The organism is Flagellimonas abyssi (genome assembly GCF_019457905.1).
Classification (GTDB): domain Bacteria; phylum Bacteroidota; class Bacteroidia; order Flavobacteriales; family Flavobacteriaceae; genus Flagellimonas; species Flagellimonas abyssi.
Map to the genome: position 1 here is coordinate 1 of NZ_JAHZSV010000023.1, position 57,671 is coordinate 57,671.

Consider the following 57,671-nt stretch of genomic DNA (forward strand, 5'->3'; position numbering starts at 1 on the left):
AAGGCCCTTCACAAACGTGAAGGGCCTTTTTTGTTTTTATATAAGGTATTTTTACCACTGCAAAATGTAGATATAACTTATACCATTGGACTCCCAAACCAACCCTGTTTTACTTGAAGAAAAATTGCATGCATATTCCCATGCACTGGGCATCGTACTGGCGGCTATAGGAGGAATCCTTTTATTCGAAAGTGACTTGGGAGCAATGCCTTTCATGAAAGGTGGTATCACTGTTTATGTAGCTTCTTTACTCTTATTGTTTACGGCCTCAACAATCTATCATGCCGTGGAAAATCCAAAATTGAAGAAAAAACTCAGGATTCTGGATCATATCAGTATATACTATTTGATTGCAGGAACCTATACTCCCGTATGCCTGTCCGTTTTATTACCATCCGAAGGATGGCTATTGTTCTATTTGGTATGGGGTATTGCGCTGTTCGGAACGGTACTTAAAATATTTTTTACGGGCAGATTTGAGGTTTTTTCGCTGGTCCTTTATGGAGTGATGGGCTGGCTGATTGTAATAGATCTGCCATATTTATTGGAGTATATGTCCTCATCTGGATTGCTATACCTTGCTGTTGGCGGAGCTTTTTATACAATCGGAATACTGTTCTACGCCGTAAAAAGGATACCGTACAATCATTTGATATGGCATTTTTTTGTCCTAGGAGGAGCGATATCTCATTGGTTATTGGTAAATAATCTAATAAATAATGTTGGGTAACGGCTAATCAAAAGGAAGGTTTACAAAATCGACTAATTACACCAAGTAAGCGATTCCGATTCCTAAGATAATTACCAATATTTTTCGAAGGTTAAATACATGTCCTTGGTCACTTTCAAACAAAATTATGGTTGATATATGGAAGAAAACCCCAATGGCCAAAGCAGTGAATAAGTGTCCGTAATCCGAAACCCACGGAGATGTGGAAATAAAGCTGCCCAAAGGTGTCATCAAGGAAAAAACGGCAATAAATAATAAGGTAGCGGATATCTTCATCTTGGAGTTGATCAAAAAGATACTCAAGATAATAGCAATAGGTAACTTATGTATGATTATTCCATAGAGTATTGAATCATTATTATGTATTGGTACGCCTTCTATCAAAGCATGTATACATAGACTTACGAACAATAGGATGGGGAACTTGTTCTCTTTTAGGTGAACATGCATGTGACCGTGTTCGGCTCCTTTCGAAAAAAATTCCAGAAAAACCTGCATAAGGATACCCCCTAGGATATACAAGGCTATTGTTTTAGGTTCATGGCCATCATAAACCTCAGGTAATAGCTCAAAAAAGGTTAGCGACAAGAGGAAAGCCCCACTAAAGGCAAGTAGTAATTTGATATTGTCGTTATTGGAGGGCCTTGTAAACCATACAAAGGCAAAGCCGGACCAAACGGCCAAAATCGGAATAATGTAGATAATACTTGAAGGAAAATTCATGCTCTAAATCAAGGGAGTAAAAATAGTCTATTTTTGCGGAAAGAAATTACAGGAACATGGCAGGAAATTTTAAAATGATGGCCAAGACCCTTTACGGATTCGAGCCAATTTTGGCCAAAGAACTCCGTAATCTCGGGGCCAGCAATGTTGAAGAAGGTGTTAGAAACGTATCTTTTGAGGGGGATACCGGTTTTATGTACAAGGCGAACTTGTGCCTTAGGACGGCCTTAAGAGTCTTTAGACCCATCAAAACATTTCGGGTATTCAACGAAAAGGATCTATACAGACATATTTATGAATTGGATTGGGCCGGTATCTTCGATGTGGAGAAAACCTTTGCTATTGATAGTGTAACTAGTACCAAGGTTTTTGATAATTCAATGTTTGTGTCCTTAAAGGCCAAAGATGCCATTGTGGATAAGTTTAGGGAGATAGTTCGCGAGCGTCCGAATGTAAAGACCCAAGATCCGGATATTAGAATCAATATCCATATTTATAACAACACCTGTACGGTTTCTTTGGACAGTTCGGGGAATTCCCTCCATCAACGGGGATATCGTATTCTAACGAATATTGCTCCTATCAATGAGGTTTTGGCCGCAGGCCTGTTGCTTAAAACCGGATGGGACGGACAATCCAACTTTTTTGATCCCATGTGCGGGAGTGGAACTTTTCTGATAGAAGCAGCTATGATTGCCTGCAATATACCGGCGAACATTAATAGGGAGTCCTATGCATTTATGCATTGGAAGGATTATGATGCCGACCTGTACCAGAAAATTGTGGACGCGAGCTTAAAAAAAGTCCGTGAGTTTAATTACAAAATCATTGGGTACGATAAAGCTCCCTCAGCTGTAAGGAAAGCCCAAGAGAACGTGGACCATGCCAACCTGTCGGATTATATAACCGTGGAACGCAAAGACTTTTTTAAGGTTGATAAGCCACTTGAAGGAAAACTGCACATGCTGTTCAACCCTCCTTACGGTGAACGATTGCCCATTGATATGGAAATCTTTTATGGGAAAATAGGGGACACGTTTAAACAGATTTACCCTGGAACCGATGCTTGGCTTATTACATCAAATTTGGAAGCCTTAAAACATATTGGTCTAAAAACATCGAAAAAAATTAAAACTTTTAACGGTAAATTGGAGTCGAGACTGGTAAAGTATGAAATTTACGAGGGAAGTAAAAAGGCCAAATTCAGTGAAGAGAATTAGTTGCGAATCAAATAAAAATTGCGATTTCTCTAAAAATAGATTTGGTGGAAAACAAAAGAATTAGTTAGATTTGGAGATGTGTTTAGAACACAACTAACTAACTCAACCAAATTTTGTGGAAGGAGTCCTCAGAGGCTCCTTTTACTTTTCTGACCAAATGGCAAGTTCGTTACCGGAAGAATCGGTGAAATGGAATCTCTTGCCGCCTGGAAACTCAAAAATCTCCTTACTGATTATTCCTCCTGCACTAATTACACGCCTCTGTATTTCCTCAAGATTTTCGTGATACAGTACAACAAGTACTCCGTTCACAATAGGTTTTGTAGTCAATTCAAAACCACCCGCAACCCCACTTCCGGAAAACGCAGTATAGTTGGGTCCGTAATCGGTAAAGGTCCAACCAAAGGTATTGGAGTAAAATATTTTGGTCTGTTCAATATCGGTGGACTTGAACTCGATATAATCGATTGGCGTAGTCTTCATGTTATTGGCCGTTTTCTTCCGATTTCTTTTTGTCCTTTTTGTAAAGGGGAATAAAGTAGCTGATAGAGTAGTTGTAGTTTACCCCAAAATTACTTCCGTCCGTTACCTTGTTGAATCCTGGAATCCATAGGTTTGGAAATTGCTCGTCTTCAGAATTGGTCACAAGAAATCCCAGTCGTGCACTCATCCCCACAAAAATGTTGGCAAAAAGTTCCACTTTGGTGCCCACAACAAATTCGAGCCAAGAGGCCGACAGTCCGCTAAATTCTCTATTGGGATTTTCACCAGGTAAAAACTCGGGATTAAAGAACTGGTTGGTCTCATAAAGACTATAATTGTTAAGCGTTTGGCTAAAGCTTGCCACGGCATAGCGACCACCAATGGTGATGGCATTGTTCATACCGTACCAGTTGGTGTAGGTATTCATGTCCACACCTGCTTTTATATAACTTCCAGAAGTTTCATAGTCGTAAAGAATAGTGTTGTTCAGGTTTTCATCCTGTTTTTTGGTCTCGTTGCCAATTTCAGCTGCCAGATATAGTTTTCGGGTCAGCCTGTAATCACCTACTAATTCTAGTCCTGTATAATCTTCATCAACAAAAGAAAGTACCAATTTGCTAATGTCCGCACCGACCCGTAGTCCATATGGGTCTTTGTAAACGACGGTATCTTTTGGTGAAAGATCTACGGGTTCACTTTGTGCCAAAACCAAAATAGGGAGGAGGCCAATTATGATGCTAATGAAATATTTTGACATGGATAGTATTAGTATTTTCTACATTGGGTTCGACAACCTTGATATCTTGAATCCAGTTTTCTGCACCTTCGGCAAGGGTAACGGAAATATTGTTGTAATTGGTCACAAATCCGCAGGCTCTGGATACAAATGCCTCCCCTAACTCATAGGAAATTGTCAAAGTATCAATATTTCCCGTTTCCAGCTCTGTTTCCTCATCATCAGCAGATTCTGAAATAATTTGATACATGGTAGTGGTGGCGGTACTTCGCAATGGGACCTGCAGCGAATCCGGTGATTCGGAACGGTCACTAAATGAACTATTGGTCAAAATACTGTCAATATCAATATTGCGAATCCTAATGGAGGCCACATTTTTCACTAAAGTGGTATCGGCAATATCAAAAAAACCGATGACCAAAAGCGGTGTATCGCCGTCAACACATATATCGTCTTTTTCACAGGAAGACACATAAAAAAGTATTGTGGTTATAAGTAGGATGGGGATTATTTTCTTCATTAGGATAAATATGGGTTTTTATGTCAAAAATTATACCCGTTTTTCCAAAAGTACAACATTTTCAACATGGTGCGTCTGTGGGAACATATCCACGGGTTGAACCTTGGTGACCTTGTATTGTTCTTTCATAAGAGCCAAATCCCTGGCCTGGGTTGCGCTGTTGCAGCTTACGTAAACAATTTTTGGAGGTGCCACTTGGAGCAGTTGTTCAACTACTTGTTTGTGCATCCCATCCCTTGGAGGGTCGGTAATGATAACATCGGGTTGGCCATGTGCAGCGATAAAATCATCGTTGAATACATTTTTCATATCACCAACATAGAAATCCACATTGGAGATGTTGTTGTGCAGAGCATTGGCCTTGGCATCTTCAATGGCTTCGGGCACGGATTCAACTCCGACCACTTTTTTAGCTTTTTTCGAGACAAACTGCGCTATGGTTCCCGTTCCTGTGTACAAATCATATACGAGCTCGTCTCCAGTGAGTCCGGCAAAATCCCTAGTGACTTTGTAAAGTTCGTATGCCTGTGCAGAATTGGTCTGGTAAAAGGACTTGGCGTTGATCTTGAACTGGAGACCTTCCATTTCCTCAAAAATATGATCGCGACCCGAAAAACAGATGATTTCTTGATCGTAGATGGTATCATTACCCTTGGAATTGATTACGTATAGCAGTGCGGTTATTTCTGGAAATGTCTCCTTTAAATGATTCAAGAGTAATTCCCTGTTTTTGGTATCCTCTTCAAAGAATTGGATGAGCACCATAATTTCCCCGGTTGATGATGTACGTATCATCAAAGTCCGTAGAAGTCCTTCCTGTTTTCTTGGATTAAAAAATGTAAGTCCGTTTTTGTTCGCAAAACTTTTTGTTTCCAATCGTATCGCGTTGGAAGGGTCTTGTTGTAGGTGACATTTTTTAATGTCCAAAATTTTGTCCCACATGCCTGGAATATGGAAGCCCAAAGCATTTCTGTCATCTATCTCCTCATCCGAATTGATTTCTTTCTGCGTTAACCACCGGCTATCAGAAAACGAGAACTCCATTTTGTTCCTGTAAAAATACTGTTCCTTGGACCCGAGAATAGGAGTGGTGTCCGGCAACTCTAGGTTGCCAATACGCTTTAGGTTATTTTCCACCTCTTTTTGTTTAAAATAGAGTTGGTGCTCGTAGCCCATGTGTTGCCATTTGCAACCGCCACAGGTACCAAAATGTTGGCAAACGGGTTCGGTTCTTCTATCTGAAAAGGTATGGAAATTGGTGGCAACCCCCTCAAAATAGGCTTTTCTTTTTTTTGTGGTCATCACATCCACCACATCACCGGGTACGGCATTGGTCAAAAAAATAACCCTTCCGTCCGGGGCCTTACCCACGGATTTTCCCTTTGCTCCGGCATCGATTACCTCTACGTTTTCGAACGTTTTTCTCCTTCTGTTTTTACGCATGCCGCAAAAGTAAGTTCTTTTTGGTATTTCACGGAACGTAGCTTCTTAAATTGCATGTAAACTTTAGGTGAAAAGCAAGGGAATCTGGCAGGGAAAAATTACGTTTTCATCAATTAATTTGTAATTTGCGGGCACTCCAAGGGATGATTTCTCTCCCACGCTGCTTTTTCGAGACTTCGAAAGAATAAAGGTACAGTAGGAATGGTTATTTTATCAATTTTAATCATTTAATGAAATGGCTGTTTTAGAGCATTTAACATCGCAGCAAGCGATAGATTTGGAAAACAAGTACGGAGCGCACAATTACCATCCACTTCCTGTGGTGTTGAGCAAGGGCGAAGGTGTATATGTGTGGGATGTGGAAGGAAAGAAATACTACGATTTTCTTTCTGCCTATTCGGCGGTAAACCAAGGGCATTGCCACCCAAAAATAGTTGGGGCCATGGTAGAGCAGGCAAAAACATTGACTTTGACTTCCCGTGCATTTTATAACGATATGTTGGGAAAGTATGAAAAATATGCTACGGAAACCTTTGGGTTTGATAAGCTGTTACCGATGAACACTGGGGCCGAAGCTGTAGAAACTGCATTGAAGGTATGTAGAAGATGGGCTTACCAGAAGAAAGGTATTCCTGAGAATCAAGCTAAAGTGATTGTTTGTGAAAACAATTTCCATGGTAGAACAACAACCATTATTTCCTTCTCTAATGATGAAGTGGCAAGAGAGAACTATGGGCCATATACTGAAGGTTTTGTAAAAATCGAGTACGATAATTTGACCGCTTTGGAGAATGCACTTAAGAGCAATCCGTACGTAGCAGGTTTTTTGGTGGAACCTATTCAAGGAGAAGCTGGGGTCTATGTCCCATCTGAAGGATATTTGAAAGAGGCAAAGGCACTTTGTGAAAAGTATAATGTGTTATTTATCGCTGACGAAGTGCAAACTGGTATTGCCAGGACCGGTAAGATGCTTGCAGTTGACCATGAAAATGTAAAACCTGATATTTTGATTTTGGGCAAAGCCCTTTCTGGCGGGGTGTATCCGGTTTCAGGTGTTTTGGCCAATGACGATGTTATGGAGGTGATTACACCAGGAAGTCATGGGAGCACCTTTGGGGGGAATCCTGTAGCCGCTGCGGTAAGCACTGCTGCTTTGGAAGTAATCAAAGAGGAGAATTTGGCACAGAATGCAGAAGAGTTGGGCGAACTGTTCCGCGAGGAGCTGAACAAGTTTATCCCTTCCTGCGATTTAGTTGTAAAGGTGAGGGGGAAAGGATTATTGAATGCTATTGTAATCAACGATACGGAAGAAAGTTCCACTGCATGGGACATCTGTATCGCGCTAAAGGAGAATGGACTTCTTGCCAAACCAACACACGGTAATATCATTCGTTTTGCACCACCGTTGGTCATGGACCGGGAGCAGTTAATGGATTGCGTGTCCATTATAATTAAAACGCTGAATGAATTTACGAAGTAGTATTGATAAGAATAGAAAAGGGCGGTGAAATCACCGCCCTTGTTGTTTTTGGATAGATTATAATTTGTTATAAAAACTTATACCCTAATCCAACGGTAAGGTAGTTTCCTCTTACTTTGACATCTTCACTACCGGTGTAGGAGTTGTTGATTTGAAAGGTATATCTGGCCTCAACAAAAAAGTCGTCCGTTATATCATATCCAAGGCCTCCTGCGATATCAAATTCTACACTGCTATAATTTTCAATGGAATCTTCAAGGGAGAAAACCAATTGTGGACCAGCTTGAAGGTTAAACTTCTCTGAAATGGCAAATTTTCCAAGAATAGGAAGCATTAGTCCACTTGAACCATCTACGTTGGCATAGAGAAGTTCAGGTTGTACATTGAAGTTTTCAGAGACATTAAAGTCCGCTACTGCTCCCAAATAGAATCCAGATTCCGATGCAGATATACTAATGTCGCCTGCTTTAACACTTCCCCGTGCATTGAGATATCCTGCGGTCGCTCCAAATCTAACTTCTTGTGCTTGAGATGAGTAGGTGAATCCTAATACAGCAATAGCAACTAATAAAAGCTTTTTCATATTTAATTAAAGTTAATGTTACGGCGGCAAATATAGAATTAAAAACGAATGGATTCTTTATTTACTGAATAAGACCTGTGTTTTTAATTCCAATTTTTAACAAACCAAATCTCACAAAAAAATGCTTTTAAATTGCTAAACTTCTTCTTTGGATTCTATGGACATTTCGCAACCATATTCATCAGCAAAAAAATTATCCAAATCATCTGCTTTTAAAGCTAGGTTCTTTAGGTTCTGTTTGATGGTGTCCGCATAATCTGAGAATATATCGGAAAGATGAACCCTGTACGAAAGATAAATTTGGTTTTGATGAATACCCAAATAATAGGGTTCCACATTTGCTTCCAACAAGTGGGTCAATAGTTCTTGAATATTCTGTTTGGGGAGATTGTTCATTGGGGAAGTTGCGACCAAGTAATCTCTTTTAAAAACGAAAATCCTGATCAGGGCACTTCCTTGATGGAATTCCCAATAATCCCTACCAGCACGTCCAAGAACCGGGTCGATACCCAAATCTGTCAAGGCACTTTCTACAAATTGGGCAAAGTGGCTTTTCTCGAACTCTTCCCAAATTGAAATATCCATGTTGTTCCCGCAATTGGTACAAAATTCTGATTCTTGATCTGTATAGTTATCGCAGGAATTACATTTTACGTTATAGGTGGTTTTGTTTTGAAGCAGTGCAAAGTCGCTCATCTCTTTTATCAAGTCTATGTGTTTTATTCCAAACCCCACGTTATCTGCATTATTGAATTTTGATGTGGTGACCCCGACAAGTACACCAGCTTCATTGAGCATAGGGCCACCGGAATTTCCGGGATTGACCGCGGCATCGGTCTGAATGTAATTTCTACTGCCCATAGGTTGACTCGTGGCGGATACGATTCCCTCCGTAATGGTATAGGGCATGCCAAACGGATAACCATTTATAAAAATTCTTTGCGTGTTTGCAATTACAATTTCTTCTTGCAGTGAAATATCTGTATTTACGTTCTTGAATCCATCAATGCTTAAAAAGGCAAGGTCCACTTCTGGGTTTACCATAACAACCTTTCCTACATGCCTATCTTTTTTATGGTCTTCAACGGCAACTATTTTTTCTCCTTTAATCACATGATAATTGGTAATGATGTGGTCATGGCCGCTTACTGTAAAACCGCTTCCCGTTCCAGAAGCTGTTACTATTTTAAAAACTGATTTTCTTATGTTTTCCACGTTATTTGGTTTTTGGTTAGCTGAATAATTTTGAGAAGAGGCTCCTTTTTTCTTTTTTCTTTTCACCTGAACTACCTGCCGTGCCATTCAAAAAGGCATTGAATGTATTGAGCAAAATAGGCCTGGCATCATGCAGCTCCTTACCGGAAACTTTTTCCAGGGTATCGTATATGGCATTTTGGTGATGCTCCTCCAAATTGTAATTGTATATCATTTTTAAAAAGGAATATTGCAGATAATAGCAGAGCATCAAATTGTTGTTTTCCTTTACATAAGAATTGACATATTGTTCCAAGTTCTTGGCATAGTCCTGCAAAATTTCGTTGGAACTACGCCATTTGAGGGAAATCAACGTCTTGGCGTGGTATATATCCTCCATAAACTCTTCTTTAGGTTTGGCAAGGAGCTTTTGCATAAAGTTCACTCCTTTATCGATCCTATGGTTAAAATCAATCTGTCCATTGAAGAGATTACTGACATATTCTTCCAATTTGGTCCTTAATGTTCCATGGACACAGGGAATATTGACGATTTTTAGCAATGAAATCACGATAATGTCCCATTGGAAGTCGTTCCATCTTTTCTCTTTAAAAAAGAGGCTGTAATTATTGTAGTCTTCTAAAATATCACTGATTTGGTGCCATACGGTTTCCTTTTCTACCTCGGATAATGGAGTGATACTTGACTCTTTGTAGAACTCAGCTTTGTATTTTTCTATGAATTCATCATCATAATTATCAGCATAAACACTGATTTCCCTTAATAGGTCATACACTTTATAGGGTTGACAAAGCTCTAGTGGGGTTTCATATTCAAACCAAAGTACATTGTCCCTAAGATGGATTTGTGCCAATGTTAACGGATTGAAATTGATTTCTGCCACGCGCCGGAACAGGGCAACTTTGTTTGTTTGTTCAGTAATCTTTACAAAAGGCGCCTTTATTGTGAAGGTATCTTGCGTAATCGAAATGGAAATCTCAGCAGAACCCTGACCTTGAGTAATTTGAATTTCATCTTCAATACTATGGCCTTTAAGCACATTTGAATTGATATAGTTGATGGTTTCGATCAATGCCGTTTTATAGTTTTTGGCATCGTAGGCATCCATAGCCTTGCTCCAGTAAGAAACGTCCATAAGTGGGTCGTCCTCACTTTTAATAGGTCTTGTGAACCTAGGAAGTACATGTTTCATTATTATAGGTTAAGAAATTACAAATCAGATTGGGGTGAGGTTGATTTGTATTTTTTAGTGAGGTCGTACTATAATACTATGGCTAATATCGTCTTTTTTTTGAAAAAACCGATAGAGGACAAATTATTTTGGATGGTAATGTAAAGTAAATCAATTGACTAATGTTATTGACTGACAGCGGCTTCGAGTAAGCGAAGTTGTTTTTTATAGGCGTTGAAGCTTGCTTCAATCCCAATAGGAAGTGTTGAGTTTTGGGGAATATGGCCAAAACTCATTCCATATACAGCAGGAATGTTCAAGGGTTTTATCCTGTCCATGATTACCTCTCTCAATGTAAAGTTTTCAGTGGTTCTTTTACGGTCGCAGCCTTTGCAGACACCGAAGATAATCCCCTTGGCCTTTAAAAAACTGTCTACTTCAGAAAGTTGTGTCAACATACGATCCATTCGGTATGGCGCTTCTTCCACATCTTCTAAAAAAACAAGTTTATCCGTAAAGTCGAGTTCGTAAGGCGTTCCGATCATGGCGGTGACCAAGGTCAGACTGCCACCAATGAGCTCTCCTTGCGCAACGCCGGGAGTAATGGTGTAGCGATAGTATTCGCTATTGCGGTATTGTTTTGGGTCCTTTAAAATGGCATTTTTAATGGGCAGGGTTTCTTGCGGTTCCATCAAAACCTTTTTAAAATAAGCTTGACTGTACTCATCATCGAGTGTTTTGCCCACAGGGCCATGGAATCCCACAAGGCCTGTTTTTTTGTAGATGGTATTGATCAAGGCCGTAATATCACTGAACCCTATCAATGCTTTTGGGTTTTCCTCGATAGCATCGTAGTCCAACATACCAAGGATGCGTGTACATCCGTATCCACCACGGGCGCAGAGAATGGCATCGATATCGGGATTTGCGAACATTTCGTTCAAATCGGCAGCCCGTTCCTCATCTGTATTGCTGAAATAACCATAGTTTCCTTTGATGCGGTCGGTATAGAAGGTTTTAAAACCCATTTTTTCCAAAGTGTCGACAGCAAGATAGAGCTCCTCCAATTTTATGGCAAAACCTGGGGCCACAAGACCAATGGTATCACCGGGGCTTAATTTTTTAGGCTTTACTTTGGTTTTGGCAAAGGAGTCGTTGCCCCAACTTGTTTGATGCAAAAGGGTTGCAGCTCCAAGGACTGTAGCAGATTTTAAAAAACTTCTTCTTTTGGACATTTACATTGGATTTTGGCAACGCAAGGATAAAAATGCACAAAAATTAGAAGAAAAACACGAACTAATCACTGTTTCTTTCTGACCGTCTTAACTGTCGTTGGATTTTTCTGATGGCAGATTCGATGGACTTCTCAGGTTCGATGATATTGTACTCTCCCCAAAAGTCTGGGTCGGAAAAGCCGGAGGCTTCATCACTCAGGATAATCGATTTCCGGATTCGCTGACGATACTTTGGTCTTTCGTCCTTGCTTACCGTTTCCCAGTCGGTAATGGCCATTTCAGCAGTCATACTATACTGTGAGTTGAACCATTTGTCCGCCCAATCCACTTTGAACTCCATAAAAACACTGCTGTAGCCATAGTGCCATTTGCCATTCTTTTCACGGTAATCCACCCGGTAGGATACTTCGGTGGGCCAAACATCTACTTTAGCAGGCTTTCTGCGAACAAAAAGTTGTGCGGCTTGGTCTCTATCGGTAATGTTCAATGAAAAAACGGCTCCGGTCAGAATTTTATTCTCTACATCGATATACAGTTCCCCTTGGTACAATGGTTCCAAAATTCCTTCATGCTGGTTGAACCTGATGACATAGATTAATCTATCATTGGTTCTTACGGAACGGTCAAAAGTAAATTTGTAATTGGTAAGTGATTCTTCCGAAAATATGTACTCGGGATACTTCATCATATCCACGTACAGCGTATTGTATGGACCTCCTTGAAGTTTCAGCGCTACAGTATCCAATTTACTGTAATCCGTACTTTTTCTGGCCTTGTATAGTTCAACGGCGTCTTCCCTTACAATGTTGTAGGGTGTTTTGTAAACATTTACAACGGCTTCGGCCAAGGAGACGTTTCTTCTACGTCTTTTTATGGTTTCCCTATAAAATGCAGTCATCAAGGAAGGATCCTGAAAATAGTTTTCATCCCTGTTCTTTAGTGTTTCCTTTACCAAGGCCATTGCATTTTTAGGTGCATTGATATTTATTTCCGAAAGTTGGGTTACGGATACCTCCAAAGAAATTTCGTTGCCTTGACGCTCCAGACTTGAAATTGGCAATATTTTGGTTCTGTACCCTAAAAATGAAACTACCAAGTTTTTACTGACATGCTCTTTGGGTACCTTCAGAAGAAAATTTCCTTCCGTATTGCTAATGGTGCTAATGTTTGTACCCTCTACAGTGAGTGTGGCAAAGACAAGGGCCTTGTTGCCCGATGCTTCCTTAACCTCCCCACTATACTCGTTGTAATCAAGCTCGGTGTTGTTTTGCTGAAATGCCAAGGATGACTGAGGTACTAACATGACCAAGGCAACAATTATATATAAGAATGTGGCCTTGAATTGTAAGGGTAAAAATATTGATGGGGTTCTTAATTGCATATCCGCAATTTTTCCTTGTTACTTTTACTAAATGTACAAAAAAAAGGAGGTATGTATCAATGCTTTTTTCGTTAAAAAAAGCGAATAATACCCTCAAAACCAGATAAAAACCTAATCTACCATAAAAATTGCATTGGCAAAGAACAGTTTTCCGTTTTCCCAAAATCCTCTAAATAGTGGATTGTCCACCATATAAATAACCTGGCCCCGGCCATGGTTTTCAATACCGAAGATTAATGACTCCGAAATCTTTTTCCTTGCTTCCGCTCCGGCAAAGCCTGAAAATGGTTTTGTATTTTGTTCGAGATATACTGCATTCCCGTTGTCCAGATATTCATAAGCGCTGCTGCCCAGTTTTAGGGAGAAATAGTCAGAGCCATATCCGTAGGCTAAAGGGTTGGAGTTGTCTACTTTGGTTTTGAAGATAGCCCCTGTAATGGCCCCTTTGATACGTTCCCGCTCCCAGTCCTTGTAGGGTTGTGGAGCGTTTTCATCGTTTTCTGTTTCTTCCAATTTCTTTTTTTGGATGCCAAATCCCTTTTCGCCATCAAGGGCATCAATGGAGCCGCCCATAGCAATGATCTTACCGCCTTTTCTTACCCAACTTTTAAGCTCGGTAAGCTCGTCCTCATTAAAGTAGTTGCCGTAACGGCCATCTGGTAATACAAGGACATCATATTCGTAAAGGTCTACTCGGTCGGCGTACTCATCGTCTATTACGGTAAGCGGGTAGTGCAATTGCTGCTCAAAAAAGTGCCAAATCTCACCAAATCGAAGTGTGGAGGTAGGCCCTCCGGACAATACGGCAATTTTAGGTTTGGAAATCATTTGAATGGATGAAGAACCAAAGTCCTTGCCCGAATCTACAAACCCTGTTCCTGTAGATGTAATGTCTTTTTTGAATTTTGCAGCAATGGATTGCAGGGTCGGAATAAAGTCTTCTTTATTTTCATTATCGCCCTTGGTGATGATCAATGTGCCTCTTTCAAAGGACTTCCCCTCAATAGTAAAAGGGTGGTCCGCTTTTCGAACCCTGATTCCTTCTTTTAGCAGAGCCGCTAAAAAGCGTGCGTCGTCCATACTGTTCCAATCGGTCAAATAAGCATAGCTTCCACTCGCAATGTTCGAGGAGGGCACAGTTTCTTGGGCATTTTGGGAAGCAATTGCTGATGTTGATGCAATCGCATCCAAGCCGTATGCATAGGGTAAAGACCATGCGGTAATGTCATAGGTCAACGAATCGGACAGTTTAGCGTTGGGTTCGAAAAGTACTTTTACCAATGTTCCCTTAGGTTGGTCCGTAGATACCACCATTCCATTTTTATTGATGGAAATGCTGCCGTTGCTTCCAGAACCATAACTATGGCCCTTGTAAGAGCCGCTTGTAAGGTCACCGTATTCAATGTTATGTTTTTCCAAAAGGGATTTAAGAGCATCCAATTTGTCCTTCTCTCCTTTGAGTACGTAGCTTTTATATTTAAAATCTTTGCTTTGATGGAACTCTCTGAATTCTTGGTTGAGTTTTTCCGCGTTTTGGGAAGATACTTCCACGGTAGAAAGCCCGGTGGTAAAGTGATGAGCAATTCTATCTTTCAATGTCAGTGTATCGCCGATAGCGGTTATAATGCCCAAACCAGCTTGTCCGCTGCCCCCTTGTTCATAGGTCATGCCAATGGCCCCATTATAAATAGGGTAGGTGTCTCCGTAACTTGGATACAGCAGGTCAAAGACTTCTTTGGTAAAATAGAACCACCCGTTGGCATCAAAATATTTTGCATGGTTTCTACCCAAAGTCACCTGGAAATCGCGCTGAAAATCGGTAATTACCTCGTGATAGGGCTCTGCAGCCGGGGCAAAGTAATATGGGCTGTTCACACCTTGTTCATGGAAGTCCACGTGTACATGGGGCAACCATTGATTGAACATTTTTAAACGTTGCTGGCTTTCTATCTGTGTAAGCCAGGCCCAATCACGGTTAAGGTCGAACATATAGTGGTTGCTCCTGCCGCTCCACCATCCTTCGTGGTGCTCCTTACTGTTAGGGTCCACTTGGTATGGTGTGTTTTTGTATTGATTGTACCAATTGCTGTACCTGTCCCTGCCATCAGGATTGATACATGGATCCATGATCACGACCGTATTTTCTAAATATGAACTTTTTTTGGTCAAAAGTTCATAAATGGTTTTCATGGAAGCTTCCGTACTCACACTTTCGTTCCCGTGCACGTTGTAGCTCAACCAAACAATTGCTTTGGAGGAATTTCCTGCACCCTCCGTGTCTTTTAAATGTTCCTGACGAATGGTCTCCAGATTGGCCAAGTTTTCCGCTGAAGACACATAGGCCAAGATCAAGGGTCGACGTTCGTTGGTTTTTCCGTAAACGGTTAGTTGTACCCTATCCGGAGCGGACTCGGCCAAGTACTCGTAGTAATCCACCACTTCATGATGCCTTGTGAACTGGGTACCGAGTTCATATCCCAAAAATTCGGATGGGGATTTTAACTGTTGTGCGGATAAAGAAATTGATGCTAATAGAATGAGGGAAAATAAAAATCTGGTCATGCTTGGTTTAATTGGTTTTACCAAATCTAATAATAAATTGAGCCAGAAACCTAATTTTATTGGGTAGGGACCATTCAAAATGTATAAAATTCAATTAACGTATTTTTGGGATGAGAAAAAAAGAAGAGACTTATCTTTGAACACCTCATTACTGTTTTAATGGAAGTAGAATGTATACCCTTTAAGGAGACCGGTTATTTTTCCCAATTAATTTGCGACTATTTAGATCAGAAAAAGGAGTTGTCTCCTTTTTACAATAGGTTTCCCCTACTCGAGAACTTTGATGACCAAATCAAAGAAAAGGCATCTAACTATCCCAAGACAAACAGAACTGTTCTGGTCAACTCTTTGAAAAACCAGTATAAAAATATTGAGATCTCCAATGGCACCCAAGAAAATATTGATGCGCTAAAGGATGAGAAGACCTTTACGGTGGTTACGGGGCATCAATTAAATCTTTTTACCGGTCCGCTGTATTTTCTATATAAAATCGTTTCCACCATCAACTTGGCCAAAAAGCTCAATGAGCAACATTCAGACCATCACTTTGTCCCTGTGTATTGGATGGCAACAGAAGACCATGATTTTGATGAGATCAATTACTTCAATCTGCACGGAAAAAAAGTGCTTTGGAACAAAAAAGCCGCTGGAGCAGTGGGCCGGTTGTCCACAGATGGATTGGAGGATGTTTTTGAAATCTTTGTAGCGGAGCTTGGTAATTTAGGGTTGACCGATAGCTTAAAAGAACTTTTTAGGTCGAGTTATCTTGAACATTCCAACTTGACCGATGCCACTAGATATCTTGCCAATGCCCTTTTTGGGGAACAGGGATTGGTAATTGTTGATGGTGACGACAAGGATTTGAAGCAATTATTGGTGCCCTTTGCCAAAAAGGATATTCTTGAGCAAACCCCGTTTAAAAGGATATCAGAAACTATTAAAGAACTAAGTAAAGCGTCTTCTGATTATAATATACAGGTAAACCCCAGAGAAATCAATTATTTTTATCTAAAGGATGGTCTGCGGGAAAGAATCGTGGAGAAAAATGGAAAATACGGGGTCGTTGGCACCCAAATCCAATTTTCCAGGGAAGAACTTCTTTCCGAGCTTGAGGCCAGTCCCGAACGTTTTTCGCCCAATGTGGTGGCGCGACCATTGTACCAAGAGGTGATTCTGCCCAACCTTTGCTACATTGGCGGGGGAGGAGAGCTGGCCTATTGGCTGGAGCTCAAATCGTATTTTAATGAGGTCGGGGTAACTTTCCCCATGTTGATGTTGCGCAATTCGGCCTTGTTGATAACGGAGAAGCAATCCGAAAAAGTAAAGAAAATGGGATTGAAGGTTTCTCATTTATTTATGAAGCAACATTCGCTCATCAATAAAAAGATACGTGACATTTCTAACATCGATATAGATTTTTCGCCCCAGAAAAAGTTGCTGGAAGAACAGTTTCAGCATATGTATGATTTGGCGGAGCAAACCGATAAAAGCTTTTTGGGAGCAGTGAAAGCTCAGGAAGTAAAGCAGAAAAAAGGGTTGGATGTCCTTGAAAAACGCTTGTTAAAAGCCCAAAAGAAAAAGTTGAAGGATCACGTGGTACGATTGACAGACCTTCAAAATGAACTTTTTCCGAACCAATCCTTGCAAGAACGGCAACTCAACTTCTCGGAAATCTATTTGGAAATGGGAGATACTTTGATTCCGTTGTTATTGGATAAGCTAGACCCATTTTCCAAGGATTTTATTGTTCTAAGGCGCGCTTAGCCGAAGTTTATAGGGCTTCACTAAAAAAAATCAAAAAAATTTTAAACTTAGGTAGGGTATTTACATTTTGGATTGTTCCATAGGTGTAAATAGCTATGAAAATTTAAATTTTGAGTAGGTTAACTCAATATGTTTAGGTTGGTTTTGATTTTATTGAAAAGCTCCGGAGTGGTTCCCGGAGCTTTTTGTTTTTTATTGTGAAGTTGATTTAAAACAAATCCTTGAAATGTGATTTTACTTCGAACAGAGTCGCCTCCTTCATGGTATTGAACCTGATGTCTGCATGCCCTACGCGCTCTTCCGGACCGATGCCAACACTAAGGAAGTTACCAGCCTTTGCCGCATCGATTCCTTTTTCTGCATCTTCAAAAACAATACAGTTTTCGGGACGTAGTCCTAATTTTTCAGAGGCGAACAAAAAAATATCGGGAGCAGGCTTGCTCTTGGAAACACTGTTTCCATCACCGATTACATCAAAATAATGAGTGGCCTTGAGTTGTTGCAATACCTTGTTCGCATTCTTGCTCGCACTTCCCAATGCCACACTAAATCCTTCCGAACGCAAATGTGTAAGCAGCTCCCTGGCACCTGGCAGGTAGTCCTCTTGGGTCATACCATCCAGACTATTGACATAGATGTCATTCTTTTTGGTGGCAAGTTCAACTATCTTGTTTTCATCCAAGGATACGCCATTATGGTCCATGATGACCTTTATGGAATCCATTCTGGAAATACCCCTCAGTTTTTCATTGAGTTCACGGTCAAACTCCCAGCCCATTTCATCCGCTAACTTTTTCCAAGCATCATAATGTAGTTCAGCGGTGTCGGTTATCACACCATCCAAATCAAAAATGAATCCCTTAATCATGGTTGGTTCAATTTAGACCGCAAAGAAATAATGAAATCAATTAAGAAAAAAACTATATAAGAGAGAACGCTTATTAAAAATAGAATGAGGAGAAGCTCAAACAAATGAAGTTGTTGATAACCCGTTGGAATTACTTTTGGGAAAAACTTGTCATAAATAACCTTTAAAAGATACTTTTGCAACTAAAGCAAATTGCTATTTTTGCCCATGCATAACAACGTACTCATCCTAGACTTTGGTTCCCAGTATACACAATTGATCGCAAGACGCGTAAGGGAACTCAACATTTATTCAGAAATTAAGCCGTACAATAAATTGCCCGAGGATTTATCGGAGTATAAGGCCGTTATCCTTTCGGGGTCGCCATCTTCGGTACGTTCCGAACAGGCGCCGCACCCTGATCTTTCAAAAATAAAGGGGAAGATGCCTTTATTGGGCATTTGCTACGGTGCGCAATACCTGTCCCACTTCCATGGCGGAAACGTGGCACCTTCGGCAACCCGGGAATATGGCCGAGCTAACCTCTCTTATGTAAAGGAAGGAGAGGATTTTTTAAATGGCATAGGTGAAGGAAGCCAAGTATGGATGAGCCACAGCGATACCATAAAAGAACTGCCCGAGGGAGCGGTTCGTTTGGCCAGTACCCACGATGTGGAGAATGCCGCCTATAAAATAGCTGGGGAAACTACTTATGGAATTCAGTTCCACCCAGAAGTATACCACACCACCGACGGAAAAAAACTGTTGGAAAACTTTTTGGTGAATATTGCTGGATTACAACAAGATTGGACCCCTGATGCTTTTGTGGAAACAACCGTTGAGGAGCTTAAGAAAGAAATCGGAGATGAAAAAGTAATACTCGGTCTCTCAGGTGGGGTGGATTCAAGTGTCGCGGCCATGTTGCTGCACAAGGCCATAGGCGATCACCTATACTGCATCTTTGTGAATAACGGGCTTTTGCGGAAGAACGAGTTTGAAGATGTTTTGGATCAATATAAACACATGGGACTTAATGTAAAGGGTGTCGATGCTTCGGCACGCTTTTTGGATGCCTTGAAAGGTGAATCGGACCCAGAAGGAAAAAGAAAGATCATCGGAAGGGTCTTTATCGAGGTTTTCGATGATGAGTCACACAAAGTTGAAAATGCAAAATGGTTGGCACAAGGAACCATCTATCCAGATCGGATTGAATCGGTTTCGGCGAGTGGAGGCCCATCAGCAGTTATAAAAAGTCACCACAACGTTGGAGGATTACCCGACTACATGAAGTTGAAAATAGTGGAGCCCTTGAAAATGTTGTTCAAAGATGAGGTAAGGCGAGTTGGAGCAAGTATGGACATGTCCCCTGAAATTTTGGGAAGGCACCCCTTTCCAGGACCTGGTTTGGGAATCCGTATCTTGGGAGATATTACAGCAGAAAAAGTGGCTATTTTACAAGAAGTGGATGCCATTTTTATTGATGGTTTGAAAAAATGGGGACTTTATGACAAGGTTTGGCAGGCCGGAGCCATGCTTTTGCCCGTAGATAGTGTGGGAGTTATGGGAGATGAGCGTACGTACGAAAAGTGTGTCGCGCTCAGAGCGGTGGAAAGTACGGATGGTATGACCGCCGATTGGGTGAATTTGCCCTACGAGTTCCTACAAAAAACCTCTAATGATATAATAAACAAGGTTAAAGGCGTTAATAGAGTGGTGTACGACATTAGTTCAAAACCACCGGCAACTATAGAATGGGAATGAAAAAATATATGTTACAACTGGTTTTTACCATGGTGCTTTTTTTTGCCATGGTACCGGTTTCTGCGCAAAACTATGCAACACACGCTGTAAAGGAAGGGGAAACACTTAAGAGCATTTCCCAAAAATACAGGGTTACGCCCTACAGCATATTACAGGCAAATAAAGAGATCAAGAGTGCTTCCGATGTCAAGGAGAATACCATCCTTATAATTCCTTTGACAGGTAAGGTTACGGAAACCAAACCTGAGCAGAAACCCGTGAACAAAGTGGAAGAGCAGGAGGAAGAGGTAAAGCCAATCCGTTTTATACGCCACAGGGTAAAGCGAAAGGAGACCATATTCGGCATCACAAAAAAATACAATATCACCCAAGATCAGTTAAAAAGGTACAATACCAACTTGTATTCGGAGACACTTGATCGTAAAATGATTCTTCAGATTCCAGTATTCCCCGAGGTTGACCCCGATGAAGAAAAGGAACTGGATTTTGAAATCTATACCGTGCAGCCGAAGGAAACACGTTGGAGCGTAGCGCACAAATATGGTATTAGCGTGGATAGCCTTTTAATTTTGAACCCCGCACTGGACAAGACCACCAATTATTTGGCTGCAGGTCAAGAATTGAAACTGCCCAGACCAAAGGGAGACAGCTTAAAAGGACAAAAAACAGACCTGTTCACTTCGTATACGGTGCCGCCTAAAATGACACTTTACAGCTTGGGAAGAGAATATGGTATTCCAACAGATTCCATAGTGAGGCTCAATCCTGAGATTATGAAACAGGGCGGTCTCAAAGAAGGCATGGTGGTAAGGCTTCCCAAAAAAAGGGATGCCAAAGGAGAAGTAAATACGGAGAACTTTATTTTTTATGAAGTTAAACCCAAACAAAATATTTTTAGGATTACCCAAAACCTTAAAATCACGAGAGAAGAGCTATTCCGTTTGAACCCAGCGCTTGAAAATGGATTGAAGGCGGGAATGGTGCTAAAATTGCCCAAAGAAAAAGCCAAAGAGCTCGAAGTGAAGAATGCCTTGGTCCTGGATAAAATCAATTTGGTGGACAGTATCAATGTGGAGAATAGGCCCAAGTTGGTCTTTATGCTTCCCTTTAGATTGGACAAGGTAAACGTGGCGGATACCGAAAAAGCCGAGGAATTGATTAAAAACCGTAGAGATCTGGCACTAAGTCTTGGATTTTATACCGGTGCAATGGTCGCTTTGGATTCCATTAAAAAACTAGGGGTTTCAGTAGATGTGAAAACCTATGATACGCAATTGGATCAAGCCAAGGTCAAAGAAATTCTTTTCAGGGAAAATCTAAATGGGGTTGATGCTATTATTGGACCATTGGCCGCCGGACCGTTGGACGAAGTTGCCGTACAGGCCGCTGCAAAAAAAATTCCGGTGATTGCGCCAATTTCATCGGATAGTAAGTTGAGCCATAACAATGTGTTCTTCTCTGTGCCAAGAGATGCCGTGCTCAGGGATAAGCTACTGTCTTACATGAAAAAAATCCATAAGAACGAGAACGTGATCATTATTGCCGATTCTACCCATCAGGTGGCGCACGATTCTATTTTGAGCAAGTTTCCGGCAGCGCAAATTGCCAAGATCATTGACAACAAATCATTGCATTTGGACCGTTTTCTAATTCAACTTTCCAATGAGAAGGAAAACTGGGTTTTCCTGGAAACCGACCAGCCCAATATGGTGGCTAGTGTCACCTCCATATTGAACTCGGCCAATACTCGAATAGGAGAAACCGGAGAAGGAAAGCAAACAAAGGTGCGTATGTTTACTACCAGCTATAATGGGGCATTCGATGACGATGCCGTATCAAGAACGCATTTGTCAAACCTTAGGTTTACATATCCTTCATTTTACAAGGAAAATGGAAACGATGCTTTTGTAAGTGCATATACAAAGAAGTATGATGGACTTATACCGGACAGGTATGCGGTAAGAGGGTTTGACGTAACAATGGATGTTCTCCTTAAGCTTGCCTACAAGAAGAATCTTTTTGAAACTTCCAAATATATCGGACTTACCGAATATGCAGGTAATGGTTTTGATTACTTGAATGATTGGACGTCTGGGTATTTTAACAGGGCATGCTATATAATGGAGTACGATAACTTAACCATAAAGGAAGTAGAGCAAAAGAATGACATCAAAAGTAACCTATAACGGAAACCTTCGTACCACATGCGTACATCTACGTTCGGGTAACGAATATATTACAGATGCCCCTGTTGATAACAACGGTAAGGGAGAAGCGTTTTCTCCCACCGATACCGTGGCCACTGGACTAGCTAATTGCATGATGACCATGATGGGAATCAGGGCCCGTGATATGGAGGTAGACTTGACCGGCTCAACAGCGGAGGTGACCAAGCACATGGCGGCCGACCCTAGACGGATTTCCAAAATTGAGGTTACATTTGAAATGCCTGCGGCCTTGTCCGAAAAACAAAGAAAAATATTGGTACATACCGCCAACACATGCCCGGTGCATTATAGCCTGCATCCCGATATTGAAAAGGTAATCGAATTCAATTGGACAAAATAATCACAATAGGATGTATTTTTCTACTTGGTTTTTTTGGAATCGCACAAGAAATCGAGCAGGGAGTTCCATGGAGTGAGGATGTTAGACTAACTTGGGCCGATTTTAAGGGAAAAGTGCCTCCGGGCGAACCAACGGCAGCAACCACCGCAAGCGGTATCAGCTATTCCTATTCAGCAAATTTATTGCATCACGAGGTTCATTTGGATTTTGAGGTGAATGCCTATTTCTATCCGAACGAATCGTGGTATAGGCCAAAGCTATGTAATGAAAACACCTTGGCCCACGAGCAACTTCATTTTGATATAACCGAAATTTTTGCCCGTAAAATGCGCGACAAGCTCCAAAGGACTTCTTTTTCCGATGATGTAAAAGCAGAGGTGAGGAAGATATACAATGATATTCTCAAAGAGCTTCAAGAATACCAAGAACGATATGATTGGGAAACCAACTTTTCCCGAAACCGTGAAAAGCAGGCAGAGTGGAACCAAAAGATTGCTGAGACCTTAAAAGAATCGGAATAATTTCTACACCCATAGCTTGGATTTTTATCTTGTACGATAAATAGGGCTAGCTATCTGCAATCAAATGATGAACTTTGATTCTTGTGAATCTTAAATCATCAAAGGTTTGATTTCTTTAGAACAGAAGATTGAGTTGTTACAATTAATTTTTGATACTTATGGTACTCCCGAGGCTTTAGCGGAGCACTTGGATCTAGCCGTGGAAATGTTGTTCTATGTGGAAGAAGACACTTTTTCCAGAGACGAGCTACAGGAAGTGGCCACGGCAATCAGGGGAGTGGTCAGGGTTTTGAGAGCAGGGTAATTTTACACCACAACAAACCTTGAACAGCTATCTTTTAACCCTATCTCTGCCGCAATCTACACGGCCAAATCTTCACTTTTCAATTTTAAATCTTGCTTTTTCATTCGCATCAATAAAGCAAAACCAAAAGTAAGTACCCCAACACGCCCCAAAAACATCAATAGGATGATAAGCGATTTTCCAACCTCTGAAAGGTCGGCGGTTATTCCTGTGCTTAAACCTACGGTTCCAAGCGCAGAGGCCACCTCAAAAAGGATTTTGTCAAAACTTGATTGTTCGGTAAAGGAAAGCAAAAAGCTGAAAAGAAAAATCATCGATGTATAGAGGATAAAGGTGGACGTCGCCACAAAAAGCCGTTCCAAAGGAATGGTCCTTTTCAAAAAAGTTATTTTTTTCTGACCGAGCAACCGGCTTTTTAAAATGGCTACCATAGCGGTCAATGTGGTTATTTTCATCCCACCAGCAGTACCCGATGGCGATGCTCCGATGTACATCAAAAAAATGGTCAAAAGAAGGAGGGGCAATGAGAGCGAACCAATCGGCACTGTGTTGAACCCAACGGTGGTCATGGAGGTCATCGACTGGAAAAAGGCTTCCATCAACCGGTGTTCGGATGCTTTTACAAGGGGTTCCGTGAAATAAAATAACAACGTGCCAATCCCAAGTAGAATTATGAATCCATATATTATGATTTTAGAGGTAAAGGTAATCGCCTTTGACTTTCCCATGATCCTGTACCAAACATCGGTAATCACAATAAAACCAAGGGATCCTGCAATCGCTAAGATAGAAATGGTCCAATTGATGGGGGTATTTTCAGAAAAGCTCTCAAAACTGTCATTGAATAGACTAAAACCGGCGGTACAAAAGGAAGAAACGCTATGGAATAGGGAAAACCATATACCTTTTAGGCCCGTAATTCCCTCCTGATGAAAAGCTATGTAAAAGGAAATGGTGCCCAAAAACTCCATGACCAATGTAAAATAAACAACACTTTTTATAAAATCCTTGATTTGAATGGTGGCTGGCATGGTGAATTCCGCACCAATAATTTTTTGGTGCCATCTTGTAATGCGTTTGGTCGTGAAGAGCAGGTAATACGTGGTCAGGGTCATAAACCAATCCCGCCCAACTGAATAAGTATCATAATGATGAACTGCCCAAAAAAATTGTAAGAGTCAAATATGCTTATCGTTACAAGTCCGGTGGTTGAGATGGCCGAAGTTGAAATAAATAGGTTGTCTAAAAAGGCGACATCGGTTTTATGAAAAAGTGGAATCGATAGCAATAGAAACCCCATCAGGGTGTACAAAAAAAAGCCCCAGACTAAATTTAGTTGGGGAGATTTACTTATCTGGAACCTTTTGTATCTGGATTTGAGGATGTGGAACATTCGTTTTTTGGATTACAAAGTATAAGCAAAAGTATTAACGAATTTTGGATACAGATTAAGTTTTTTAAAAAAATAATGGTTGAAAATAGCACATCCATTTTGAATCTAAAGGCGGTATCACACTTTGAGCAAACCTTTGTTTTTGTGGAACGATACACTTTTAAGCTTGTGCTGCAATTTTCTTTAAAATATGGTCGAATAGTCCTGTATGTTCTTTTTCACTATCCAAGGTCTTTAGTTGGGTAATGATGAAAGCGAGCTCATCCTGGATGTATTTGTCGTTTTTGCCATAGTTCCAGATGGGGAGGATACATTTCTCGAACAGCTCTTTGAACGTTGATGTGGGTCTATAGATTCTTGGGGTTTCCTCATCATCAAAAATGGTTTCTGGGAGCCTATGTTTCATTTTAAAATAGAAAAGGTCCGAAAGCGCATGTAGGGCAATCACTGCGGTTCCAGGGTCATTAATGCCAGGGCTCAATGCTTTTATGGCCACTTCGGTCAGTTGTGTAAAACCATAATCGGAATTCCTTTCAACAGGTTGGCCGTCATAAAAATCAACTGTGGAGAGGATGATTTTGATATTATCATCATCAAGGCTTTCCTTTCCATAAACTTCCATGAAAACTGTATTTTTTAAAACGTAGGTGGTAGGTTTGAAAAGAAAATTGGCATGTAAGTTCTGATCCGTCATCAATTGCAATAATTTTTTTTCGTCAAAACTTTGGAAATAGTTTGATGCTGGGGACTTTAATTCAATCTTTGGCAACGTTTCCCAATTCGGCTTTTGCGTTTGGCCCTTTTCGAATTTGGATTCCATGGACTTGATCACCTTGTTCTGCAACCGACCAATAACAGTCTCGTAACGGACGGTTTTGGTAACATAGTCCAAAAAATATATGAACAGGAAAATATCGATGACCGTCAACAAAATGAGTATGTAAACACTCAGCGAAGGCACGGTAATACCACTACTGTTATCGCGAATGGTACTTAGGAGCAGTAATGCGTATACTATGGTGCCAATATAAAAGCCGAGAATCAACTGCTGAAAGCGGTTCTCGATCATTCCATGCAGCACTCGATTGCTCATTTGTGAAGCCGCCTGGTTCAATACGATCATCACCATGGAAAAACTGAAGACGGTCAAGGAAATTATGGCGGCCGCCACTGTGGAAACCAATGACCTGGCCGTGCTGGCATCCTTAATTTGTAGCCAACTAAAATCTGTTTTTAAATTTTGGGCCCATTCAGAAAAATCAACAGCCAACAAAATCCATATCAGCAAAAGAAAAGCAAGGGCGCTAATTCCAGGAATAAAGGCAATACTTCCTGTAACCTTGTTATAATAAATACGAATCCACTTGCTTATGGGTGTTATCATTTCCGGAAAAAATAAGAGTGTTGAAGGAAGGGCCCCTTTACTGTTATTTTATGGCCATTTCAACCAGGTTTTTAGTATTCAATACTAATCCTGAAAATTTATATATCACATCTTGTAAAAGCATCTTTTAACGCCCCGATTTTATCTTCCCAGGTAACGATAAACTCTTGCGCAACATACCCGGTAAAACCGGTTGCATGTATCGCTTTTATGATGGCAGGATAATAGAGCTCCTGTGTCTCATCGATTTCATGTCTTCCTGGAACACCTGCTGTGTGGTAGTGTCCAAAATAAGGGTGGTAGTTTTGAATACTTCTGATAATATCCCCCTCTTGAATCTGCATGTGGTAGATATCGAATAATAGTTTAAAGTTGTCGCTACCCAAGTGCTTGCAAAGTTCCACGCCCCAAAGCGAGTTGTCACACATATAATCGGGATGGTTCACTTGGTTAAAAAGCTCCATCTGGATAACTACTCCGTGTTTCTCTGCCAAGGGCATGATTTGCGAAAGTCCGTCCACACAGTTTTGCAGTCCCACATAGTCGTTCATGCCATTTCGGTTACCGCTAAAACAGATAAGGTTCGTGTAGCCCGCTTCGGCAACCTTCGGGATTATTTCCGTATAGTTTTTTATAAGCTGCTCGTGGTATTTTGGGTTGTTCCAGCCCTCGGTCAAACTAATTTCTGCCCCATTGCACATGGAACAGTGTATATCGTATTTCTTCAAGATCGGCCATCTGTCCGGACCGACCAAATCAATGGCCTTTACCCCGAGCTCGTTAAGGGTCTTTAAAAAATCTTCCAAAGGAATATCGTTAAAACACCATTCGCATACACTATGGTTAATATTGTTCTTAAGTTTGAATTCTTTGCTTTGGCCTTGGCCGTAAGCCATGGCAGAGGTTGAGGCCAGACCTGCAGACCCGACGGCGGCCGTGGCTATAAAATTTCTACGTTTCATTGTGTGAATTTGTTCTCGGAAAGATAGTATTTTAGACCTAGATATGGAAATACGCCCCGATTCAAAACAATTGTTGGAACTGGCACATTATAAGATGCCGTTCGGTAAATTCAAGGGCAGATACCTTGTGGATCTGCCATTGCCCTATCTGGTCTGGTTTCGCCAAAAAGGGTTTCCCGAAGGCAAATTGGGCGGTTACTTAAATACCATGTTGACAATCAAGGACAACAACCTTGAACCCGTCATTAGAAAGTTACAAAAAGATTTTCCTCGCGAATCTACCTGATTTTTGCCCAGCAATTAGTAATTTTACGCCCCGTAATAGAATGATCAATATGTCAGATACCAAGTACATTTTCGTTACGGGAGGCGTTACCTCTTCATTGGGTAAAGGAATTATCGCCGCATCCTTGGCTAAACTACTGCAGGCCAGGGGGTACCGAACCACCATCCAAAAGCTGGATCCATACATTAATGTTGACCCGGGAACACTTAATCCGTATGAGCATGGCGAATGTTATGTGACCGATGACGGTGCCGAAACCGACTTGGATCTTGGTCACTACGAACGTTTTTTGAATGTACGTACTTCACAGGCCAACAACGTAACCACAGGTAGAATTTATCAAAGTGTTATTGAAAAAGAACGTCGAGGGGAGTTTTTGGGCAAGACCGTTCAAGTTGTGCCGCATATTACCAACGAGATCAAGGAACGCATCCAAATTTTGGGAAAAAGTGGTGACTATGATATCATTATAACCGAAATAGGGGGGACCGTTGGTGATATTGAATCGCTTCCTTATATAGAATCCGTTCGCCAGTTGTTATGGGAGTTGGGAGAGCACAATGGAATTGTAATCCATTTGACCTTGGTGCCATTCCTTTCCGCTGCCGGTGAGTTAAAGACCAAGCCGACCCAGCACTCCGTTAAGACTTTGATGGAAAGTGGAATCAAGGCTGATATATTGGTATGTCGTACCGAACACCATATCTCTGAGGATATAAAAGAAAAACTTGCACTTTTCTGCAATGTTAGGAAAGAGGCCGTAATTCAATCCATAGATGCATCTACTATATATGATGTTCCTTTATTGATGCAAGAGGAGGGGTTGGATACCGTGACCTTGGAAAAATTGGCACTTCCGAATACCACCGAACCCAATTTGGACCAATGGAAAGAGTTTTTACAGCGTCATAAAAACCCTAAGGACAAGGTAGTGATCGGGTTGATAGGTAAGTATGTTGAACTTCCCGATTCCTATAAATCCATACAAGAGGCATTTATCCATGCCGGTGCGACGAACGAAGTTGAGGTTGAGGTAAAATCTATCCACTCCGAGCATTTGTCGGCTAAAAATATTGAAAAGAAATTGCAGGGACTGGACGGTATTTTGGTAGCTCCAGGTTTTGGTGAACGGGGTATTGAAGGCAAGGTAAATGCCGTTACCTACGCTCGTGAGAACAACATTCCTTTCTTGGGCATCTGCTTGGGCATGCAAATGGCGGTAATCGAGTTTGCGCGTACCGTTCTTGGCCTATCGCAAGCCAACTCTACCGAAATGAACAAGGATACCCCGGACCCGGTAATCAGCTTAATGGAGGAACAAAAAAATATTACCAATAAGGGAGGCACCATGCGTTTGGGAAGTTGGGACTGCCACCTTAAAGAGGGAAGTTTGGTTCATGGCGTGTACGGTGCTTCAGATATGGAGGAACGCCACAGGCATAGGTATGAGTTCAACAATAAGTACAAGGAACAATTGGAGGAAGCTGGTTTGGTCGCTTCGGGGCTTAATCCAAAAACTGGTCTTGTGGAAGTTGTGGAAATTCCATCCCATCCTTGGTTCGTAGGGGTACAGTACCATCCCGAATATAAAAGTACGGTAGCAAGTCCGCATCCATTGTTCGTGGGCTTTGTAAAGGCAGTTCTCAACCATAAACAGAAACAAAACAATGCCAGTTTGGCATAAAACAGGCTTTTGGACATATATTTGTCACCTGAAATACCAATACATATTTCTACTAAATAATATTCATGGAAGAAAAGAAGCTGGATATTAAATCCATTATTGGATTTGTACTGATTTTTGGGATACTCATTTTTATGTTTTTCCAAAATCAGCCAACGCCAGAAGAGCTTGAAGCTCAAAAAGCAGAACAAGCACGAATAGAAGCTGAGGCCGCCAAGAAGGAGCAGGAGGTTAAAACAGCCCCTGTCAAGGAGACCAAGACCATAGATCTTAACGATTCCACTGCTGTTGCCAATTACAAAAGTACTGTCGGGGCCTTTGGATTTACCCAAACCTCGGAAGGTACTACGGTTTTGGAGAACGAAGTACTGTTTTTGGAAATCGCCAATAAAGGAGGGCAGATTGTTGAGGCAAAAATGAAGGAATTTGTAACCTTCGATTCGATTCCCGTGTATTTGGTGAAGGACGGAAATGCCAACTTTGCATTGAACTTTACCACATCGGATAACCGAGTATTGAGCACGGCCGATTTATATTTTGAACCATCCCTTACCCAAAGCGGTGATAATAAGGTGCTGTCCATGAAGGCAAAAGTTGCCAACGGCAAATTTTTGGAGTACCGCTACGAGATGAAACCGAATGAGTATTTGGTGGATTTTACCATTCGTTCCCAAGGGTTGAACGGGGTTTTTAATACTAGTAAACCCGTTACTTTGGAGTGGGATCTCAAAGGAATCCGACATAACAAGAGCGTACAGTACGAAAACAGATATACCCGTTTAACGTACAACCACGATGATGGTGATATCAGTAAACTTTCGGAGAGCAGTGATTTTGATGAAGAGACCGAGGAGGATGTAAAATGGTTATCGTACCGTCAGCATTTCTTTAGCTCTATTTTGGCAACCGACAATCATTTTAAAACTGCAGATTTAACTTCTACCAATTTGGTCGAGGAAGAAAGCAAAGAGCTACATTTTACCAAAGAATATAGCACAAGGGCGCCTTTGGAATTCCAGGGGGGCGAAATATCGCAGGACATGCATTGGTATTACGGGCCTACGGATGTAAAGGTACTGGATGATTACAAGGATTTGGGACTGGCCGACTCTATTCCATTCGGATGGGGGATTTTCGGTTGGATCAACCGATATGTGTTCACACCATTCTACACATTCTTAAGTTCGTTCTTGCCCTACGGTATCGCCATTGTAATCATGACCATTTTGGTGCGATTGGCATTATCGCCGGTGACCTATAAATCCTATTTGTCGCAGGCCAAGATGAAGGTATTGAAACCTGAGATTTCAGAAATCAACGAAAAGTATAAGGACAACGCCATGAAAAAGCAGCAGGAGACCATGAAGGTCTACAATAAAGCTGGTGTAAGCCCTATGAGTGGATGTGTTCCCGCTTTATTGCAGTTGCCTATTTTCTATTCCCTGTTCATGTTTTTCCCAACGTCGTTTGCGTTGCGTCAGAAACCTTTCTTATGGGCCGAGGATCTATCATCCTATGATACCATTTTTGAGTTGCCGTTCACCATACCTTTTTATGGAGACCACGTCTCACTGTTCCCGATTTTGGCTTCGATTGCCATTTTCTTCTACATGCAGATGACCACTGGTCAGAGTATGCAGATGCAGCAGCAGCCCGGTATGCCGAACATGAAGTTCATTATGTACCTATCGCCTATTATGATGTTGTTCTTTTTTAACAACTATGCGAGTGGATTGAGTTTGTACTACTTTATCTCCAACTTGATTACCATCTTTATTATGTTGGCCATCAAGAATTATATCTTGGACGAGAATAAAATCCATGCTCAGATTCAGGAGAATAAGAAAAAGCCTAAAAAAGAGAACAAGTTCCAGCGCAAGATGCGCGAAATGATGGAACAGGCCGAAGAGCAAAAAAAATCAGGAAGAAGATAACCTGCAAGAAAATTACTTTTTGGACAAAATAAAAAAACTCCCTCAAGATTGCCTTGGGGGAGTTTCCATTTACAGGTATAGTTTGGAAAGATTTGGGACTCCAAAGATGCGGCATTACCTAGACTGAAAAAATTAATAGTTGTAAAACAGCCGCTTTTTGTGGGTAAATATTCCGATGTTGATGTGTCATCGATAAACGGTAACATGTACACGATAAAAAGCCCCCTCAAAATTAATTGAGGGGGCTTTTAAACACTATCTATCAATCAAAAATCAGTTAGTTTGATGTATCCGGTATAAGAACGGTATCCACAACGTGAATCACACCGTTGATGGCCTGTACATCCACAGCATCTATACCAATGCCCGTGTTTCCTGCACCGTCGGTAATATCGGCGATGTTATCACCTGTACCTGGTAGGTTGATGGTGATCATGTCACCTTCCAAAGTTGTTGCTGTAGCGCCGTCGCTGAGGTCGCCTGAGCGAACATTGGCTCCTGCCACAACGTGATGTTGAAGTATCGGAGTCAAGTCAGCTTCACCAGGAATACTTGCAAGCGAGGCAAATGCGTCATTTGTAGGAGCAAATATGGTGAATGGATCACTTCCGTTACCATCTTGGGCGGACAGTACACTAACAAAATCTGTTCCCGGTGTCAACTCTGTCAATGCTTGTACCAAAGTAGAGAAGGTAGGATCGGCAGTAGCAAAAGTCACTACGGTCGGCAAGTCTATTACGGCATCCACTGTATGGATTACTCCGTTGCTGGCTACAATATCCGCCATTACCACACTACTGGTTCCGTTCAATGTAACACCATCATCGGTATTTACGTAGAGGCTTAAGTTTTCGTCTGTTGCGAATTCTGCCTCAGTTGTGTAATAGGTATTGGTCAAATCCGAGCGGAAGGCAGCGGCGCCCATCACCACATGATTGGCCAAAATGGCATTGATATCATTTGAATTTGGATTTGTGAATGCGCTGAATGCGTCGTTTCCTGGAGCAAATACGGTGAAAAGTTCTTCTTCGTTGGATAACAAATCGGTGAAAGTAGTATTGCCTCCGTCCGTTAAGGCTGCAACTAAAGACGAAAACCCTGGGTTGGCAACCGCATGGTCCACAATGTTAGGGATATCTATTACGGCATCCACCACATGAACAATACCGTTCAAAGCTTTAACATCCTGATTTACAACAGAAGATACGCCGTTAAAGGTAACACCATCCGAAGTATCGAAGAACAAACTTACCATTTGGTCTCCAGCTCCTGTGGCCATAGTACTTGTGTAACCAGAACCAAGCCCAGTCAAATCTTCCGAGGAAATTTCACCACTAATAACGTGGTTAAGCAATACGTTGGTCAAAACGTCAACAGGGATGTCATCCAAAGTTGCGCCATCGAGGAATGTCTCGAATGCTTCGTCCGTGGGAGCCAATACGGTAAATGGTCCGTCACCTCGCAATACGGTAGGCAAGTCGCCATTGGCTGCGGTAAGCGCGGCAACCAAATTTTCTAGATTCTCATTTCCAATGGCCAAATCAGTTATAGGTACAAGGATGATATCTGCCAACTCGTCCAAAATGGCTTGTGGCAACAATACTTTATCTATTATATGAACCACTCCGTTGGAAACCTCGATGTCCGCATCAACCACTTTGGCAGGAACATCGGTAGCATCTTGTATAAAGACATCACCATCAATATCTATCTGGAGAGAAGAGCCTTGTAATGTAGTTAGGCTCATTCCATCACTCAAATCTGTGGAAAATGCAGCATCTGCCACTACGTGATAAGTAAGAATTACAGCAAGTAAATCTTGTAATTGTTGAGAACTAAAGTCATCTAACGAATCAAAACCATCCAATTGGGCAAGCAAATCGTTGAATGCTTCGTTGGTCGGGGCAAATACGGTAAATGGTCCTTCACCGCTAAGAGCTGTAATCAAATCATTGTTGGCACTTTCATCTGCCTTTTGAAGCGCAGCAACCAAAGTACTCAATTCTGAAGTTGCTTGGGCTGCCTCTACAATATTGGCATCCTCTTCCATTGGTGGTGTTGGGCCGTTGTCGTCATTGGAGCAAGAGGTCGCACCAATAAATAAGAGCAATAATGTCAGTCGGCTTAAGTGTTTTAGAGTTTTCATGTTGTCTATAGATGTTTGTTTAACTATTTAAAACTAACATTAAACAAAATAAAAACAATAATGTTTAACATTTTTACTAAAAACTTTAACAAAAATTATGGTTTTGACCTTGTGCGGGTTATAATTACCGTTTATACGCTTTAAGACAGATTTACAATTTTTAATAGATGTCAATTTGTATTTTTGTAGCCTTAATCAAATGCAATGAAAAAGGTTGTTGTTGGACTTTCGGGAGGAGTGGATTCGAGCGTGGCCGCTTATCTGCTCAAAGAACAGGGATATGATGTGATTGGTCTTTTCATGAAGAACTGGCATGACGATTCCGTTACCATATCCGAAGAATGTCCTTGGCTGGAAGACAGCAACGATGCTTTGATTGTCGCGGAAAAATTGGGCATTCCTTTTCAGACTGTGGATTTGAGTGTAGAGTACAAAGAGCGTATCGTGGATTATATGTTCAATGAATATGAAAGAGGAAGAACCCCTAATCCCGACGTGCTGTGCAATCGCGAGATAAAATTTGATGTTTTCATGAAAATCGCACTGCAATTGGGTGCGGATTATGTGGCAACCGGTCATTACTGTAGAAAGGGAACCATCCAAAATGAAGATGGAACTGAAACCTACCAGTTGTTATCAGGTAAGGATCCCAATAAGGACCAGAGCTATTTCCTTTGTCAATTATCGCAAGAGCAATTGTCCAAGACCTTATTTCCGATTGGTGAATTATTAAAACCTGAGGTACGGAAGATTGCTGCCGAAAATAATTTGATCACTGCCGATAAAAAAGATTCACAGGGTTTGTGTTTTATAGGGAAAGTGCATTTGCCAGAGTTTCTTCAACAAAAATTAAAACCCAAAAAAGGGATTATTGTGGAAGTTCCAAGTAATGCAACACAATTTTCCGCAGTGGTTCCCGATTTCCAAAATGAAAGGGAGAAACTTACCTTCCGTGCGGAGAAACCTGTTTACAACGAATCGGATGGAAAGGTTGTTGGAGAGCATCAAGGTGCCCACTATTTTACCATTGGCCAGCGAAAAGGCCTAAATGTTGGCGGAACCAAGGAACCATTGTTCGTTATCGATACCGATGTGAATAAGAACATTATCTATACCGGTCAGGGAAAAGCACACCCCGGTCTGCTTAGAAATACATTGTTCATTAAAGAGGATGAACTCCATTGGGTACGCCCTGATTTAGCCTTGAAGGTAGATGAAACTATTGAGGTGATGGCACGTATCCGTTACCGACAGCCCTTGCAACCCGCAACCCTTTATAAAGTAGAGAATGGCCTGTTCGTTGATTTCAAGGACAAGCAATCCGCTATAACCGAAGGTCAGTTTGCGGCTTGGTACCTTGATGACGAACTGGTAGGCTCTGGGGTAATATCCTAAAGGAATTCCTTATTTATTTTCATTATTTTGGTGGGTACTACTAGAATCAAATTTCCATGCAAAATAAAATCACACAACTTTTCGGAATCGAATACCCCATAATTCAAGCAGGAATGGTCTGGGCCAGTGGTTGGCGTTTGGCCTCAGCGGTTTCAAATGCAGGCGGATTGGGATTGTTGGGTGCGGGCAGCATGTATCCCGAGGTGCTGGAGGAGCATATCATCAAATGTAAAAGAGCAACCAGTAAGCCTTTTGGGGTGAATGTTCCCATGTTATATCCCGACATTGAAAAATTGATGGATATTATTGTGAAGCACGAGGTGAAGATAGTGTTCACTTCAGCTGGAAACCCTAAAACCTGGACTTTATTTCTTCAAGAAAAAGGGATAACCGTCGTACATGTCGTCAGTAGCGTAAAATTTGCCTTAAAAGCCCAGGAAGCTGGAGTGGATGCCGTTGTGGCAGAAGGTTTTGAAGCAGGTGGTCATAATGGCCGTGACGAAACCACGACCATGGTATTGATTCCATCAGTAAAGGAAAAAATTGATATTCCATTGATTGCCGCGGGCGGTATTGCTACAGGAAGGGCTATGTTGGCCGCCATGGTTTTGGGTGCGGATGGTGTTCAGGTAGGGAGCAGGTTTGTAGCCTCACCAGAAGCATCTTCCCACGAATTGTTCAAAAAATGGGTGGTAGATGCCAAAGAGGGCGATACCCAATTGACTTTAAAGGAGCTTGCACCGGTTCGATTGCTTAAAAATAAATTCTTCGACGACATTCAAAAAGCCTATGCTAGCGGAGCAACAAAAGAAGAACTGATGAAACTATTGGGAAGGGCCAGGGCCAAAAAAGGGATGTTCGAAGGTGATATGGAGGAAGGCGAACTGGAAATAGGACAAGTTTCCGGTTTGATCCATAACATAACTCCAGCAGCAGAAATTGTTCGTGAATTGATGGAAGAGTATCATCGGGCAAAAATAGAAATACAAGAGTATTAGGTGGTTAGTGAACTTTTGAGAAACTTTTAATATATTTAGAGGACAATGAGAACACTTATACCCATACTGCTCCTTTTTGTGCTCGCCACTAATTGTTATGGTCAAATAGGGGGAGACAAGGTACTCCATTTTGTTGGTGGGAGTCTTTTTGGTCTTGCCGGGGCAGGAATTGCAAAGCATGCAACCGAGGGGAACCGGGTTTGGACCTTCGTTGGTGCCGTTACAGGAAGCGCAATAGCGGGTGTGGCAAAGGAAGCTATTGATGCCGGACAAAGGGAAAACGGTTGGGACAATGAGGATTTGGCTGCAACCATATTGGGCGGGATCACTGTGGGGATTGCCATAGATTTGTTTTCCAAAAAAGATAGTCGGGGACGTTTACGGGGACGGTATTCGACATTTAATTTTAATCCGAAACAGTATCCTGCGTTACGAACTACAAAATTGGTAGTTTTGGAAGGAAAACTACAGTCTTTACATACCTTGGGACTTTCTAATTACAAGCTTACCGCTAAATAATTCCCCTAGCTTTTATCTCCAAATATTTATTGATGGTATTTACCGTCAGTTCCTCAGGTTTGGTCAAGATGGTCTGTATACCATACTTTTGGAGTTCTTTTTGCATGAGTCTTTTCTCCAATGAAAACTTTTCGGCAATCGTCTTATGGTAAATGGATTGTAAATCCTCGGCATCCGTTGCAATCAAGGATTCCAATTCTGTGTTCTCAAAGAAAATAACGACCAACACATGTTTTTTTGCCATTGCCAAAATAAAGGGCAATTGTCGTTTAAGGCCTGATATATGCTCAAAATTGGTATAGAGCAGTAACAGACTGCGTTGGTTTACTTTTCGTTTTACATGGGCATAGAGCAATCCAAAGTCCGAATCGGAATAATCCGTGGAAATGTTGTACAGACTCTCCATTATGGTGTTGAGGTGCGTGATTTTTTGCACGGCAGGAACAAAAGTCTCAATCTTTTTGGAGAAGGTCAATAATCCCGTTTTGTCGTTTCTTTTGAGTGCAACATTGGAAAAAGCCAAGGCGGAGTTGATAGCGTAGTCCAATAAGCTCAATCCGTCAAAAGGCATTTTCATCACCCTGCCCGTATCAATAATCGAGTAAATAGGTTGGGATTTTTCGTCCTGATATTGGTTTACCATTAGTTGGCTCCTTTTTGCGGTAGCTTTCCAGTTGATGGTGCGCACATCATCCCCCTTAATATATTCCTTGATCTGTTCAAATTCTTGGGTATGCCCGATACGTCGTATTTTCTTCAATCCAAATTCTGTTAAACGATTGCTCGTGGCCAAAAAATCATATTGCTGCATTTGTATGATGGATGGGTAAACGGGTACCATTTGGTCCTTCTGGAACACATACTTCCTTTTAATGATGCGAATAGGCGAAGAGGCAAAAACGATCAAATTGCCGAAAATATACTCCCCACGTTCTACGGGACGCACGGAGTACTCGAAAAAATGGGGCTCTCCTTTTTGTAATTGGATCTTGTGTTGAAAATCCCTTTTTTGAAATTGCACGGGCAATTCATCGATAACCATGACCCCTGTTTTAAAAGGATACTTCGAATTGAGATGTACCGACAAGATGTTTTCGTCGCTGTTGGACAGTTTTTGCGGTGGATTTCGATGGGCTTGTATGCCATTTTTCGTGGCGTACATCAAGTAGAGGTCCAGAAAGAAAAGGGCCAATAGCAGGTAGACCAATAACCACGCGATGGGATACAGCATCGGCACCCAATAGGAAATCACAAAGCATGCGGACAGTACGGCAATGTACCGAAAGAAGGTGTTGTGTATGTACAGTGACCGAAGAAATTTCATGCCTATCTGGGGATTTCAACGGATTCCATGATCATGGTGACCACATTTTCGGTGGTCATGCCTTCCATTTCACGCTCAGGTGTCAAGATTACGCGGTGGTTGAGTACGGGGATCAATGCTTTTTTTACATCTTCGGGAATTACAAAATCCCTTCCGGAAATAGCGGCAAATGCCTTGGCCGCCGTTAAAGTGGCGATGGATGCCCTAGGTGATGCCCCCAAGTATAAATGTGGATGATTTCGGGTCTGTGTAATGATATTGGCGATGTAATCCAATATTTTTTGTTCCACCACCACTTCATGAATGTTCTTTTTGAACTCCGCTAGTTTTTTCGGGGTCAGTACCGCTTTTATTTTGTCCTGTGGTTTTTCACCTTTTCGTTCGTGGTGGTTCTGAAGAATGATCACCTCTTCCTCGACAGAGGGGTAATCCACCTTAATTTTAAACAGGAAACGATCTAATTGAGCTTCCGGCAGGGCGTAAGTGCCTTCTTGCTCAATGGGATTTTGAGTGGCCAATACCATAAATGGTTCTCCCATTTTGTAAGTGGTTCCATCGACGGTGGCTTGCCTTTCTTCCATGGTCTCAAAAAGTGCGGACTGTGTTTTGGCAGGGGCACGGTTGATTTCATCAATCAAGATGATATTGGAGAATATGGGCCCTTTTTTAAACTCAAACTCTGTCGTTTTGGAATTGAAGACCGAGGTTCCCACAATATCGCTCGGCATAAGGTCCGGCGTAAATTGGATACGATTGAACTCCGTTTTGAGGGTTTTGGCAAAAAGTTTGGCGGTCACTGTTTTTGCTATTCCAGGGACCCCCTCGATCAAGGCATGCCCATCGGCCAAAATGGAAATGATCAAAAGCTCTATAAAATCTTTTTGACCCACAATTATGGTGGACAGTTCTTTTTTTACCTGTTCCACGGTGTCCCTTAATTCTTCCAAAGGAACCCTGCTATCAAAGTTCAAGTCATTATTTTCCATCAACGTTTGCTTTAAATGCTTCTATTTTTTTATTGAGATTCTTCAATTCTTCTTCTGTAATATGTTGTTTTACCTTTAGTTTGGATATCGTTCCCATCAAACTTTTTACCTCTTCCAATGTTGAGTTGCTACGCATGGATAGGTTTCTCAAAAATGTTTCGTCGTCCAAATCTTGCGTTGTGATATGCAATTTGGATCTGAGATATTCCAAAAAGTAGTCAATTTTATGCTTGGTAATGAGATGCAGTTCCCCTTTTTCAAAGTACATGTCCGCTATGGTGCGGGTAAATGCCAAGGTCTGATTTTTTACAGGAGGCACAACCGGGATGGCGCGTTGTTTTCGCTTTCCTTCAAAAACAATGTAAACAATTGCTCCGATGAGAATAAGGTAGTAGGCCCACTTAAATTCTTCGGTATTCAGGAACAAGTACATGGGTGAAGTATAAAATGATTTGCCGGATTTATGGAAATTATCCATGTAAATGGTTCGGTTACGGTCCAAATAGGACAACAGTCCCAACGTGTATTCATTATTATCCTCCTTCAACATAAAGTAGTTGGTGAAAGCTTTTGGGAAGCTGGCCAATATAATTTCCCCATCGCCAAAGGGTTGCTTTATGATATTCGCATGTTTTGTCAAGGTTCCCGTGCTATCCGCACTGGTATAAACTTGACCGAGAACGGTTGTCCGAAGGGTGTCCAACCGGTCGAAGCTCGGCATATAATAGTCCTTGGTGAATTTCACTTTTTTATTTTTAAATGCTGGATTGACCAATTCAAAATAAAAAATGGGCTCCAATTGGCCGTCATTGTAAACAAAGCGCTGTCCTAAATTTAGGGTGTCCAATAATTTTGTTTCAAAAGAACTTGATGCTACAAATAGTTGGTTCCCTTGATTTACCCATTCCAAGATTGTATTGAGTTCTGCTTCTTCAAAAGAAACGTTTTCGTTTGCAAAAAAATAGGTGCCCTCGATAGAATCCGTTCGGCTGAGGAATTCAAAAGGTGGTTTCTGGATTTGCTGGACTGCATCTGGAAAATGTTTTTCCATTACATCGTTCAGTACATAAGTCCCATAAGGTATTTTATGGTGGGATACATAAGACGGAAACCAGTTGATTTTTTTTGGCTTGTTGTATTCCAAGGCAAACATAGCCAACAAGGTCAAAATACCTATTGATATGTATATCCATCCTTTTTTAGACATCTGCTATCGATTTTTTTAAGGATGCAAATACAAGTTCGGCCTTTTGGTAGCGCTCTTGATTCAGCTCAAATTCTCCGTACCAAACATAATCGTAGAGTAGGGTGGCTTTTCCGAAATCATTTTTAAAGGAACTATCGGATAGTTCGGCCATGTAGTCATCGTTCGTCTTCTGTTGTTGCCAATCTATCAATTCCCGTTCAGATAGCAATTGAAGGATGTAAAGGTAGTAATATCGAATCGCCAGTCTATAGTTTTCATCGGTCAGTGCCTTTTTTATCAGTTCCTGAATGTCCTCGTTTTTGATGATATGTTCATCTTCGGATAAGGTAACCACATTGGGGTTTTTCTTTTGATTTCCCATCCCCAAAATATTGGACTTCACAAAAAACCGTATCACCAGATAAAGGAATAGGGCAAACAGCAGGTAGGGCAATATTTTTAAAAAAGCTGCCAAATAGCCTTCTGCGTTTCCGACTCCAAAGATCCATTCAAAAAATCGACGTAGAATGTTGTAGAACCAGTTGACGATATCGGTCCACCAACCGTTTTCGGTTTTTACTTCTTCGTAGTTGAAGTCGCTATCGTTTCTGTAAGAGTCCAGTTCTTCCGAACTCAGTTCAATAGGTTGCAGTTCAGACTCATCATACTTGACCACGGAATCGTTCTGGGCAAAAAGGATTGTCCACGATAGCAGTAGGTATAGTGAAATCAGTTTTTTTAGCATCTATTCCTCCATGGATTTTCCGAGACTTTCAATACGCTCAAAAGTTCCGGTGAAATTTTTCTTCTCATTCAGATTGAAGAAAATCAACGAGGTGGCCACCAAAAAGATAATGTTCATTAGAAATTGCACCAGTGTGCTCAATATATTTAGAAGCAAATAGATGGGGTCATTGAATACGTTGAAGTTCTCGGCGTCCATTTCACCCGAAAACACTCCCATTTTTATCCAACTGTAAATAATGGTAGGTAAGCTAAAGGCATAAGATGCGATGGCTACAATTATATAGATAACAAATAAAGTGGCGAAGGTAATCCACCAATTTTCTTTGATCAAGGTGAAACTGTATTGGTAAGATTCCATAGTATCCTTTTTAAGAAAAACCAGAATGGCAAAGGAAACCGATAAGGGAACTGCCAAATAAATGCCAGGTATTAAACAGAACATTGCCCCGATAAATACAGACAACCCCACAATAATGCCCAGACCTATCAAGGACCAAAAGGAGCCGTAAACACCACTTCGTATTTCATCATAATTTGTAGAACCCCTGTTGTCAATGTATGATTTTATATAATGTAACACAGTGCCCTGTGCCAACACGTATGCGGCTATCGAGCTCAAGAGCAGAGCAACCACGGCCAAAACCATAATCAATGGGGAATATGTTGAAATAGTTGTGTTTCCAATGGCCGTAAGGTTAAAAATATCGCCAATGGTGTACATATAGAACCCCATGGAAATCAGCATTACCAAGATATATGGGCCAACAATTTTTAGAATGGTTCCCAAAAAGGGTTTGAATTCGTTTCGGATAAATACAAAAGAATCGGAGAGGATTTCTCCCAGTTCACGCTGTTTTTTAAACTCGATATAGTTATTCGGTGTCTGCATGTGTGGTTTTTCTATGGATTTGGTATGGATAAATGATATAATAAAAAACAATTAAGAACAACGAGGCCAGAATGATAAAAATGGCCAACCAGTCGGGCATTTCAGTATGTCTTGTAACAAAACCTTCCAAAAAACCGGCAATAATAAAAAAGGGAACCGTGCTCACCATTATTTTCAGCCCGTTTTTTACACTCTGTTTAAAAGATTCCAAACGGGTGTATGTGCCAGGGAATAGAATACCATTGGCCAATACCAGCCCCGCACAGCCCGCAATTATGATTACGGAAATCTCTATAGTGCCATGGATCCAGATGGTCCTTGCGGATTCCCATAACAACCCTTTTTCATAAAAAAAGTACTGGAAGCTTCCCAACATAATACCGTTCTGCAACATGATATAAAGTGTTCCCACACCCAAAAAAATACCAAAAGCAAAGGCATAAATGGCCACTTTGATATTGTTTATGGTTATGCCCAGAAACATATTGAAGGCACCTTGCTCTTTATATACGGCCATAGGGTCTCCCTTTTCGATGTTTTCCAAGGTCATGTTAACATAACCGTTGCCCAAAATGGAACGGACAAAGTCACCTTCGTTGGCCGAGGAAAAGGCTCCCACGACAACAAAAAAGGAGAACACTAGAAAGGAAATCAGTAATTCGCGGTGATGACCTTTGAACATCAATGGGAACTCCGTTTTCCAAAAATGAACAATACGACTTCGCGATTCCCGTTTGGTCTTATATATTTTTTGATGCGCTTGGGAGGCAAGTGTGTTCAGGTAAACATGAGTATTGCTGCCCGGATAAAAGGTCTTTGCGTAACTTAGGTGATCGGTAATCTCAATATAAAGATCCGAAAGCTCATCTGGATGAAGTTGGCCCTTATTGGTCAGGGCATTTTCAAAAGCGGCCCATTTATCCTTATTTTGCCTTACAAAAGCGGCCTCGCGCATTCAATTAATGGTTTGTAGTAAAGAAACTAAAATATGGAACAATTTCAAATAGAAACGGCCCAAAATATAACCATAAACCAAAATACGTCCCATCTTGGTGAGCGCATGCTGGCTTACATTATTGATACCTTTATCATTGTGGTCTACACGATTTTGATGTTTGTTTTTTTGGCGTCCCTTGATATTGATATGGGGGATCAATGGGCGTTCTATTTGATTCTTTCCCTACCGGCATTTTTATATTATCTGCTTTTTGAGACCCTGATGGATGGAAAAACCATAGGTAAGGGGGCTATGAACCTTCGTGTGGTGAAATTGGACGGTTCCAAACCCAATTTTGGCAATTATTTTGTTCGGTGGGCGCTTAGGATCATTGATGTGGGAATTACTTCGGGAGGAGCTGCCGTCCTAACTATTTTAATTCGCGGCAAAGGACAACGTATCGGTGATATTGCAGCAGGTACTACGGTCATTAGTGAAAAAAAACGGGTATCCCTAAAGGATACCTTGCTTAGGGAATTGCCAGAAGATTACAAACCGACCTTTCCACAGGTTACCGTTTTTAAGGACCAGGAAATGCGAACCATTAAGGAGTTGTACGACAAGGCAAGGCTTAATGGAAACCATAACGTTATTGTTTCATTGGATAAGCGTATCAAGGAAGTATTGGGCGTGCAGACCGCATTAAAGCCTATAGAGTTTGTGGATGTGATCATCAACGATTACAACTATTACACCCAAAAAATGTAGGTATGCTTTACCAGACCATAGATATTTTAGGTACTATTGCCTTTGCCATTTCAGGGGTTTTGGTTGCCATGGAAAAACGATTGGATTTGTTCGGTGTGCTCATTATTGCCTTTGTTACCGCTATTGGTGGCGGCACCCTACGAGATTTATTGATAGGAAACACACCAGTAGGTTGGATGCATGACCTTACTTATGTAATCACCATTTTTATTTCGGTGGTTTTTGCCATCTTATTTGTGAACAAGCTCAAATATCTTAGAAAATCATTGTTCCTGTTCGATACCATTGGTATAGGACTTTATACCATGGTGGGTGTTGAAAAGGGACTTGAAGCCCAGCTTTTGCCTATTATATGCATATTCCTAGGGACTATGACGGCCTGTTTTGGAGGTGTCATCCGAGATATTCTCTGTAATGAGATTCCTGTAATTTTCCATAAGGAAATCTATGCCACCGCATGTATATTGGGTGCCTTGAGCTACTTTTTGATCATACAGTTTCCGGTTAAGGATGAGTATGCCTATATCGCGGCTATTTTGGTCGTAATCTTGTTGAGATTGTTGGCCGTTCGATTTAAGATAAGTCTGCCCAGTATTTACGGAAAGCAATCACCTTGATTGATATTCCTTACTGTTTTTCAATACTGATTAATCGTTGTTTATCACGATTAACCTATCGTTAATCAATATTACTTCTTCGTTAACCAAAACACCCCTGTCATACGGCTACATTGCTCGTTAATCATAAAGTTAACTTTTAAGGGAGTTGGTTATTATCATCAATCTCCCCAAACCAATCATTCAATCAGGTATGAGAACATCACGATCATTAATTTTTACATTTTTGGGATTGATTTCCTTTTTCGGAATCGATCGGGCAAATGCACAAGGGTGCGTGGCCATTAGACATTTTTCCTCTTGTGTAGGGAACACTTTGGAAAACAATCTCTTAGGCCCGGGAGATATTCAAATAGGTAGTAATTACAGATACTTTAAATCCTTCCGCCATTTTAGGGGCACCCACGAAGAGCCCGACCGTGTTTCCAATGAAACAGAGGTAATCAATCATTCACATTCATGGGATTTCTTTTTGACCTACGGAATTTCGGACAGGTGGTATGCCAGCATCACTATCCCTACCGTCATCAATACACGTTCGTCACTTTACGAGCATGGGCGTGATGAGCGGAACACGACTTTTTCCCGCGGTCTGGCAGATATAAGGGCCGGAGTGGGCTATTGGCTCTTCGACCTTGAAAAACACCAGAACGGAAATTTGGCATTGGGATTAGGGGTAAAACTTCCAACGGGTAGTTATAATGCTTCTGATATATTTTACAATGTGGGTCCTGAGGGCGGTCCAGAGGTCAGACCAGTAGATCAGAGTATTCAACCAGGAGACGGTGGTTTCGGAATCACGTTGGATTTCCAGTTTTATCAAAAGATTGCTGAGCGGTTTTTTGCGTATGGAGGAGGTTTCTATTTGATCAATCCAAGGGAGGTCAATGGAACGAGGACCTTTAGGGAAACTTTGAGTCCAATTCTTCAGAACGAGGCAATTATGGCCGTTCCCGACCAGTTTTCGGTGAGGGCAGGGGTTAGCCATAGTTTGGGCAATACCATTTCTGCTTCTTTGGGGGCTCGGTACGAAGGAGTGCCCGTCAAAGACCTAATCGGGGGCAATGAAGGTTTTAGAAGACCTGGCAATGTACTTTCCATAGATCCCGGAATCGCTTTTATGAAAGGCAATTTTTCTTTGAACCTGAATGTGCCCTTTGCAGTAAGAAGGGAGCGTCCCCAGAGTGTTACAGATTTGCAGACCGAACAAGCGACGGGAGAACCTAGAATGGGGGATGCCGCTTTTGCCGATTACTTGATCAATGTGGGAGTGTCCTACCGGTTTACAAACAACAAGGTCAAGGTGAATCCGGAACTTATGAACGAATTCAATAATTAAGCTGTCAACATAAATGAACTTTAAGATTGCCCAACGAATTCAAAAGCTATCATTAATATGTGTTTTACTTCTTGGACTTCACGCAAAGAGTCAGGAAAATATCAAAGGAAAAGTGGTCGATGCCTCATATGGACAGCCCTTGGTTGGGGCACAAATAGTGCTCAACCCAAGTCAAAAGGGAACCTTGACCGATGAGTTTGGATACTTCCAAATAGATGCGGGTAGTGATGATAATTCTCTTATTGTAAGGTATTTGGGGTATGAAGAACAGGAGGTTTCCATATCAAATACCAATGACTTGGGTACTCTGGCATTAAAAAGGTCCAACACCACATTGAGCGAAGTAATTGTAAGTGCATCGCCCAAAAATTTTAAAAGTGAATTTAAAGGGAGCAATTTTAGGATCAATCCTGTTTCATTAAAAAATAGTAATCCGTTGAGTACCGAAGAGGTATTGCGCACCATTCCAGGGGTCAATATTGTTGGGGATATGGGATTGTCCAACCGACCGAACATCAGTATTCGGGGTTCGTGGGGCAGGCGCTCCAAAAAGGTGCTATTGATGGAAGACGGGACACCAGCTGCGCCAGCACCGTACATAGCTCCAGGCGCTTACTATAATCCGGTGAGCGATCGTATCACCTCTGTCGAAGTATATAAAGGAGCGGATTTGCTACGATACGGCCCCAACAATATGTACGGCGCTGTCAACTATATTACCGCGCTACCACCTCAAAAACCCACTTTGCGGCTTAAGTTGACAGGAGGTCAGCGCAATTATACCTCCGGCCTGTTTTCATACGGAGGAACTTGGAACGATATCGGTGGTTTGGTAGAAGGTGTTTACAAAAAGTTTAATGGATTTACCGATAATTCCTCGGTTGAGATCTTGAACCTGAACGCAAAGATATTCGCCAAACTCTCCGATAATCAATCACTTTATTTTAAGGTGAGCGGGCAGTTCGAGGACAATCAGGCCTCTTTAAGCTCGCAGACACCGTTCACATTTGAAGCTGACCCAACCCAAAATCCCTTGGATGCAGACCAATTTACCATGAGGCGCTATGGTGTCGATATTATCCACAAATGGCTGCCCAATGATGATTTGAGCTTCACTACAAAAGTATATGCTTCAGATTTTGAACGGGATTGGTGGCGTCAGGTAACTGCTAAGGTCAAGGCATCGGAAGTACAGGATTATGTGGGCGATGAAATTTTTAATGATAGATATGGTTATTTGGTTGGAAGAACATTTGATGACGAAGACTATGTGATTGTTGGGCGTGTGGAGAATGGACTGGAGAGCACTACGGACAGTCGGTGGATCTATCGTGTTTCCGGAATCAAGGAGACGGTCAACGCGACATGGGAAGCCTTTGGGGCTCCAAGTGCTTTCGAAGGCAGTATCAATCTGCACCGTGAAACATTTAAAGACGTTTTCTTGGAAGCCAACAACTCCAGATGGGCCAGATATGGAACCGCTACCAAAGATTTGTGGTACAGGTTGTGGTCTGCCAATGGTTATGTTCGCAATGAGTTCAATTTTGGAAAAGTTGGGGTAACGCCCATTCTTCGTTTTGAACATGTGGATATGTTTCGGCAAGACCTCTTGGCTTTGGCCCAAAATTCTGATTTGGAAAGTACCGTAGAAGGTAGGGAACCCAATGTATACAATCAGTTTTTGCCTGGACTTACGGTGGATTATGGTTATGGAAAGGGTGAATTTTACGGTAGTTTGTACCAAGGTATGATCGCTCCATCCAAAGTTTTCGGGTTTTTAGTGGAACAAAATGGTGTTGTTACCAACCCTTTGGCGGGACAGAGCATCAATATTGATCCCGAGTTAAGTTGGAACAAGGAAATTGGTTGGCGAGGTGGCTTGTTGGATAATTTTATCCAAGGGCAATTGACCTATTTTCACAATGCGAGCAGAAATTTTTATGCCGGCGGTCGTAACGAAGTGTTCACCGAGTTGGGCGAAATCAATGTCCAAGGAGTAGAAATGGCCATCAATTTAGAGCTTTTGAATACAAATGGCCATCAATTGCACTTTTTGGGCAATGTTACCTACATGAAATCCAAAGTTAAATCGGGCAAGTTGGAGGATAGGGACCTTTTTTCTCAGGTTATACATGGTGCCGCTACACAGAATGAGTATGTGTCCATGGTAAATTCCAATAGGAATGCCTACGAGGTATACGTGGACAATGGGGGAGGGGAAACCTTGCTGACCGACCCGACCATCGATGCTTCCCAATTTGGTAGTATTACCCGTAGCGCAGTCACCTTTGGCGATGGAGGATTGTCAGATACAGAGGCTCCTTATACACCAAATATTAATATGAGCTTGGGCCTCAATTACGATTGGAAAGAGTTATCCAGTGGTTTTAATGTGCATCATGTGGGCAAGCAGTACACAGAATTCCACAATTTTGTAAATGAATCAGCTGACGGTGCCATTGGTCAGCTATCTTCCTATACTACGATAGATGCATTCGTGAACTACGATTTGACCATCGGTGAAAAAATCGATGCCACCATTTTTGTGAATGGTAAGAACATTACAAACAATATATATAGGGCTTCACGTTTGAACAGGGCCACTTCGGGATTGTTCGGAGGTGGTTTCCGACAGATTATATTCGGAATCAATATGAAGATTTAAATCTGCGAATCTATTTTTTTTACGGTTCGGGAAACTGATTTATCCCGAACCGTTTTACTAAAAATGGCTTCAAAACGTTGATGCCCTAACATCAATTTTGTTTTCAATCAGCGAAGATTTCCTGAAAAAAGTTGGTCATTCTTGTCCAAGAACGCTCTGTAGCCAATGGGTTGTACATCATTCCATCGTCTGGAGCATTGGCATTGGGGTTGGTAAAGGCATGTCCGGTTCCGCCAAAAACATCCATTTCCCATATGGCATTTCTATCGGTAAGTTCATAACCTAAAGAGACAACATCCTTGGGAAACGCCATTGGGTCTTCCCAACCGTGAAGTACCAATACTTTTGCTTTGATTTCCTCTTCTTGCTCCAATCCGTTTGGGTCCAAAAGTCCATGGAAGGAGACAGCTCCCTTAAAATCGGCTCCGGAACGGGCAAGGTCCAAGGCGCATTTACCTCCAAAACAGAATCCGATGATACCTACTTTTTCGGGGTCGGCTAAATCGTGACCTTTAATACTGTTGAATGCCAGAATTATTCGGTCGAGCAATTTTTGGCGATCGGTGGCCACCTCGTTCATAAGCTCTTCCGCTTCGGTATTGTCTTTCGCTCTTTTTCCTTCGCCATAAACATCTATGGCCAATGCCAAGTAACCAAGTTTGGCAAGCTCGATGGCCTTGTCCGTTTCAAATTGGGATTGTCCGGCCCATGTGTGGGCCACCAAAACCACTGGTCGTTTTCCTTGAATGCTATCATCATGGGCAACAACCCCCAAATAGGATTGTCCATCATCTGCATAGCTAAAATTGTTAGTTTGAATCATGCTGAGTTTAGTTATGTATTGAGAGCCATTAAATTATATTATTTTTTGATTCCTTTACAAAACTTCGGCCTTTAGTATGTATATATTTTGCCATGGCCAATCACCGTCCCCAACGCGCACATTATTTATAGCATCCACTACGTCCATACCTTCAATTACCCGACCAAAAGGGGTGTAAGACCCATCTAAGTGATAGGACCCTGGATTGGTGACAACAATGAAAAATTCGTAAGGGGATGCCAATTTATGTGGATTGTCCCTTTCGCTGCTGGGCATAGATATGGTGCCTCTGTGATGCTTATGTCCCTTATTTCCGTCGGGAGGTAGCAGATATCGCCCAATGTCGCCCCGTTTACGGGCCGTTCTTCGGTCATCAGAATTTCCTCCCTGAATAATAAAGTCCTTGACAACCCTGTGGAATTGGGTGCTGTCAAAATATTTTTGTCTGGTCAGATAAATGAAATTGGCTTTGTGATAGGGAACATTATCATAGAGTTGGACGGTAAAACTCCCCATGGTCGTTGTAATTTTTACCTTGTCCTTTTTAAGTTTTTTGGAATAATTAAAAAAGAAGTCGATGGCATTTTCCTCGGTAAGTTTGAAAGGTTCTTCTTCCTCTTCTTCCTCCATAGCGGTGGAATCCAATTCGGTTTTAGGAACTGTGTCCGTGTTTGTAATATTTTCCTGAACTTTGCCCTTCTCCTTTTTAGGGGATTCTCCGCAGGAAACCAATAATAGAAATAATATACTTGTAGCTAAAGCTGATTGTCTCAACAGTATGGATTTTAATGAATTTTACGAACTCGCTTTAAAATTAAAAAATCTTCCACTTCCCGGGGAGGATTCCCATAATAAAATGTCACCGCAATTGCGTATCCAGTGGTTGAAGGAGAACAGGGTTCAGGATTCCAATCCAAAAAGAGCAGGGGTAATGGCCTTGTTTTATCCGGACCTTGAACAGGAAACCAGACTGCTTTTGATTCTAAGAAAGGTATATCAAGGTGTTCATTCCAACCAAATTGGGTTTCCCGGAGGGAAAGTGGAAAGAATAGATAAAAATTTAATGGAAACTGCTCTGCGTGAAACCCATGAAGAGGTCGGTGTACCTCCAAGCGAAGTTGAGGTGATAAAAGAGTTGAGCGAGGTCTACATTCCACCAAGTAATTTTTTGGTTAAACCTTACATGGGACTTTATCCGAGTCCGCGCCCATTTGTGAAAGAAGATTATGAAGTAGAAAGCCTTGTAGAGGTTTCTTTAAAGGATTTTTTGGACGATTCCAACCATATCAATGAGGTTTTGACAACTTCTTATGCAAAAAATATCGATGTACCTGCCTTTAAATTAAATGGTTATACCGTTTGGGGTGCCACTGCTATGGTTTTGAGTGAAATCAAGGAGCTTTTGCGTCAAGTGCTTTAAACGCTATTTTGTAAATTTACCGCCAACAATTAACACTTTACATGGGTCTGTTCAAGAAAAATCCCTTTGGTCATATTTTGTTCCTAAAACGATGGCTGATTCGTATTGCGGGTATGATGACGCACCAACGCTACAAAGGATTTAATACTTTAGAGATTGAAGGTTCGCAGATAATCCGCGACCTTCCAGAGAGCAATGTCCTCTTTGTAAGCAACCATCAAACCTATTTTGCCGATGTGGTGGCAATGTTCCATGTATTCAATGCCAGTCTAAAAGGGCGGGACGATAATATCAAGAACTTAGGCTATCTATGGAATCCCAAGCTCAACATCTACTATGTTGCAGCCAAAGAGACCATGGGAAAGAGTTTGTTGACCAAGGTTTTGGCCTATGCTGGTTCCATAAGTATTGAAAGGACCTGGAGGGCAGATGGCCAGAATGTGAACAGACAGGTGAAGTTCAGTGATATTTCCAATATTGGAAAGGCATTGGACGATGGCTGGGTAATTACTTTTCCTCAGGGAACTACAACTCCATGGAAGCCATTGCGAAAAGGTACTGCGCATATCATAAAAAAATACAAACCTGTTGTGGTTCCTGTTGTTATCGATGGTTTCCGACGTTCTTTTGATAAAAAAGGTCTTCGTGTAAAGAAGAAAGGAATCCTTCAATCGATGCAAATAAAAGAGCCCTTGGACATTGATTACGATAACGAATCCATTGATGCAATTTTGGAAAAACTGGAATATGCCATTGAGCAACATCCATCATTCCTTAAGGTGATTTCGGAGAAGGAACTTCTTGCCTATGAAGAGGAAAACCAGAAAAGACGATATAGTTACAAGGGCAAAATAGATGGTTAGACTTCCAATCGTTTGAGTTCGTTGTAATTCTTTCGTAATTTTTTTAGCAGAATACCGTAAAGCAATTTATAGAACAACCAAATAACAACCAATACGGCCGTAGTAATCGCAATCGAAACAATGATTATCAACGCCCAAAACTCCGTACTGTCACCATCTTGGGCAGCGGCATTCACCAATTCTTGGCCTTCTGGTGTATACAATAGTACACCGTATGCGTAAATAATTGCACTAATAGTGAAGATGATTAGATTGAACCATACATATTGGGTCACTGTTCGTTTTACCTTTAGAATGGTCCGCATCAAATTTTTGGAGGAATCGGTAAAGGAGATTTTTCTATAATTGGTATAGAACTTATAGATAAAGTAAAGGATGATGGCGTAATTGATGACATTAAGGGCCATCACTACCTTATATATGTGCATGTCCTTAAGTTCCTGCATGGTATCGGGGCCACTAAAAATAATATTGATACCTGCCCAGAAAACAAATTCTATGATACTAATATAAAAAATCCACTTTACTATGGACGATGACTTCTTCTTGGTCATCGGGTATATTTGCTCGTAGGACAGCTTGGGGAGGTTTGCTTCCCGCTTCTGCCAATCCTTCTTCAAGAGCTCCAGTTCATCCAGCATAATCACGGATTTAATATAGTTCTTAATTTATTTTTCACCCTACTCATCTTCACTCTTGCATTTACTTCGGAAATTCCCAAAGTTTCGGCTATTTCTGTATAATCCTTGTCTTCCAAATAAAGAAAGACCAAGGCCTTATCAATATCGCCAAGTTGTTTTACCGCGTCGTACATCAACTTTAATTGCCGTTCCTCGGTATCATCATAATCGGTGGCTTTTATTTTATAAAGTACCGAATCAAAATCCTGGGTCTTCACCCTTTTCTTGGATTTTCTGTACAATGTTATGGCCGTATTCAATGCAACGCGGTACATCCATGTGCTAAACTTGGCATCTCCCCGAAACTTTGGGTATGCTTTCCACAACTGTATAGTGATTTCTTGGAACAGGTCGTTATGCGAATCCTTGTCGTTGGTATATAGACTACACACCTTATGGACAATGTTTTGATTGTCCTCAAGTTCCGTCACAAATTGATGTTCCAGTTCTTTGTTCACTAAACGGTTGGTAAAGTTTGCTTTATCTATTGGTATCTATAAAGCAGCTTTTGTTACAATGATTGGGTAAAAATTTATTTACGGTAATCCAATGCAGGTGGTCTGTTGCCCAACATGGGAACATATTTAAAGTCCTTGCCACGTCTTTCTTCCAGTTCTTTTTTGGCAGCTTCGATTGTTTTTGGGCTTTCAAAAATGTCCATGGCGGTCAGTGCCAATGTCTTTGCAGCGACCATCATTCCTTTGGAACCAATGCTCATACCGCCAGCGGCAACTGCTTGCCAGCTATGCGCGGGAGTTCCGGGAACCCAAGTTACAGTACCAAGACCAGCTGTGGGAACGGTATAACTCACATCACCGACATCGGTGGAACCGTAGGCTTGAGCGGTCTCTTTGTAGGGCTGCACAATCTGTGCGGTGGAAATGTCCGGAGCCCCCTTGCCCAAGGTCTCGGATATTTTTTCGGCAAATGCCTTTTCTTCATTAGTATAGGTAACTCCCCCAACTTTTACCAAATTGTCGTACATAATTTTTTGAACGGTAAGGTTGGGCAAAAGTTCGTGCGTTCCACCAATCATTTCATAATCCATGGTGGTTCCCGTACCTAGCGCAGCACCCTCTGCCGCTTTTACAATTCTGTCAAAAATATCCACAACAACATCTCTCGTATTATGTCTTGCATAATAGTATACCTCCGCAAAATCAGGCACTACGTTTGGTGCTTTTCCACCATTTGTGATTACATAGTGAATTCTGGCATCTTCAGGTACATGCTCTCTCATCATATTTACCATGGCGTTCATGGCCTCTACACCATCCAGTGCGGAACGACCTTTTTCCGGAGCTCCTGCGGCGTGGGCGGAAATTCCATGGAATCTGAATTTGGCGGATTTATTGGCTAATGCGGCACCGGCGCTGGCAGCATTTCCGGAACCGGGGTGCCAGTGCAACGCAACGTCCACATCGTCAAAAACACCTTCACGGACCATGTATACTTTTCCTGAACCACCTTCTTCTGCGGGACACCCATAAAAGCGAATGGTTCCTTTGATGTTGTTATTTTCCATCCATTCCTTTACCGAAATAGCGGCTGCTGTGGATGCTGTTCCAAACAGGTGGTGCCCACAGGCATGGCCAGCTGCGCCACCGGCAGATTTTTTCTCAGGAACAGCTTGTTGTGAAAGGCCTGGAAGTGCATCATACTCGCCCAAAATAGCAATCACAGGATATCCGGAACCATATTCGGCCTTAAAAGCGGTAGGAATTCCAGCGATACCCTTATCAATGCTAAAACCGGCATCGGACAGAGTTTCCTGTAAAAGAGCAGAACTTTGTTCTTCCAGATAGCCCATTTCAGCAAGACCCCAGATTTCGTGGGCGATTTCACTGTATTTTTCAGATTTGGAATCTAAATCCTTGATGATATCGTTCTTCTTTTTCTGGGCATGAATGCCCATGGTGCACAATAGCAGAATTGCGCCCATTGGGAGAAATTTTCTCATGGGTTGATTATTTTGAGTTAGGCTCTAAAGATATGAAAAAACCATACTTAGCGACTATTGCAATGCTTCGGAATGATTAAATTTGTTGATATGTCGAGCATGAACATTCCTCAATCCAGTAATCCAAGAGTCGTGATAGTAGGCGGCGGTTTTGGAGGTATAGCACTAGCCAAAAAATTAAGCAAAAAAGAAGTCCAAGTGGTTCTATTGGACAAACACAACTACCATAACTTTCAACCCTTACTGTATCAAGTGTCCACTGGCGGCTTGGAACCAGATTCCATTGCCTATCCCATAAGAAAGGTGCTTCAGGGATATCCCAATTTCTTTTTTCGATTGGCACAGGTACAAGAAGTAAAGACTGATACGAAAAGAATCAAAACCAATATTGGTGAGATTTTTTATGACTATTTGGTGGTGGCCACAGGTTCTGAGACGAATTTTTTCGGAAACAAGGGTATCGAGACCAAAGGAATGGCGATGAAAACCATTCCGCAATCCTTGAATCTGCGGAGCTTGATACTGGAGAATTTTGAACAGGCCCTTTTGACGGACGACTTGCATGAACGTGATGCCCTCATGAATTTTGTAATCGTTGGTGGCGGACCAACTGGCGTAGAATTGGCAGGAGCTTTGGCCGAAATAAAAAAGGGCATACTTCCTAAGGATTATCCTGATTTAGACACGCGCCGGGCACAGATAAATTTGATTCAGAGTGGAGGAAGGATTTTGCCGGCCATGAGTGAAAAGGCTTCAGAAAAGGCGGAAAAGTTTTTAGAAGAGCTCGGTGTGAACGTTTGGAAGAACATCCGTGTTACCGATTATGATGGCAAACGGGTAACAACCAATACCAAAACCATTTTTGAGGCAGAGACCTTGGTTTGGGCAGCGGGCGTAAAGGCTGTTGGATTAAAAGGTTTGGATGGAGAAGAGTTGCTAAGTAGGGGGAATAGATTACGCGTGAACGAGTTCCACCAAGTAATAGGTCTGGATGGTGTTTTTGCCATTGGGGATGTGGCACAGATGGAGACAGAAAAATTTCCCGAAGGCCATCCGATGATGGCACAACCTGCTATGCAGCAAGGAAAGAGCTTAGGTGATAATATTGTTCGGATGATAGAGGAAAAGCCCATGAAGCCCTTTGTTTATAAGGATAAGGGCAGTATGGCCACCGTGGGGCGCAACAAAGCCGTAGTGGATTTACCAAAATTCAGATTCCAAGGCGTGTTCGCTTGGTTTGTTTGGATGTTCGTTCACTTATATTTTCTTATCGGATTTAGAAATAGGTTGGTGGTGTTCATCAATTGGGTATACAACTATGTCCGTTTTGATCGTGAAGCACGTTTAATTATCCGACCCTTCAAAAAGCAAAATAAAGTGGAACGGCATAAGTTAATGCGGGATTAGTTTTCCGATTTTCTAGGGTGGAACTCTTTCAGTATGTTCGCCAGATGTGAGCGGTTAACGTGCATATACACCTCGGTGGTTGTTATACTCTCATGACCCAACATTTGTTGTATGGCCCGTAAATCGGCCCCGTTTTCCAAAAGATGTGTTGCAAAGGAATGCCTAAAAGTGTGTGGACTGATACTCTTTTTTAGTCCGATTGCTTCTGCCAGTCGTTTAACTATGGTGAAGATCATGGCGCGGGTCAGTTGTTTGCCCCGACGATTTAGAAAAACAAAATCTTCATGTTCTTTTTGAATGTGCAAATGTACCCTAATTTCCTTCCGGTAAATGTTGATGTATTTCTGGTTGATTTCACTGATGGGTACAAAACGCTGTTTGTTTCCCTTCCCGGTAACCATAATAAAATCTTCATCAAAATAAAGGTCGGATAGTTTTAGGTTAATAAGTTCCGACACACGGAGACCACAACCGTACAAGGTTTCCAAAATGGCCCTGTTCCTTTCACCTTCAGGCTTGGATAGGTCAATGGCGGCTATCAATTGGTTTATTTCATCTTCCGAAAGGGTATCGGGTAACTTTCTACCGATTTTTGGGGTTTCGATAAGGTCCATGGGATTGTCATCTCGGTAGTCCTCAAACACCAAATAATTAAAAAAACCTTTCAGCCCGGAAATAATGCGTGCCTGTGTCCTAGGATTTACCGTTTTGGCGATATCATAAATAAACTGCTGTATCGTATCTCTCCCTATTCCAGTGGGTCTATTATCTATGGCGTGCTCTTCCAAGTAACCGGCAAGTTTTTGAAGGTCCATGGTATAATTGGAGATGGAGTTTTGGGAAAGTCCCCGTTCTATCTTTAAATAATTCTGATAATCTTTTATTGCTTGCTGCCAATTCATACATTCAAATATAATGACATAATCACATCACCGTTGCTTAAAAATAGCCATCGGTCAATTCAAAATACCGTTTGGTCAATTGGTGTAGTTAAAAAACAATTAGATTCAATAATTTTCTATCCCAATTATGAGATTAGAATGAACGAAAATCATTTTTGTAAGAAATTTATTTCATCAAGACACTTTTTTAATGATCATCACGTTTTCTCTTAGTAAAATTTTAACAATGAAGAAAAAGACATTTGTATTGGTGATCATAGCATTGGTTACCGTAAGTTTTTCGTCCATGGCGCAGCAGGTGGACCGAACAAGTTTTAAGGCAGGAGTGCACGCGGGACTTCCCGTTGGTGATGCTTCCGATTATTCAAGTTTTAGCCTTGGGGTAGACCTAGGTTACCACTGGGGAGTATCCGAGCTTATCGATGCTGGTATTGCAACTGGATTTATCAACGCTTTTGGGGACACATCGACCATTGATATTGGACCTGTGGGCCAAGATGTGGATTTTCCGGATATCCAGTTCATCCCAGTAGCTGGGGCTTTTCGACTTTACCCTACCTATGATTTTAAATTGGGTGCCGATGTAGGTTACGCTGTTGGCGTTAATGAAGGAAATGATGGAGGGTTTTATGTTCGCCCAATGATTGGATATAATATATCCGGTAACACAGAACTTAATATTTCCTATATCAATGTCAGCAATGACGGTAGTTTCTCTGTAGCTGCCTTGGGATTGTTGTTTTTGTTCTAAATAAAAGAAAACTGTAATTATAGCCCCAAATCTTACAGTTGAAAACCATTAATATTAACCGTTAATTAAATTTTTAAATAAAAAAATTACTTTTAGTTATTACAATTGTTATGTTGGGCAACCTTGCGGCAAAAGCACAGACCAGTTACAAGGCCGCTCTTGGATTGGGCATAGACCTTTATGACGAGGCAACCTTTTTTGGAGCTACCGGAAAATATTTTTTCTCGGATAACCATGTGGGTCAAGCGGATTTGGGTTTTGAGGACAATGCGACCATGGCCACATTCCTATATTCCTACCATAAAGGATTTTATAGGGCACCTGGCCTGCGTTGGTATGCAGGAGTTGGTCCAAGTATTATTTTCATAAAAGACTTTGACAATATTTTTGCCTTGCGTCCGCATTTGGGGCTTGACTTTAAGATTGACGGAGTTCCTTTTGTGCTCAATTTTGATTGGCGTCCCTCCGTTGTATTGAGCGATGTAGGTGATAATGAGGTTGCGGCTTTTGGCTTTGGCCTTCAGTTTGCCATCAATTAAAAGACACTATTGTTTTATATGTAGGGCGGGATATTCCCGCCCTTTTCTTTTTGTTGTATTTTTGACGGTATGAAACTAATGATCATCAACGGACCCAACTTGAACCTATTGGGAAAACGTGAGCCCGAAGTTTATGGGAGCACCACTTTTGAAGACTATTTTAAAACGCTGCAGCAAAAGTTTCCCGATGTGGAATTGGAATATTATCAATCCAACATTGAGGGCGAACTCATAGGAAAGATTCAAGAAGTAGGATTTAATTATGATGGTATTATTCTAAATGCAGCCGCTTATACACATACTTCAGTTGGAATAGGTGATGCCGTAAAGGCTGTGGGAACTCCAGTAATCGAGGTGCATATTTCCAATACGCATCAACGGGAAGAGTACCGCCATGTTTCCTTTATTTCGCCAGGGGCCAAAGGGGTCATTCTTGGATTTGGACTCCAAAGCTACGATTTGGCCATCCAGAGTTTCTTAGGCTAAATTTTTCAAGTATTTTTTATCGGCATAAAAAGTGCCAAAGGGGAGAAGGGATGCTACAAAAAGGATGATAAACCTTTTGAGCTTCCACTTGCGTTCCCAACAAAAAACTATGGCCACCACTACGTATAGAATAAACAATATGCCATGAGCCATACCAACAACTTGGTTTGGTTCAGGAATATCTGCCCAATGCTTCAACGGCATGGTCATTCCGAAAAGGAGTAGATAGGAAATACCTTCTAAAATAGCAGTGGCCCTAAAAATTTTAAGCATACCTTATAGGTGGATTACTTCATCATACGCATCGGCAACGGCTTCCATAACAGCTTCGCTCATCGTTGGGTGAGGATGCACAGCTTTTAGCACTTCGTGACCTGTGGTCTCCAATTTTCTGGCAACCACGGCCTCCGCGATCATATCGGTAACACCGACAC

Annotated in this window: 55 protein-coding genes (1 of these 55 running past the window's edge); 25 read left to right on the top strand and 30 right to left on the bottom strand. The window is 41.5% G+C overall.

Annotated elements, in window-relative coordinates; all coding sequences use genetic code 11:
* Positions 1–85: 85 nt before the first annotated feature.
* Positions 86–730, top strand: a complete 645-nt coding sequence (gene trhA / locus K1F36_RS14485; protein WP_220114483.1) for a PAQR family membrane homeostasis protein TrhA — start codon at positions 86–88, stop codon at positions 728–730.
* A 36-nt stretch (positions 731–766) separates the two neighbouring features.
* Here trhA and K1F36_RS14490 read toward each other — a convergent pair whose 3' ends face one another.
* Positions 767–1,453: a ZIP family metal transporter gene (locus K1F36_RS14490; protein WP_220114484.1), complete on the bottom strand. Its 687-nt coding sequence runs from the start codon at positions 1,451–1,453 to the stop codon at positions 767–769.
* 56 nt (positions 1,454–1,509) lie between these two features.
* On the opposite strand from K1F36_RS14490, the gene K1F36_RS14495 reads away from it, so the two are divergent.
* On the top strand, positions 1,510–2,673 hold the full coding sequence (locus tag K1F36_RS14495) for a THUMP domain-containing class I SAM-dependent RNA methyltransferase (protein ID WP_220114485.1): 1,164 nt from the start codon (positions 1,510–1,512) through the stop codon (positions 2,671–2,673).
* A gap of 141 nt (positions 2,674–2,814) precedes the next feature.
* On the opposite strand, the gene K1F36_RS14500 is transcribed toward K1F36_RS14495, so the two are convergent.
* The 4 genes from K1F36_RS14500 to rlmD are packed head-to-tail and all read right to left on the bottom strand — an operon-like array spanning position 2,815 to position 5,855.
* The gene (locus K1F36_RS14500) at positions 2,815–3,156 is read right to left on the bottom strand and encodes a VOC family protein (protein ID WP_220114486.1); all 342 of its coding nucleotides are present in this window, start codon (positions 3,154–3,156) and stop codon (positions 2,815–2,817) included.
* Between the two features lies 1 nt (position 3,157).
* Entirely contained in the window at positions 3,158–3,913 is a 756-nt protein-coding gene (locus tag K1F36_RS14505) for a DUF6048 family protein (protein ID WP_220114487.1), read from the bottom strand.
* Positions 3,894–4,412 carry a DUF6452 family protein gene (locus K1F36_RS14510; protein ID WP_220114488.1) on the bottom strand — a complete coding sequence of 173 codons (519 nt, stop codon included), beginning with the start codon at positions 4,410–4,412 and terminating at the stop codon, positions 3,894–3,896. Before K1F36_RS14510 ends, K1F36_RS14505 begins: the two co-directional genes overlap by 20 nt.
* Before the next feature lie 30 nt (positions 4,413–4,442).
* Positions 4,443–5,855 carry a 23S rRNA (uracil(1939)-C(5))-methyltransferase RlmD gene (gene rlmD / locus K1F36_RS14515; RefSeq protein WP_220114489.1) on the bottom strand — a complete coding sequence of 471 codons (1,413 nt, stop codon included), beginning with the start codon at positions 5,853–5,855 and terminating at the stop codon, positions 4,443–4,445.
* 235 nt (positions 5,856–6,090) lie between these two features.
* Between rlmD and rocD the strand changes: the two genes are divergently transcribed.
* On the top strand, positions 6,091–7,335 hold the full coding sequence (rocD, locus tag K1F36_RS14520; protein WP_220114490.1) for an ornithine--oxo-acid transaminase: 1,245 nt from the start codon (positions 6,091–6,093) through the stop codon (positions 7,333–7,335).
* A gap of 67 nt (positions 7,336–7,402) precedes the next feature.
* On the opposite strand, the gene K1F36_RS14525 is transcribed toward rocD, so the two are convergent.
* From K1F36_RS14525 to K1F36_RS14550, 6 genes are all read right to left on the bottom strand, one after another.
* Positions 7,403–7,918 (bottom strand): porin family protein, encoded by a 516-nt coding sequence (locus tag K1F36_RS14525; protein ID WP_220114491.1) that lies wholly within the window; start codon positions 7,916–7,918, stop codon positions 7,403–7,405.
* Positions 7,919–8,053: 135 nt separating this feature from the next.
* Complete coding sequence (locus tag K1F36_RS14530) at positions 8,054–9,133, bottom strand: trypsin-like peptidase domain-containing protein (RefSeq protein ID WP_220114492.1); 1,080 nt, start codon at positions 9,131–9,133, stop codon at positions 8,054–8,056.
* Positions 9,134–9,149: 16 nt separating this feature from the next.
* The gene (locus K1F36_RS14535) at positions 9,150–10,325 is read right to left on the bottom strand and encodes a YbjN domain-containing protein (RefSeq protein ID WP_220114493.1); all 1,176 of its coding nucleotides are present in this window, start codon (positions 10,323–10,325) and stop codon (positions 9,150–9,152) included.
* 164 nt (positions 10,326–10,489) lie between these two features.
* Complete coding sequence (locus K1F36_RS14540) at positions 10,490–11,539, bottom strand: S66 peptidase family protein (RefSeq protein WP_220114494.1); 1,050 nt, start codon at positions 11,537–11,539, stop codon at positions 10,490–10,492.
* A gap of 61 nt (positions 11,540–11,600) precedes the next feature.
* On the bottom strand, positions 11,601–12,920 hold the full coding sequence (locus K1F36_RS14545; protein ID WP_220114495.1) for a carboxypeptidase-like regulatory domain-containing protein: 1,320 nt from the start codon (positions 12,918–12,920) through the stop codon (positions 11,601–11,603).
* A gap of 111 nt (positions 12,921–13,031) precedes the next feature.
* A complete protein-coding gene (locus tag K1F36_RS14550; RefSeq protein ID WP_220114496.1) occupies positions 13,032–15,482 on the bottom strand; it encodes a M14 family metallopeptidase in 2,451 nt (816 codons plus the stop codon).
* 159 nt (positions 15,483–15,641) lie between these two features.
* On the opposite strand from K1F36_RS14550, the gene bshC reads away from it, so the two are divergent.
* On the top strand, positions 15,642–17,246 hold the full coding sequence (gene bshC / locus K1F36_RS14555; protein ID WP_220114497.1) for a bacillithiol biosynthesis cysteine-adding enzyme BshC: 1,605 nt from the start codon (positions 15,642–15,644) through the stop codon (positions 17,244–17,246).
* Positions 17,247–17,454: 208 nt separating this feature from the next.
* Here the strand turns inward: bshC and pgmB are convergent, their stop codons facing one another.
* Positions 17,455–18,114 carry a beta-phosphoglucomutase gene (gene pgmB / locus K1F36_RS14560; protein ID WP_220114498.1) on the bottom strand — a complete coding sequence of 220 codons (660 nt, stop codon included), beginning with the start codon at positions 18,112–18,114 and terminating at the stop codon, positions 17,455–17,457.
* 207 nt (positions 18,115–18,321) lie between these two features.
* Between pgmB and guaA the strand changes: the two genes are divergently transcribed.
* The 5 genes from guaA to K1F36_RS14585 all read left to right on the top strand — a co-directional run bounded on the left by guaA (position 18,322) and on the right by K1F36_RS14585 (position 23,247).
* Positions 18,322–19,854, top strand: coding sequence for a glutamine-hydrolyzing GMP synthase (guaA, locus tag K1F36_RS14565; RefSeq protein ID WP_220114499.1), 1,533 nt, complete (start codon positions 18,322–18,324; stop codon positions 19,852–19,854).
* Entirely contained in the window at positions 19,851–22,040 is a 2,190-nt protein-coding gene (locus K1F36_RS14570; protein ID WP_220114500.1) for a LysM peptidoglycan-binding domain-containing protein, read from the top strand. The genes guaA and K1F36_RS14570 overlap by 4 nt, the downstream gene beginning before the upstream one ends.
* Entirely contained in the window at positions 22,018–22,422 is a 405-nt protein-coding gene (locus tag K1F36_RS14575) for an OsmC family protein (RefSeq protein WP_220114501.1), read from the top strand. The genes K1F36_RS14570 and K1F36_RS14575 overlap by 23 nt, the downstream gene beginning before the upstream one ends.
* Entirely contained in the window at positions 22,410–22,943 is a 534-nt protein-coding gene (locus K1F36_RS14580) for a DUF922 domain-containing protein (RefSeq protein WP_220114502.1), read from the top strand. Before K1F36_RS14575 ends, K1F36_RS14580 begins: the two co-directional genes overlap by 13 nt.
* Positions 22,944–23,049: 106 nt before the next feature.
* A complete protein-coding gene (locus K1F36_RS14585; RefSeq protein ID WP_207036493.1) occupies positions 23,050–23,247 on the top strand; it encodes a hypothetical protein in 198 nt (65 codons plus the stop codon).
* Positions 23,248–23,303: 56 nt separating this feature from the next.
* On the opposite strand, the gene K1F36_RS14590 is transcribed toward K1F36_RS14585, so the two are convergent.
* The 3 genes from K1F36_RS14590 to K1F36_RS14600 all read right to left on the bottom strand — a co-directional run bounded on the left by K1F36_RS14590 (position 23,304) and on the right by K1F36_RS14600 (position 26,986).
* Positions 23,304–24,362: a TrkH family potassium uptake protein gene (locus tag K1F36_RS14590; protein WP_313790080.1), complete on the bottom strand. Its 1,059-nt coding sequence runs from the start codon at positions 24,360–24,362 to the stop codon at positions 23,304–23,306.
* Positions 24,363–24,800: 438 nt separating this feature from the next.
* A complete protein-coding gene (locus K1F36_RS14595; protein WP_220114503.1) occupies positions 24,801–26,024 on the bottom strand; it encodes a DUF2254 domain-containing protein in 1,224 nt (407 codons plus the stop codon).
* Between the two features lie 98 nt (positions 26,025–26,122).
* The gene (locus tag K1F36_RS14600; protein WP_220114504.1) at positions 26,123–26,986 is read right to left on the bottom strand and encodes a hydroxypyruvate isomerase family protein; all 864 of its coding nucleotides are present in this window, start codon (positions 26,984–26,986) and stop codon (positions 26,123–26,125) included.
* Between the two features lie 43 nt (positions 26,987–27,029).
* Between K1F36_RS14600 and K1F36_RS14605 the strand changes: the two genes are divergently transcribed.
* From K1F36_RS14605 to yidC, 3 genes are all read left to right on the top strand, one after another.
* Positions 27,030–27,272, top strand: a complete 243-nt coding sequence (locus K1F36_RS14605; protein ID WP_220114505.1) for a DUF3820 family protein — start codon at positions 27,030–27,032, stop codon at positions 27,270–27,272.
* A gap of 49 nt (positions 27,273–27,321) precedes the next feature.
* Positions 27,322–28,956: a CTP synthase gene (locus tag K1F36_RS14610; protein ID WP_220114506.1), complete on the top strand. Its 1,635-nt coding sequence runs from the start codon at positions 27,322–27,324 to the stop codon at positions 28,954–28,956.
* A 65-nt stretch (positions 28,957–29,021) separates the two neighbouring features.
* Positions 29,022–30,890, top strand: a complete 1,869-nt coding sequence (gene yidC / locus K1F36_RS14615) for a membrane protein insertase YidC (protein WP_220114507.1) — start codon at positions 29,022–29,024, stop codon at positions 30,888–30,890.
* A 277-nt stretch (positions 30,891–31,167) separates the two neighbouring features.
* Here yidC and K1F36_RS14620 read toward each other — a convergent pair whose 3' ends face one another.
* The gene (locus K1F36_RS14620) at positions 31,168–33,036 is read right to left on the bottom strand and encodes a fasciclin domain-containing protein (RefSeq protein WP_220114508.1); all 1,869 of its coding nucleotides are present in this window, start codon (positions 33,034–33,036) and stop codon (positions 31,168–31,170) included.
* Positions 33,037–33,240: 204 nt separating this feature from the next.
* On the opposite strand from K1F36_RS14620, the gene mnmA reads away from it, so the two are divergent.
* Genes mnmA through K1F36_RS14635 form a run of 3 tightly spaced genes read left to right on the top strand, consistent with a single transcriptional unit; the run spans position 33,241 to position 35,948 of the window.
* The gene (mnmA, locus tag K1F36_RS14625; protein ID WP_220114509.1) at positions 33,241–34,431 is read left to right on the top strand and encodes a tRNA 2-thiouridine(34) synthase MnmA; all 1,191 of its coding nucleotides are present in this window, start codon (positions 33,241–33,243) and stop codon (positions 34,429–34,431) included.
* A 56-nt stretch (positions 34,432–34,487) separates the two neighbouring features.
* Positions 34,488–35,429 carry an NAD(P)H-dependent flavin oxidoreductase gene (locus K1F36_RS14630; RefSeq protein ID WP_220114510.1) on the top strand — a complete coding sequence of 314 codons (942 nt, stop codon included), beginning with the start codon at positions 34,488–34,490 and terminating at the stop codon, positions 35,427–35,429.
* A gap of 45 nt (positions 35,430–35,474) precedes the next feature.
* Positions 35,475–35,948 (top strand): YfiM family lipoprotein, encoded by a 474-nt coding sequence (locus tag K1F36_RS14635; protein ID WP_220114511.1) that lies wholly within the window; start codon positions 35,475–35,477, stop codon positions 35,946–35,948.
* On the opposite strand, the gene K1F36_RS14640 is transcribed toward K1F36_RS14635, so the two are convergent.
* Genes K1F36_RS14640 through K1F36_RS14665 form a run of 6 tightly spaced genes read right to left on the bottom strand, consistent with a single transcriptional unit; the run spans position 35,941 to position 42,035 of the window.
* On the bottom strand, positions 35,941–37,272 hold the full coding sequence (locus K1F36_RS14640; RefSeq protein WP_220114512.1) for a DUF58 domain-containing protein: 1,332 nt from the start codon (positions 37,270–37,272) through the stop codon (positions 35,941–35,943). The two genes, K1F36_RS14635 and K1F36_RS14640, sit on opposite strands and share 8 nt — an antisense overlap.
* 2 nt (positions 37,273–37,274) lie before the next feature.
* Complete coding sequence (locus K1F36_RS14645) at positions 37,275–38,258, bottom strand: AAA family ATPase (protein WP_220114513.1); 984 nt, start codon at positions 38,256–38,258, stop codon at positions 37,275–37,277.
* Positions 38,248–39,465: a DUF4350 domain-containing protein gene (locus K1F36_RS14650; RefSeq protein ID WP_220114514.1), complete on the bottom strand. Its 1,218-nt coding sequence runs from the start codon at positions 39,463–39,465 to the stop codon at positions 38,248–38,250. The genes K1F36_RS14645 and K1F36_RS14650 overlap by 11 nt, the downstream gene beginning before the upstream one ends.
* Positions 39,458–40,189 (bottom strand): DUF4129 domain-containing protein, encoded by a 732-nt coding sequence (locus tag K1F36_RS14655; RefSeq protein ID WP_220114515.1) that lies wholly within the window; start codon positions 40,187–40,189, stop codon positions 39,458–39,460. The genes K1F36_RS14650 and K1F36_RS14655 overlap by 8 nt, the downstream gene beginning before the upstream one ends.
* Entirely contained in the window at positions 40,190–41,080 is an 891-nt protein-coding gene (locus K1F36_RS14660) for a hypothetical protein (protein WP_220114516.1), read from the bottom strand. It abuts the gene before it with no gap.
* Positions 41,064–42,035 carry a stage II sporulation protein M gene (locus K1F36_RS14665; RefSeq protein ID WP_220114517.1) on the bottom strand — a complete coding sequence of 324 codons (972 nt, stop codon included), beginning with the start codon at positions 42,033–42,035 and terminating at the stop codon, positions 41,064–41,066. Before K1F36_RS14665 ends, K1F36_RS14660 begins: the two co-directional genes overlap by 17 nt.
* A 33-nt stretch (positions 42,036–42,068) precedes the next feature.
* Here K1F36_RS14665 and K1F36_RS14670 point away from each other — a divergent pair, with 33 nt between their 5' ends.
* The 4 genes from K1F36_RS14670 to K1F36_RS14685 all read left to right on the top strand — a co-directional run bounded on the left by K1F36_RS14670 (position 42,069) and on the right by K1F36_RS14685 (position 47,406).
* Complete coding sequence (locus tag K1F36_RS14670; protein WP_220114518.1) at positions 42,069–42,785, top strand: RDD family protein; 717 nt, start codon at positions 42,069–42,071, stop codon at positions 42,783–42,785.
* A 2-nt stretch (positions 42,786–42,787) separates the two neighbouring features.
* Entirely contained in the window at positions 42,788–43,402 is a 615-nt protein-coding gene (locus K1F36_RS14675) for a trimeric intracellular cation channel family protein (RefSeq protein WP_220114519.1), read from the top strand.
* Between the two features lie 193 nt (positions 43,403–43,595).
* On the top strand, positions 43,596–44,741 hold the full coding sequence (locus tag K1F36_RS14680; RefSeq protein WP_220114520.1) for a hypothetical protein: 1,146 nt from the start codon (positions 43,596–43,598) through the stop codon (positions 44,739–44,741).
* Positions 44,742–44,754: 13 nt separating this feature from the next.
* Entirely contained in the window at positions 44,755–47,406 is a 2,652-nt protein-coding gene (locus K1F36_RS14685) for a TonB-dependent receptor (RefSeq protein ID WP_220114521.1), read from the top strand.
* A gap of 103 nt (positions 47,407–47,509) precedes the next feature.
* Here the strand turns inward: K1F36_RS14685 and K1F36_RS14690 are convergent, their stop codons facing one another.
* Both K1F36_RS14690 and K1F36_RS14695 read right to left on the bottom strand, forming a co-directional pair.
* On the bottom strand, positions 47,510–48,229 hold the full coding sequence (locus K1F36_RS14690; RefSeq protein WP_220114522.1) for a dienelactone hydrolase family protein: 720 nt from the start codon (positions 48,227–48,229) through the stop codon (positions 47,510–47,512).
* 54 nt (positions 48,230–48,283) lie between these two features.
* Positions 48,284–49,003, bottom strand: coding sequence for a peptidylprolyl isomerase (locus K1F36_RS14695; protein ID WP_220114523.1), 720 nt, complete (start codon positions 49,001–49,003; stop codon positions 48,284–48,286).
* Positions 49,004–49,007: 4 nt separating this feature from the next.
* Here K1F36_RS14695 and K1F36_RS14700 point away from each other — a divergent pair, with 4 nt between their 5' ends.
* On the top strand, positions 49,008–49,649 hold the full coding sequence (locus K1F36_RS14700; RefSeq protein WP_220114524.1) for an NUDIX hydrolase: 642 nt from the start codon (positions 49,008–49,010) through the stop codon (positions 49,647–49,649).
* A 41-nt stretch (positions 49,650–49,690) separates the two neighbouring features.
* Complete coding sequence (locus K1F36_RS14705; RefSeq protein ID WP_176621406.1) at positions 49,691–50,512, top strand: lysophospholipid acyltransferase family protein; 822 nt, start codon at positions 49,691–49,693, stop codon at positions 50,510–50,512.
* On the opposite strand, the gene K1F36_RS14710 is transcribed toward K1F36_RS14705, so the two are convergent.
* The 3 genes from K1F36_RS14710 to K1F36_RS14720 all read right to left on the bottom strand — a co-directional run bounded on the left by K1F36_RS14710 (position 50,509) and on the right by K1F36_RS14720 (position 53,152).
* Positions 50,509–51,153: a hypothetical protein gene (locus tag K1F36_RS14710; protein WP_220114525.1), complete on the bottom strand. Its 645-nt coding sequence runs from the start codon at positions 51,151–51,153 to the stop codon at positions 50,509–50,511. The two genes, K1F36_RS14705 and K1F36_RS14710, sit on opposite strands and share 4 nt — an antisense overlap.
* Before the next feature lie 2 nt (positions 51,154–51,155).
* Positions 51,156–51,650 (bottom strand): RNA polymerase sigma factor, encoded by a 495-nt coding sequence (locus tag K1F36_RS14715; RefSeq protein WP_207036443.1) that lies wholly within the window; start codon positions 51,648–51,650, stop codon positions 51,156–51,158.
* Between the two features lie 74 nt (positions 51,651–51,724).
* Positions 51,725–53,152, bottom strand: coding sequence for an amidohydrolase (locus tag K1F36_RS14720; protein ID WP_220114526.1), 1,428 nt, complete (start codon positions 53,150–53,152; stop codon positions 51,725–51,727).
* A 99-nt stretch (positions 53,153–53,251) separates the two neighbouring features.
* Here K1F36_RS14720 and K1F36_RS14725 point away from each other — a divergent pair, with 99 nt between their 5' ends.
* Entirely contained in the window at positions 53,252–54,559 is a 1,308-nt protein-coding gene (locus K1F36_RS14725) for an NAD(P)/FAD-dependent oxidoreductase (protein WP_220114550.1), read from the top strand.
* Here K1F36_RS14725 and xerD read toward each other — a convergent pair.
* Positions 54,556–55,461: a site-specific tyrosine recombinase XerD gene (gene xerD / locus K1F36_RS14730; protein ID WP_220114527.1), complete on the bottom strand. Its 906-nt coding sequence runs from the start codon at positions 55,459–55,461 to the stop codon at positions 54,556–54,558. The genes K1F36_RS14725 and xerD overlap by 4 nt on opposite strands.
* Before the next feature lie 226 nt (positions 55,462–55,687).
* On the opposite strand from xerD, the gene K1F36_RS14735 reads away from it, so the two are divergent.
* From K1F36_RS14735 to aroQ, 3 genes are all read left to right on the top strand, one after another.
* On the top strand, positions 55,688–56,212 hold the full coding sequence (locus K1F36_RS14735; RefSeq protein WP_220114528.1) for a hypothetical protein: 525 nt from the start codon (positions 55,688–55,690) through the stop codon (positions 56,210–56,212).
* Positions 56,213–56,322: 110 nt separating this feature from the next.
* A complete protein-coding gene (locus tag K1F36_RS14740) occupies positions 56,323–56,751 on the top strand; it encodes a hypothetical protein (RefSeq protein WP_220114529.1) in 429 nt (142 codons plus the stop codon).
* Positions 56,752–56,820: 69 nt separating this feature from the next.
* Positions 56,821–57,237 (top strand): type II 3-dehydroquinate dehydratase, encoded by a 417-nt coding sequence (gene aroQ / locus K1F36_RS14745; protein ID WP_220114530.1) that lies wholly within the window; start codon positions 56,821–56,823, stop codon positions 57,235–57,237.
* Here the strand turns inward: aroQ and K1F36_RS14750 are convergent.
* Together K1F36_RS14750 and lpdA are read right to left on the bottom strand one after the other, a co-directional pair.
* The gene (locus K1F36_RS14750) at positions 57,229–57,510 is read right to left on the bottom strand and encodes a DUF3817 domain-containing protein (RefSeq protein WP_014033710.1); all 282 of its coding nucleotides are present in this window, start codon (positions 57,508–57,510) and stop codon (positions 57,229–57,231) included. The genes aroQ and K1F36_RS14750 overlap by 9 nt on opposite strands.
* Positions 57,511–57,513: 3 nt before the next feature.
* Positions 57,514–57,671: the end of a dihydrolipoyl dehydrogenase gene (gene lpdA / locus K1F36_RS14755; protein WP_220114531.1), read on the bottom strand. It continues 1,234 nt past the right edge of the window; only the last 158 of its 1,392 coding nucleotides appear in the window; its start codon lies off the right edge, out of view; its stop codon occupies positions 57,514–57,516.

Coding starts and splice junctions, on each gene's coding strand:
- K1F36_RS14655 (WP_220114515.1), bottom strand. CDS start 40,189: ATGCTAAAAAAACTGATTTCACTATACCTACTGCTATCGTGGACAATC.
- K1F36_RS14675 (WP_220114519.1), top strand. CDS start 42,788: ATGCTTTACCAGACCATAGATATTTTAGGTACTATTGCCTTTGCCATT.
- K1F36_RS14720 (WP_220114526.1), bottom strand. CDS start 53,152: ATGAGAAAATTTCTCCCAATGGGCGCAATTCTGCTATTGTGCACCATG.
- K1F36_RS14540 (WP_220114494.1), bottom strand. CDS start 11,539: ATGTCCAAAAGAAGAAGTTTTTTAAAATCTGCTACAGTCCTTGGAGCT.
- K1F36_RS14500 (WP_220114486.1), bottom strand. CDS start 3,156: ATGAAGACTACGCCAATCGATTATATCGAGTTCAAGTCCACCGATATT.
- K1F36_RS14705 (WP_176621406.1), top strand. CDS start 49,691: ATGGGTCTGTTCAAGAAAAATCCCTTTGGTCATATTTTGTTCCTAAAA.
- K1F36_RS14620 (WP_220114508.1), bottom strand. CDS start 33,036: ATGAAAACTCTAAAACACTTAAGCCGACTGACATTATTGCTCTTATTT.
- K1F36_RS14665 (WP_220114517.1), bottom strand. CDS start 42,035: ATGCGCGAGGCCGCTTTTGTAAGGCAAAATAAGGATAAATGGGCCGCT.
- K1F36_RS14680 (WP_220114520.1), top strand. CDS start 43,596: ATGAGAACATCACGATCATTAATTTTTACATTTTTGGGATTGATTTCC.
- K1F36_RS14630 (WP_220114510.1), top strand. CDS start 34,488: ATGCAAAATAAAATCACACAACTTTTCGGAATCGAATACCCCATAATT.
- K1F36_RS14525 (WP_220114491.1), bottom strand. CDS start 7,918: ATGAAAAAGCTTTTATTAGTTGCTATTGCTGTATTAGGATTCACCTAC.
- K1F36_RS14610 (WP_220114506.1), top strand. CDS start 27,322: ATGTCAGATACCAAGTACATTTTCGTTACGGGAGGCGTTACCTCTTCA.
- guaA (WP_220114499.1), top strand. CDS start 18,322: ATGCATAACAACGTACTCATCCTAGACTTTGGTTCCCAGTATACACAA.
- K1F36_RS14645 (WP_220114513.1), bottom strand. CDS start 38,258: ATGGAAAATAATGACTTGAACTTTGATAGCAGGGTTCCTTTGGAAGAA.
- bshC (WP_220114497.1), top strand. CDS start 15,642: ATGGAAGTAGAATGTATACCCTTTAAGGAGACCGGTTATTTTTCCCAA.
- K1F36_RS14660 (WP_220114516.1), bottom strand. CDS start 41,080: ATGCAGACACCGAATAACTATATCGAGTTTAAAAAACAGCGTGAACTG.
- K1F36_RS14490 (WP_220114484.1), bottom strand. CDS start 1,453: ATGAATTTTCCTTCAAGTATTATCTACATTATTCCGATTTTGGCCGTT.
- K1F36_RS14640 (WP_220114512.1), bottom strand. CDS start 37,272: ATGAAATTTCTTCGGTCACTGTACATACACAACACCTTCTTTCGGTAC.
- K1F36_RS14635 (WP_220114511.1), top strand. CDS start 35,475: ATGAGAACACTTATACCCATACTGCTCCTTTTTGTGCTCGCCACTAAT.
- K1F36_RS14590 (WP_313790080.1), bottom strand. CDS start 24,362: ATGACCCTGACCACGTATTACCTGCTCTTCACGACCAAACGCATTACA.
- K1F36_RS14740 (WP_220114529.1), top strand. CDS start 56,323: ATGTTGGGCAACCTTGCGGCAAAAGCACAGACCAGTTACAAGGCCGCT.
- aroQ (WP_220114530.1), top strand. CDS start 56,821: ATGAAACTAATGATCATCAACGGACCCAACTTGAACCTATTGGGAAAA.
- K1F36_RS14710 (WP_220114525.1), bottom strand. CDS start 51,153: ATGCTGGATGAACTGGAGCTCTTGAAGAAGGATTGGCAGAAGCGGGAA.
- K1F36_RS14605 (WP_220114505.1), top strand. CDS start 27,030: ATGGAAATACGCCCCGATTCAAAACAATTGTTGGAACTGGCACATTAT.
- K1F36_RS14600 (WP_220114504.1), bottom strand. CDS start 26,986: ATGAAACGTAGAAATTTTATAGCCACGGCCGCCGTCGGGTCTGCAGGT.
- K1F36_RS14510 (WP_220114488.1), bottom strand. CDS start 4,412: ATGAAGAAAATAATCCCCATCCTACTTATAACCACAATACTTTTTTAT.
- K1F36_RS14725 (WP_220114550.1), top strand. CDS start 53,252: ATGAACATTCCTCAATCCAGTAATCCAAGAGTCGTGATAGTAGGCGGC.
- rocD (WP_220114490.1), top strand. CDS start 6,091: ATGGCTGTTTTAGAGCATTTAACATCGCAGCAAGCGATAGATTTGGAA.
- K1F36_RS14670 (WP_220114518.1), top strand. CDS start 42,069: ATGGAACAATTTCAAATAGAAACGGCCCAAAATATAACCATAAACCAA.
- K1F36_RS14735 (WP_220114528.1), top strand. CDS start 55,688: ATGAAGAAAAAGACATTTGTATTGGTGATCATAGCATTGGTTACCGTA.
- K1F36_RS14595 (WP_220114503.1), bottom strand. CDS start 26,024: ATGATAACACCCATAAGCAAGTGGATTCGTATTTATTATAACAAGGTT.
- K1F36_RS14750 (WP_014033710.1), bottom strand. CDS start 57,510: ATGCTTAAAATTTTTAGGGCCACTGCTATTTTAGAAGGTATTTCCTAT.
- K1F36_RS14535 (WP_220114493.1), bottom strand. CDS start 10,325: ATGAAACATGTACTTCCTAGGTTCACAAGACCTATTAAAAGTGAGGAC.
- K1F36_RS14685 (WP_220114521.1), top strand. CDS start 44,755: ATGAACTTTAAGATTGCCCAACGAATTCAAAAGCTATCATTAATATGT.
- K1F36_RS14550 (WP_220114496.1), bottom strand. CDS start 15,482: ATGACCAGATTTTTATTTTCCCTCATTCTATTAGCATCAATTTCTTTA.
- K1F36_RS14570 (WP_220114500.1), top strand. CDS start 19,851: ATGAAAAAATATATGTTACAACTGGTTTTTACCATGGTGCTTTTTTTT.
- pgmB (WP_220114498.1), bottom strand. CDS start 18,114: ATGATTAAGGGATTCATTTTTGATTTGGATGGTGTGATAACCGACACC.
- K1F36_RS14495 (WP_220114485.1), top strand. CDS start 1,510: ATGGCAGGAAATTTTAAAATGATGGCCAAGACCCTTTACGGATTCGAG.
- yidC (WP_220114507.1), top strand. CDS start 29,022: ATGGAAGAAAAGAAGCTGGATATTAAATCCATTATTGGATTTGTACTG.
- K1F36_RS14650 (WP_220114514.1), bottom strand. CDS start 39,465: ATGTCTAAAAAAGGATGGATATACATATCAATAGGTATTTTGACCTTG.
- K1F36_RS14700 (WP_220114524.1), top strand. CDS start 49,008: ATGGATTTTAATGAATTTTACGAACTCGCTTTAAAATTAAAAAATCTT.
- rlmD (WP_220114489.1), bottom strand. CDS start 5,855: ATGCGTAAAAACAGAAGGAGAAAAACGTTCGAAAACGTAGAGGTAATC.
- K1F36_RS14575 (WP_220114501.1), top strand. CDS start 22,018: ATGACATCAAAAGTAACCTATAACGGAAACCTTCGTACCACATGCGTA.
- K1F36_RS14690 (WP_220114522.1), bottom strand. CDS start 48,229: ATGATTCAAACTAACAATTTTAGCTATGCAGATGATGGACAATCCTAT.
- K1F36_RS14505 (WP_220114487.1), bottom strand. CDS start 3,913: ATGTCAAAATATTTCATTAGCATCATAATTGGCCTCCTCCCTATTTTG.
- xerD (WP_220114527.1), bottom strand. CDS start 55,461: ATGAATTGGCAGCAAGCAATAAAAGATTATCAGAATTATTTAAAGATA.
- K1F36_RS14545 (WP_220114495.1), bottom strand. CDS start 12,920: ATGCAATTAAGAACCCCATCAATATTTTTACCCTTACAATTCAAGGCC.
- mnmA (WP_220114509.1), top strand. CDS start 33,241: ATGAAAAAGGTTGTTGTTGGACTTTCGGGAGGAGTGGATTCGAGCGTG.